53 protein-coding genes, 2 pseudogenes and 1 riboswitch are annotated in these 54,851 nt (G+C 67.3%); of the genes and pseudogenes, 21 read left to right on the forward strand and 34 right to left on the reverse strand.

Features of this window, described 5'->3' with window-relative positions; all coding sequences use genetic code 11:
• Positions 1–349 precede the first annotated feature (349 nt).
• From QK291_RS17185 to QK291_RS17210, 6 genes and pseudogenes are all read right to left on the reverse strand, one after another.
• Complete coding sequence (locus QK291_RS17185) at positions 350–577, reverse strand: hypothetical protein (protein WP_282383960.1); 228 nt, start codon at positions 575–577, stop codon at positions 350–352.
• A gap of 556 nt (positions 578–1,133) precedes the next feature.
• Positions 1,134–1,649 (reverse strand): GNAT family N-acetyltransferase, encoded by a 516-nt coding sequence (locus tag QK291_RS17190; RefSeq protein WP_282383961.1) that lies wholly within the window; start codon positions 1,647–1,649, stop codon positions 1,134–1,136.
• A gap of 360 nt (positions 1,650–2,009) precedes the next feature.
• A pseudogene (locus QK291_RS17195) lies at positions 2,010–2,307 on the reverse strand (cupin domain-containing protein).
• A gap of 8 nt (positions 2,308–2,315) precedes the next feature.
• Entirely contained in the window at positions 2,316–2,648 is a 333-nt protein-coding gene (locus tag QK291_RS17200; RefSeq protein WP_282383962.1) for a carboxymuconolactone decarboxylase family protein, read from the reverse strand.
• Positions 2,649–2,679: 31 nt separating this feature from the next.
• The gene (locus QK291_RS17205) at positions 2,680–2,907 is read right to left on the reverse strand and encodes an alcohol dehydrogenase catalytic domain-containing protein (RefSeq protein ID WP_282383963.1); all 228 of its coding nucleotides are present in this window, start codon (positions 2,905–2,907) and stop codon (positions 2,680–2,682) included.
• A 2-nt stretch (positions 2,908–2,909) separates the two neighbouring features.
• Positions 2,910–4,808 carry an MFS transporter gene (locus tag QK291_RS17210; RefSeq protein WP_282383965.1) on the reverse strand — a complete coding sequence of 633 codons (1,899 nt, stop codon included), beginning with the start codon at positions 4,806–4,808 and terminating at the stop codon, positions 2,910–2,912.
• A gap of 284 nt (positions 4,809–5,092) precedes the next feature.
• Here QK291_RS17210 and QK291_RS17215 point away from each other — a divergent pair.
• A pseudogene (locus QK291_RS17215) lies at positions 5,093–5,967 on the forward strand (helix-turn-helix transcriptional regulator).
• A 317-nt stretch (positions 5,968–6,284) separates the two neighbouring features.
• Here QK291_RS17215 and moeB read toward each other — a convergent pair.
• The gene (moeB, locus tag QK291_RS17220; RefSeq protein ID WP_282383967.1) at positions 6,285–7,505 is read right to left on the reverse strand and encodes a molybdopterin-synthase adenylyltransferase MoeB; all 1,221 of its coding nucleotides are present in this window, start codon (positions 7,503–7,505) and stop codon (positions 6,285–6,287) included.
• A gap of 84 nt (positions 7,506–7,589) precedes the next feature.
• Between moeB and QK291_RS17225 the strand changes: the two genes are divergently transcribed.
• The 3 genes from QK291_RS17225 (at position 7,590) to QK291_RS17235 (ending at position 8,904) form a co-directional block, all read left to right on the forward strand.
• Positions 7,590–8,255 carry a TetR/AcrR family transcriptional regulator gene (locus QK291_RS17225; protein WP_282383968.1) on the forward strand — a complete coding sequence of 222 codons (666 nt, stop codon included), beginning with the start codon at positions 7,590–7,592 and terminating at the stop codon, positions 8,253–8,255.
• A 52-nt stretch (positions 8,256–8,307) separates the two neighbouring features.
• Positions 8,308–8,532, forward strand: a complete 225-nt coding sequence (locus tag QK291_RS17230; RefSeq protein WP_282383969.1) for a DUF3107 domain-containing protein — start codon at positions 8,308–8,310, stop codon at positions 8,530–8,532.
• 69 nt (positions 8,533–8,601) lie between these two features.
• Entirely contained in the window at positions 8,602–8,904 is a 303-nt protein-coding gene (locus QK291_RS17235; RefSeq protein ID WP_282383970.1) for a hypothetical protein, read from the forward strand.
• A 25-nt stretch (positions 8,905–8,929) separates the two neighbouring features.
• Here QK291_RS17235 and QK291_RS17240 read toward each other — a convergent pair whose 3' ends face one another.
• The 4 genes from QK291_RS17240 to QK291_RS17255 form a co-directional block, all read right to left on the reverse strand.
• Positions 8,930–9,604, reverse strand: coding sequence for a 4a-hydroxytetrahydrobiopterin dehydratase (locus tag QK291_RS17240; RefSeq protein WP_282383972.1), 675 nt, complete (start codon positions 9,602–9,604; stop codon positions 8,930–8,932).
• Positions 9,605–9,622: 18 nt separating this feature from the next.
• Positions 9,623–10,441, reverse strand: coding sequence for a thiazole synthase (locus QK291_RS17245; protein ID WP_282383974.1), 819 nt, complete (start codon positions 10,439–10,441; stop codon positions 9,623–9,625).
• A 5-nt stretch (positions 10,442–10,446) separates the two neighbouring features.
• Positions 10,447–10,683, reverse strand: a complete 237-nt coding sequence (gene thiS / locus QK291_RS17250; protein ID WP_282383976.1) for a sulfur carrier protein ThiS — start codon at positions 10,681–10,683, stop codon at positions 10,447–10,449.
• Entirely contained in the window at positions 10,680–12,272 is a 1,593-nt protein-coding gene (locus tag QK291_RS17255; RefSeq protein WP_282383977.1) for an FAD-dependent oxidoreductase, read from the reverse strand. The genes thiS and QK291_RS17255 overlap by 4 nt, the downstream gene beginning before the upstream one ends.
• A riboswitch (TPP riboswitch) is annotated at positions 12,266–12,400 on the reverse strand. (Overlaps the previous gene by 7 nt.)
• Before the next feature lie 26 nt (positions 12,401–12,426).
• On the opposite strand from QK291_RS17255, the gene QK291_RS17260 reads away from it, so the two are divergent.
• Positions 12,427–13,146 (forward strand): thiamine phosphate synthase, encoded by a 720-nt coding sequence (locus tag QK291_RS17260; RefSeq protein ID WP_282383978.1) that lies wholly within the window; start codon positions 12,427–12,429, stop codon positions 13,144–13,146.
• A gap of 96 nt (positions 13,147–13,242) precedes the next feature.
• On the opposite strand, the gene QK291_RS17265 is transcribed toward QK291_RS17260, so the two are convergent.
• Positions 13,243–13,914: a ferritin-like fold-containing protein gene (locus QK291_RS17265; RefSeq protein WP_282383980.1), complete on the reverse strand. Its 672-nt coding sequence runs from the start codon at positions 13,912–13,914 to the stop codon at positions 13,243–13,245.
• A gap of 41 nt (positions 13,915–13,955) precedes the next feature.
• Between QK291_RS17265 and QK291_RS17270 the strand changes: the two genes are divergently transcribed.
• The 3 genes from QK291_RS17270 to QK291_RS17280 all read left to right on the forward strand — a co-directional run bounded on the left by QK291_RS17270 (position 13,956) and on the right by QK291_RS17280 (position 18,494).
• Positions 13,956–15,482: an RNB domain-containing ribonuclease gene (locus QK291_RS17270; RefSeq protein ID WP_282383982.1), complete on the forward strand. Its 1,527-nt coding sequence runs from the start codon at positions 13,956–13,958 to the stop codon at positions 15,480–15,482.
• A 301-nt stretch (positions 15,483–15,783) separates the two neighbouring features.
• On the forward strand, positions 15,784–17,616 hold the full coding sequence (locus QK291_RS17275) for a DEAD/DEAH box helicase (RefSeq protein ID WP_282383983.1): 1,833 nt from the start codon (positions 15,784–15,786) through the stop codon (positions 17,614–17,616).
• Between the two features lie 8 nt (positions 17,617–17,624).
• Positions 17,625–18,494 carry a site-specific DNA-methyltransferase gene (locus tag QK291_RS17280; protein WP_282383984.1) on the forward strand — a complete coding sequence of 290 codons (870 nt, stop codon included), beginning with the start codon at positions 17,625–17,627 and terminating at the stop codon, positions 18,492–18,494.
• 91 nt (positions 18,495–18,585) lie between these two features.
• Here QK291_RS17280 and QK291_RS17285 read toward each other — a convergent pair whose 3' ends face one another.
• Positions 18,586–19,431: a PHP domain-containing protein gene (locus QK291_RS17285; protein WP_282383985.1), complete on the reverse strand. Its 846-nt coding sequence runs from the start codon at positions 19,429–19,431 to the stop codon at positions 18,586–18,588.
• A 92-nt stretch (positions 19,432–19,523) separates the two neighbouring features.
• Here QK291_RS17285 and QK291_RS17290 point away from each other — a divergent pair, with 92 nt between their 5' ends.
• Positions 19,524–21,107, forward strand: coding sequence for an aminopeptidase P family protein (locus tag QK291_RS17290; RefSeq protein WP_282383987.1), 1,584 nt, complete (start codon positions 19,524–19,526; stop codon positions 21,105–21,107).
• Between the two features lie 100 nt (positions 21,108–21,207).
• Here the strand turns inward: QK291_RS17290 and QK291_RS17295 are convergent, their stop codons facing one another.
• Positions 21,208–22,152, reverse strand: a complete 945-nt coding sequence (locus QK291_RS17295) for a general stress protein (RefSeq protein ID WP_282383994.1) — start codon at positions 22,150–22,152, stop codon at positions 21,208–21,210.
• 77 nt (positions 22,153–22,229) lie between these two features.
• Between QK291_RS17295 and QK291_RS17300 the strand changes: the two genes are divergently transcribed.
• From QK291_RS17300 to QK291_RS17310, 3 genes are read left to right on the forward strand one after another with little or no spacing between them, the layout of a single operon-like run.
• Positions 22,230–23,513, forward strand: coding sequence for a CBS domain-containing protein (locus QK291_RS17300; RefSeq protein ID WP_282383995.1), 1,284 nt, complete (start codon positions 22,230–22,232; stop codon positions 23,511–23,513).
• Entirely contained in the window at positions 23,494–24,327 is an 834-nt protein-coding gene (locus tag QK291_RS17305; protein ID WP_282383996.1) for a DUF1003 domain-containing protein, read from the forward strand. Before QK291_RS17300 ends, QK291_RS17305 begins: the two co-directional genes overlap by 20 nt.
• 11 nt (positions 24,328–24,338) lie before the next feature.
• Positions 24,339–25,505 (forward strand): Mrp/NBP35 family ATP-binding protein, encoded by a 1,167-nt coding sequence (locus tag QK291_RS17310; RefSeq protein ID WP_282383997.1) that lies wholly within the window; start codon positions 24,339–24,341, stop codon positions 25,503–25,505.
• Here the strand turns inward: QK291_RS17310 and QK291_RS17315 are convergent.
• The 3 genes from QK291_RS17315 to sigE form a co-directional block, all read right to left on the reverse strand.
• Positions 25,502–25,897 (reverse strand): twin-arginine translocase TatA/TatE family subunit, encoded by a 396-nt coding sequence (locus tag QK291_RS17315; RefSeq protein WP_282383999.1) that lies wholly within the window; start codon positions 25,895–25,897, stop codon positions 25,502–25,504. The two genes, QK291_RS17310 and QK291_RS17315, sit on opposite strands and share 4 nt — an antisense overlap.
• A gap of 156 nt (positions 25,898–26,053) precedes the next feature.
• A complete protein-coding gene (locus QK291_RS17320) occupies positions 26,054–27,205 on the reverse strand; it encodes a hypothetical protein (RefSeq protein WP_282384001.1) in 1,152 nt (383 codons plus the stop codon).
• 8 nt (positions 27,206–27,213) lie between these two features.
• A complete protein-coding gene (gene sigE, locus QK291_RS17325; protein WP_282384003.1) occupies positions 27,214–27,846 on the reverse strand; it encodes an RNA polymerase sigma factor SigE in 633 nt (210 codons plus the stop codon).
• Between the two features lie 281 nt (positions 27,847–28,127).
• Between sigE and QK291_RS17330 the strand changes: the two genes are divergently transcribed.
• A complete protein-coding gene (locus QK291_RS17330; RefSeq protein WP_282384005.1) occupies positions 28,128–28,760 on the forward strand; it encodes an O-methyltransferase in 633 nt (210 codons plus the stop codon).
• Between the two features lie 270 nt (positions 28,761–29,030).
• Here QK291_RS17330 and QK291_RS17335 read toward each other — a convergent pair whose 3' ends face one another.
• The 4 genes from QK291_RS17335 to QK291_RS17350 all read right to left on the reverse strand — a co-directional run bounded on the left by QK291_RS17335 (position 29,031) and on the right by QK291_RS17350 (position 32,151).
• Positions 29,031–29,198: a DUF3117 domain-containing protein gene (locus QK291_RS17335; RefSeq protein WP_282384035.1), complete on the reverse strand. Its 168-nt coding sequence runs from the start codon at positions 29,196–29,198 to the stop codon at positions 29,031–29,033.
• Positions 29,199–29,430: 232 nt separating this feature from the next.
• Positions 29,431–30,729, reverse strand: coding sequence for a hypothetical protein (locus tag QK291_RS17340; protein ID WP_282384036.1), 1,299 nt, complete (start codon positions 30,727–30,729; stop codon positions 29,431–29,433).
• 95 nt (positions 30,730–30,824) lie between these two features.
• Positions 30,825–31,187 (reverse strand): DivIVA domain-containing protein, encoded by a 363-nt coding sequence (locus tag QK291_RS17345; RefSeq protein WP_282384007.1) that lies wholly within the window; start codon positions 31,185–31,187, stop codon positions 30,825–30,827.
• Positions 31,188–31,230: 43 nt separating this feature from the next.
• Positions 31,231–32,151, reverse strand: a complete 921-nt coding sequence (locus QK291_RS17350) for a TIGR00730 family Rossman fold protein (RefSeq protein WP_282384009.1) — start codon at positions 32,149–32,151, stop codon at positions 31,231–31,233.
• 203 nt (positions 32,152–32,354) lie between these two features.
• Between QK291_RS17350 and QK291_RS17355 the strand changes: the two genes are divergently transcribed.
• From QK291_RS17355 to QK291_RS17370, 4 genes are all read left to right on the forward strand, one after another.
• The gene (locus QK291_RS17355) at positions 32,355–33,110 is read left to right on the forward strand and encodes an amino acid ABC transporter ATP-binding protein (RefSeq protein WP_282384011.1); all 756 of its coding nucleotides are present in this window, start codon (positions 32,355–32,357) and stop codon (positions 33,108–33,110) included.
• A 60-nt stretch (positions 33,111–33,170) separates the two neighbouring features.
• Positions 33,171–34,052 (forward strand): glutamate ABC transporter substrate-binding protein, encoded by an 882-nt coding sequence (locus QK291_RS17360; RefSeq protein ID WP_282384013.1) that lies wholly within the window; start codon positions 33,171–33,173, stop codon positions 34,050–34,052.
• A gap of 98 nt (positions 34,053–34,150) precedes the next feature.
• Positions 34,151–34,801 carry an amino acid ABC transporter permease gene (locus QK291_RS17365; protein WP_282384015.1) on the forward strand — a complete coding sequence of 217 codons (651 nt, stop codon included), beginning with the start codon at positions 34,151–34,153 and terminating at the stop codon, positions 34,799–34,801.
• Complete coding sequence (locus tag QK291_RS17370) at positions 34,798–35,631, forward strand: amino acid ABC transporter permease (RefSeq protein WP_282384016.1); 834 nt, start codon at positions 34,798–34,800, stop codon at positions 35,629–35,631. The genes QK291_RS17365 and QK291_RS17370 overlap by 4 nt, the downstream gene beginning before the upstream one ends.
• A 151-nt stretch (positions 35,632–35,782) precedes the next feature.
• Here the strand turns inward: QK291_RS17370 and dapE are convergent, their stop codons facing one another.
• On the reverse strand, positions 35,783–36,937 hold the full coding sequence (gene dapE / locus QK291_RS17375; RefSeq protein WP_282384017.1) for a succinyl-diaminopimelate desuccinylase: 1,155 nt from the start codon (positions 36,935–36,937) through the stop codon (positions 35,783–35,785).
• Positions 36,938–37,088: 151 nt separating this feature from the next.
• Here dapE and dapD point away from each other — a divergent pair, with 151 nt between their 5' ends.
• Both dapD and QK291_RS17385 read left to right on the forward strand, forming a co-directional pair.
• On the forward strand, positions 37,089–38,099 hold the full coding sequence (gene dapD, locus QK291_RS17380; protein ID WP_282384018.1) for a 2,3,4,5-tetrahydropyridine-2,6-dicarboxylate N-succinyltransferase: 1,011 nt from the start codon (positions 37,089–37,091) through the stop codon (positions 38,097–38,099).
• A 122-nt stretch (positions 38,100–38,221) separates the two neighbouring features.
• Positions 38,222–39,019: a hypothetical protein gene (locus QK291_RS17385; protein WP_282384037.1), complete on the forward strand. Its 798-nt coding sequence runs from the start codon at positions 38,222–38,224 to the stop codon at positions 39,017–39,019.
• 30 nt (positions 39,020–39,049) lie between these two features.
• On the opposite strand, the gene QK291_RS17390 is transcribed toward QK291_RS17385, so the two are convergent.
• From QK291_RS17390 to fdxA, 5 genes are all read right to left on the reverse strand, one after another.
• A complete protein-coding gene (locus QK291_RS17390; protein WP_282384019.1) occupies positions 39,050–39,661 on the reverse strand; it encodes a hypothetical protein in 612 nt (203 codons plus the stop codon).
• A gap of 57 nt (positions 39,662–39,718) precedes the next feature.
• Positions 39,719–40,402, reverse strand: a complete 684-nt coding sequence (locus tag QK291_RS17395; RefSeq protein ID WP_282384020.1) for a TetR family transcriptional regulator C-terminal domain-containing protein — start codon at positions 40,400–40,402, stop codon at positions 39,719–39,721.
• A 365-nt stretch (positions 40,403–40,767) separates the two neighbouring features.
• Positions 40,768–42,051, reverse strand: a complete 1,284-nt coding sequence (locus tag QK291_RS17400; protein ID WP_282384021.1) for a citrate synthase — start codon at positions 42,049–42,051, stop codon at positions 40,768–40,770.
• Between the two features lie 228 nt (positions 42,052–42,279).
• The gene (dapC, locus tag QK291_RS17405) at positions 42,280–43,428 is read right to left on the reverse strand and encodes a succinyldiaminopimelate transaminase (RefSeq protein ID WP_282384022.1); all 1,149 of its coding nucleotides are present in this window, start codon (positions 43,426–43,428) and stop codon (positions 42,280–42,282) included.
• A gap of 12 nt (positions 43,429–43,440) precedes the next feature.
• A complete protein-coding gene (gene fdxA / locus QK291_RS17410) occupies positions 43,441–43,767 on the reverse strand; it encodes a ferredoxin (protein WP_282384023.1) in 327 nt (108 codons plus the stop codon).
• A gap of 167 nt (positions 43,768–43,934) precedes the next feature.
• Between fdxA and QK291_RS17415 the strand changes: the two genes are divergently transcribed.
• Positions 43,935–44,180 carry a hypothetical protein gene (locus QK291_RS17415; protein WP_282384024.1) on the forward strand — a complete coding sequence of 82 codons (246 nt, stop codon included), beginning with the start codon at positions 43,935–43,937 and terminating at the stop codon, positions 44,178–44,180.
• A gap of 253 nt (positions 44,181–44,433) precedes the next feature.
• Here QK291_RS17415 and QK291_RS17420 read toward each other — a convergent pair whose 3' ends face one another.
• The 3 genes from QK291_RS17420 to typA form a co-directional block, all read right to left on the reverse strand.
• The gene (locus QK291_RS17420) at positions 44,434–45,231 is read right to left on the reverse strand and encodes a type IV toxin-antitoxin system AbiEi family antitoxin domain-containing protein (RefSeq protein WP_282384025.1); all 798 of its coding nucleotides are present in this window, start codon (positions 45,229–45,231) and stop codon (positions 44,434–44,436) included.
• A gap of 375 nt (positions 45,232–45,606) precedes the next feature.
• Positions 45,607–45,963, reverse strand: a complete 357-nt coding sequence (locus QK291_RS17425) for a hypothetical protein (protein ID WP_282384027.1) — start codon at positions 45,961–45,963, stop codon at positions 45,607–45,609.
• A gap of 53 nt (positions 45,964–46,016) precedes the next feature.
• Positions 46,017–47,945 carry a translational GTPase TypA gene (typA, locus tag QK291_RS17430; protein WP_282384029.1) on the reverse strand — a complete coding sequence of 643 codons (1,929 nt, stop codon included), beginning with the start codon at positions 47,943–47,945 and terminating at the stop codon, positions 46,017–46,019.
• 269 nt (positions 47,946–48,214) lie between these two features.
• Between typA and QK291_RS17435 the strand changes: the two genes are divergently transcribed.
• Complete coding sequence (locus QK291_RS17435; RefSeq protein WP_282384030.1) at positions 48,215–49,108, forward strand: SGNH/GDSL hydrolase family protein; 894 nt, start codon at positions 48,215–48,217, stop codon at positions 49,106–49,108.
• Positions 49,109–49,275: 167 nt separating this feature from the next.
• On the opposite strand, the gene QK291_RS17440 is transcribed toward QK291_RS17435, so the two are convergent.
• From QK291_RS17440 to QK291_RS17455, 4 genes are all read right to left on the reverse strand, one after another.
• Positions 49,276–51,021, reverse strand: a complete 1,746-nt coding sequence (locus tag QK291_RS17440) for an ABC transporter ATP-binding protein (protein WP_282384031.1) — start codon at positions 51,019–51,021, stop codon at positions 49,276–49,278.
• Positions 51,018–52,010: an ABC transporter permease gene (locus tag QK291_RS17445; protein ID WP_282384032.1), complete on the reverse strand. Its 993-nt coding sequence runs from the start codon at positions 52,008–52,010 to the stop codon at positions 51,018–51,020. The genes QK291_RS17440 and QK291_RS17445 overlap by 4 nt, the downstream gene beginning before the upstream one ends.
• Entirely contained in the window at positions 52,000–52,929 is a 930-nt protein-coding gene (locus tag QK291_RS17450) for an ABC transporter permease (protein WP_282384033.1), read from the reverse strand. Before QK291_RS17450 ends, QK291_RS17445 begins: the two co-directional genes overlap by 11 nt.
• Positions 52,930–53,147: 218 nt before the next feature.
• On the reverse strand, positions 53,148–54,788 hold the full coding sequence (locus QK291_RS17455) for an ABC transporter substrate-binding protein (RefSeq protein ID WP_282384034.1): 1,641 nt from the start codon (positions 54,786–54,788) through the stop codon (positions 53,148–53,150).
• Positions 54,789–54,851: the final 63 nt, after the last annotated feature.

Below are 54,851 nucleotides of genomic sequence, written 5' to 3' on the forward strand. Positions count from 1 at the left end.
GATTGCAGCCAGCTCAGCAACGGACGCCGCGACAGCCGCCAGGGCCGCCCTGCTCCCCGCACTCCACACCGTGCTTTCCATACGCTCAGACTAGAAGATGGCTACGACAATTTTTTCTTCGGCCGGACCCTGGGGATGCTTCACAGGAAGGGACTACCACGGCAGCGCTCATCGCCACTCAGCTGTGGACGTCTGTGCTTAGTGTCGGCGATATGTGATCGCTTTGTGTCGCTCAACCGAGCCGCTCTGATGCCTTGCCCAAAACCGCGGGCCTGATCGCAGGGGCAGGCATTCCGCGGCACAGTCATCGACTAGCTCGACTTGCTGTGACGCCCCAATAGCGAATCCGTCAGCGGGCGTGTGCGATGAACACCATGAAAGATGCGTCGGGAGTAAATGACGTGCGCGCCCAGTCGCCGTAAACGGCATCCACGTCAAAGCCGGCTGCGGCGAGCTGCTGTCCAAGGTTGTCAGTCTGGCGGAAGGCGAAGCGCGCCGTCTCGGTCACCCTCTCACCGGTTCGCAGAAACTCGTTGTGGAACCTGGCGGTAACGATGCCATCGTCGAGCTCGGACACATCTGCCCACTCGACGAGCGGCCCGTGTGGGTGTCCCGGCGAGAGCGCACCTGGGACCCCCAGCTTTCCCACGCATGGGCTCCGGGGTTCCTGCTGTCGAAGGCCAGCACTGCACCTCGTCGCAGATGAGCGCGGAGATCAAGCAACGTGCGTTGCCACTCCGGGTCGAGGATGTGCTGGACGTATGGACTCCGCCCCGTACTCGTCAGCTACCGAGCGGTAGAAGTCGTGGTCCGGTCCACCCGGATTGTCGTGGTCGTACAAGTCAACGAGCTTGGCGTCGTCATCGCTCACAACTAGACCATACGCACTGGCGACATACTTCCGGAGCTTGCGTCCGTAGGCCGGTCCCCCTCCGGTGCAGACACTTCTCGAAATTTCCGGATCACGATTCCCCGTTTTGTGGATCGCAACGGTAACTGGCTGTTTTCAGCAGCGGTTGGTGCCCGATCTGGACTAGCGTGAGCTACCACCCAGATAGTCGCCGAGCGCATGGCGAATCTGATCTGTACCCTGGTACCCGGTATATGGCGCGGTTTCGTCCTGCGGCCCGGTGCTAGTCGCTGACGGTGGGCTCGGGGACGAGGTCGCGGAGCATGACTAGCTCACGCCGGCCACCCGATAGCACATCGCCGGGTTCGTGGGACACGGTAAAGCCGTTCCTTTCGTAGGTGCGTCGGGCTGTGACATTTTCCGGCATCACGGACAGGGCGAGCGTGGTAGCACCAATGCTCGCCGCCCAACGCGCGATCGCTGTGATGAGTGCAGTGGCGACACCACGACCGCGAACGGCAGGGTCGACCCACATCGAGATGAGCTGGGCGCGGCTGCCATTGTCCTCGTCAGGGGTGCCGGCGGCGATGCCCACCGGAGCGTTCTCGTCAGCATCGAAGGCCAGCAGATCGATCGTCCTCGGAATAGCCAGGCGCTGACGCCAGCGGTCCTCCGGCGCGTCTGCCCACTCTTGCAGGCGTGAGCCGAAAGCCCCCGGCGCGTCGGTCAACGCCGCGAGCCTCACCGACCGCCAGGCTCGCCAGTCCTCGGCAGACATGGTGCGCAGGTCGATGGTCATGCCGCTACCATACCGATTTGTGCGACGTCGTGACTCGCCAGGGCCACTGATAAAAAAATTCGCCAGCTGGCCTTGTTGCTATTAAGTGCCAATTGGCCCTTTTCAAGGGGTTCATTCTGCGGGCTGCATGGCCGCCATAAGCTCCACGGAACATAACGCGACTTCTCGAAGTGGTCGATGCAGAACCGACGGGCAGGTGCCTTATCCCGATTGTCCGTGGACGACCGCTTGAGAGACTGCAAGAAGGGACCCCGTATTGAGGTTGAGCATGGCCAGCACAACATACCCGAGATGTCTCATCCGGTCATGGTAACGGCCGCGGTCAATGGGTCGACGGCGGCCGGAACCGTGGTGGTCTATCTAGTTGCCGGTGTATTCGTCATCGGTGATGTGCTCGCCCCATGTTGTCGTGGTGGTGGGGTCTTCGCCGTTCTGGAGCATCGCGATGTGTTCCATGAAGCAGCCGGGGGCGGCGGCGTGCCAGTGCCCCTCCCCGGGCGGGGTGTAGAGCGCCCCGGGCTCCGGGGGCGAAGCGGACGGTTGCGACGACCATCGTCTGGTCCGGTTCGTGGGGCAGCGCGATCGGGTCGAGCCAGACGTCGCCGGCGAATTGGGTGGTCGGGTTTTTCGAGGTGGGCAGGGTGGATTCGATGTTCACATTTTTCCTTAGTTGTTGTCGGTGAAGAGTTGGATGGCTACGCCCATGGCGGCCTTGCCCTTGGGCCAGCCGGCGTAAAGCGTGACGTGGGTGATGGCTTCGATCAGCGCTTCTTGGGTTACGCCGTTCTCGATGGCGCGGCCGAGGTGGAAGCCGAGTTGCTTGGTGTTCCCGCCGGCGGTAAGCACGGCCACGGTGATGAGGCTGCGGTCGCGGGCGGAGAGTTCGGGACCGTTCCAAACGTCCTCGAAGAGAACGTCGTCGGTGAGCTCGGCAAGTTTCGGGGCGAAGTCTCCGAGCGATTTTCGGCCGCCTCCGAGCTGCTTAGGCTTATCAGGCATGATGATCCTTCTTTCGGCGGGTGTACTGCGGCTAGTGAATGCGGACGTCGGATCCGATCTCGTCGACGACGCCGATGAACTCGTGTCCCATGGACACTCCATCGGGGGTGCTGTCCATGCGGTGATAAGGGTGCAGGTCGGATCCGCAGACGCACGCCCGGACGATCCGGACGACCGCGTCGGTGGCGTCTTTGAGCACCAGGTTGAGGGCATCGATGATGCGGACGTCGCCGGGGCCCAACATGTAGGTGGCTTTCATTGTTATCTCCTGAGGCAGTGGTGGTCGGGCGGTTGGACCCGCCGGGTCGGCGGTGCCGGTCGGGCGGTTGGACCCGCCGGGTCGGCGGTGCCGGTCAGTCGGCTTTGCGTATAGTGGCTGAGAATCCGTCGGCCTGGTTTTCGATGACGTCGGTGGTAGGTGCCGATGGGCACGATCCCGTTGAAGTAGCCGACGCGCCGGTAGTAAAGGACGAGGCTTTGATCAGGGGCGTAGTACCCGATCGTGAGCGGCGCGGCTCCGCTTCCCTTTGGCGCGACCTCAAGGTCCAGCGGGGCCGGCAGTTGCGAGAGCTTTTCCTGGCCGCCGTGGTCCCGGAACGCCAGAGTCACGGGAAGCTGGGCCAGGAGCGCCGCTGAAGTGGCACTGCCATCGAGGTCTCCTGCAATTCTCTGGCCGTCAAGCTCGATGACAATCGGTGTGGTGGTTGACGATCCGGTCGGGGCGGTAGTCGGATCGCTCGCCAGTGAGCCCGGGGAGGGCCGCCGTGTATCAGCGCTGCCGCCGGGGTTATCGCTGCAGCCAGCCAGAGTGACAGCGGTAGCGATCAGGACCATCGCAGGCGCCACGACGCCTGGCCGAGAGGCTCTTCCCGGTGAAAAACGGTTGCGAGTGTTCATAGGTGGATCCTTTCCGGGATCCGGGGAGGGCGAATCCGCGGCCAGTCGATGTTGCTGGAGGCGGGCGGGGAATGCGGTGCTGCGTCCGTAGATGGTCAGCGTGAGCGCGGCCAGGCCGGCGACGATCATCACGACCGCGAGTACCAGGCCGCTGAAATTCGTCAGCAGGGCGGCGCCGAGGATGCCGGCGGTGAAGATTGCGAGGTTGAACGCCACCGGCAGGAACGAGTTCGCGACGTCGGAGTCCGCGCCTCCGGTGGTGGTGAGGGCGGCTTGGAGCTGGGCGGCCGCCCCGCCGAACGTGATTCCCCACAGCGCGGTCGCGACGGTGATCGCCGGGGATGATGCGTGACCGAGCAGCAGCACCACCGCGGGCGCGATGAACAGGGCGACGCTTCCGTGCAGCAGCGGGCGGGGGTGGCGGTCCAGGAGGGCGCCGGTGATGATGATTCCGGCGATCGAGGCAATCCCGAAGATGAAGAGTTCGACGTCGACACTGAGGCTGCTGCTGGTGGCCCGCAGGTACGGGGCGATGTAGTTGTAGATGGTGTTGTGGGCGAGCATCCAGGTGAAGATGACGGCCAGGATCACGGCGATGCCGGGGATCCTGAACACCCGGGCCAGGGGAAGCCGGGAGGTGCCGGGCTGCCCGTCGGCGTCGGGCGCGATCGCGGCGATGAACACACCGGCGATAATGGCCACCGCGGTGAGTCCGGCGAAAGCCCACCGCCAGTCGAATGTCGTTCCGAGCCAGGACCCCAGGGGTGTGCCGAGAGCGAATCCGACGGGTGCCCCGACAGAGACGATCGCCAGCGACAGCCCTGCACGGGAGGGAGGGCTGATTTTCCGGCCGTAGGCGGCCAGCATCCCCCAGATGATTCCCGAGAACGCGCCGGCGACAAAACGCGACACCAGCGACAGTGTCACATCGCCCGAGAGGGCGGTGGTGCTGTTGGCCAGGATGAGGCCGAGGATCGCGCCAAGGAGTAATGGCTTGCGGCGCATGCCCCGGGTCAGGGTGATGGCGGGGATCGTGATGATCACCGTGCCCAGCGCGTAGGCGCTGACGAACAGCCCGACGGTGCCTTCGCTGGTCCCCATCCCGGTGGCAATGACCGGCAGCAGGCCGGCCGGCATGGTCTCCATCGCGACGAGGACGAAGCCGATGACCGCCAGAGCGGCCAGGGTGGCGAGCGGCAGCCGTTTCGGTTTCTTAGTAGATTCCCGAGCCTGAGCTGGTACCGGAAGGGTGCCGGCGTTCATTTACTCCCCTTCAAGACGACGGCGAAGCCTTCGGTTCCGAAGCGGCGGGTAGTGGCTACGCCGGGCCCGGCGCCGACGATGGCGATAAGGGTCATGACGTCCTTCCTGGGGAGATTAAGAGGCGTATTCCAGCGGGAAAGGGTGGGGTTGAAAACCTTGCCCCGGTCGTACCGCCGGTAAGTCTCTATCCAGTCAACATGCGAACCGTCCCGGGGAGGAGCCCCTATCAATGGGTGTACCAGCAAAGCACCCCACCGGAGTTTGCAGGGACGTATTCTCATGGCATGGACAATAAGGCCGAGGTACGCGAGTTCCTGATGTCGCGCCGGGCGAAGGTGACCCCCGAACAGGCCGGGCTTCCCGCCGGGCCGAACAGAGAGTTGCCGGGCTTCGCCGCACGGAAGTAGCGATACTCGCAGACGTCAGCGTCGAGTACTACGCCAAGCTCGAACGTGGTGCAATCGGCGGAGCTTCCTCTTCCGTGCTTGACGCCATCGCCCGCGCCCTTCTCCTCGACGACACGGAGCGGACCCACCTCTTCGACCACGCCCGCGCCGCCGACGGAATTTCCCTCTCCGGGCGTCCCCGCCGACGTTCCACGAAGAACACCTTAAGTCGGCCCAGTCTTCACTGGGTGCTGAATACGATCACTGACGGCGTAGCCTTCGTGCGCGATCAACACCAAGACCTCCTTGCCACGAATGAGCTGGGACGGGCCTTCTATTCGCCCCTCATCGGCGCCGGCGGTCGCACTCCCAACCTGGCCCGCTTCGAATTCCTCGACCCGGCATCCCGTGACTTTTATCCTGACTGGGAGCTCTTCGCTGAGATGTGCGTAGCGATCATGCGGACCGAAGCCGGCCGCGACCCCAATGACAAAGGTCTCCACGACCTCGTTGGTGAGCTGTCCACACGCAGCGATGTGTTCCGGCAGCTGTGGGGGGCGCACGATGTCCGGACCCACGGGTCCGGCACCAAACGATTCAACCACCCAGTCGTCGGCGAACTAACTCTCGCCTACGAAGAACTCATCATTACTGCCGACCCAGGCTGCGTCCTCATGATCTACACCGCCGAGCCCGGCTCGCCCAGCGCTGAGCGACTGAGGCTACTCGCCAGCTGGGCAGCTACAGGATCCATAGCGGCTGCGCCCCGTTAAGAAGTCTCTAATACGGGAGGTCTCAACCGATGGTCAGTGGCGCAACATTGACAGCCACTCGTCGGTGCAATTTACGCTGGGATCAGTCTCCATAGCAGGCTCACGAACGGTTGTGTATGAGTCACGGTCCTGATGCTTTCAGCACCCGATTATCGGCAGACGTGCGGACGGTGCGAACAGGCATCCCCCCGGTGACAAGGTGCCCTAAGCGCTTCACTCCCGAAGGTCCAGCACCGTTTGTCTCCAATACATGGATGTCCGGGTCACGGCTCATCCCACTGACCGCTGCGCATTGGTTTCCTTCCGGGGGGATGCGCTCAGTAGACCGGTTTGTCCGGCTCGACGTCCCGCACCCAGGCCAGGATTCCGCCGTCGAGGTGGCTGACGCGCTCATAGCCGGCAGCCCGGGCGGCCGCGAGGACGGCCGCGGACCGGGTCCCGGCCTTGCAGTGGAACACGATGTCCATGTCCTGCGGCAGTTCGTGCCAGGCCTCGCCGGCAAGGATCCGGCCCTGCGGGATCAACACCGCCCCGCCGATCCGGACGATGTCGTACTCCCCTGTTTCCCGGACATCGACCAGGTGGAAGTCCTTGAGTCCAGCCGTGCGGGAGGCCAGCATCGTGGCCAGCTGCGTTGCGGTCACGGTGTGCTCGGTGCCCGCCTCCGCGGCCGGGGTGATGCCGCAGAACGCCTCATAGTCGGTCAGTTCCGTGATCCGCTCCGCCTCGGGATCCCTGGCGACCTTGATTTCGCGCCAGGTCCCGCCGAGGGCGTCGAAGAGTGCCACCCGTCCCAGCAGGGAACGCCCGACGCCGGTGATCAGCTTGACGGCCTCCGTCACCATGAGCGAGCCGACGGCGGCGCAGAGCATTCCAAACACGCCGCCTTCCCCGCAGGATGGCACGGAGCCCGCAGGGGGCGCCTCCGGGTACAGGTCCCGGTAGGTGGGGCCGAACTGTTCCCAAAAGACGCTGACCTGCCCGTCGAAGCGGAAGATCGAACCCCAGACGTAAGGCTTACCGAGGATCGCCGCGGCGTCGTTCACGAGGTAGCGGGTGGCGAAGTTGTCGGCGCCGTCCAGGATCAGGTCGTAACCGGCAAACAGCTCAAGGGCGTTGGATGCGTCCAGCCGGACATTGTGCAGCCGGACCTCCACGAGCGGGTTCAGGGCGGCAATGGCGTCGCGCGCCGACTCGATCTTAGGCCGTCCCACGTCCGCCACACCATGGATCACCTGGCGCTGGAGGTTGCTCAGGTCCACGGTGTCGTCGTCGACGATTCCCAGGGTTCCCACGCCTGCGGCGGCCAGGTACAGCAGCGTGGGCGAGCCCAGGCCGCCGGCGCCGATCACGAGGACCTTGGCATTTTTCAGGCGGCGCTGCCCGAGGGACCCGATCTCCGGGATGATCAGGTGCCGGGAGTACCGTTCCACCTCGTCCGGGCTCAGGCCGTCGGCCGGTTCCACCAGCGGTCCGGGCGCCACGGGCGCAGTTTCCGGGGTTGCGGGGCCTGGGCTGGGGGTGAACTTGGAAGCCATACTTCAATCTATGCCCGAAGATGCCGCCAGGTCATATTACCGGCACGTAAAGTGGACGTAACAGCAAGCGAAAGAAGGCCGACAGTGGTTCATCAGGCACCGGTTGAGCGGGGTCATGCCGGAAAGTCACCGGACGTCCCGGCACGCAGCGGACAGCGGTCGGCGCGGCTGCCCCGCGATGAGCGCCGGGCACAGTTGCTCGCCGCGGCCCAGGAAGTGTTTGTCGCCAACGGCTACCACGGGGCCGCGATGGACGAAATCGCCGAGACCGCCCATGTCAGCAAGCCCGTGCTGTACCAGCACTTTCCATCCAAACGCGAGCTCTACCTGGCCCTGCTGGACAGCCAGCTGAGCAAACTCATTGAACTGCTGCTCGGGGCCCTCAACTCCACCTCGGACAACGATGAACGCGTTCAGGCGGTCATGCGAGCCTACTTCCGCTTCATCGCCAGCGACGACCAGGCCCACCGCCTCGTCTTCGAATCCGACCTCGTCAACGACGCTGATGTCAGCGCCCGGCTGGAGGCGTTCAACAAAACCTTCGCCGACGCCGTCGCGCGGGTCATCGCCGAGGACACCAAACTGCCTGAACTGGAGTCCCAGCTGCTGGGCCGCGGGCTCGCCGGAATGGCGCAGATCAGCGCCCGGTACTGGCTGGAAACCGACGGCAATCTTGACCTCGATGTGGCCAGCGATCTGATCTACCGTTTAGCTTGGCGCGGAATCTCCCGCTTCCCCAAGGAAACCTAGACTACAAATAGAGATAACACCTGAGAACCTTGATTGGCTGGGAGGCCTTGCTGTGGAAGTAAAGATCGGCATACAGAACATCGGCCGCGAAATTGTCCTGGAATCGTCCCAGGAGGCCGACGCCGTGGCCAAAGTGGTCGGCGAGGCCATCACGAAGGGCACCGAGCTGCGCCTGACGGATGAAAAGGGCCGTCTGATCATCATTCCCGCGAACGTCCTGGGCTATGTTGAAATCGGCGCCGAGGAAGTACGCCGCGTCGGTTTCGGCGCGCTCTAAGCACCAGCCTCCCCTGCGCGCCAGCAGCACCGCTGCCGGCCCGCACCCCGAACCGCAAGGAGTCCCAACATGCTTTCCCTGATTGTGGTTGCCCTCGTGACCGTGGCCGCGGGCTTCGTGGTGTGGGCCAACGACAAGCGCCACGCCAAGTACGGCATCGCCGTGCCGGCCGGGGTGTCGCTGACGGTCGGGATGCTGAGCTGGATCGCGTTCATGGCCGCCGGGCTTGGCTACCAGCCGGGCCTGACCTGGATTCCATGGGTGCTGCCCATGGTCCTGGGCGCCGCCGCCTCCGTGGCGGCCGTGCTGTACCTGGGCAGGACCCGCACGAGCCGCGACACTGCACGGCTCACCGCGATCCTGCGCTACTAGCCGCCCGCCGGGCCGGCTGCCGGGCTCACGCCTCCGGCGCTCCGGATCCGTGACCGGCTTCAGTGCACAGGCACAGCTGATTTCCCTGCGCATCCGTGACCACCACCCAGTTGGGTGCGTGGTCACGGTTCATTAAGGCCCCGGCGGCCGCCGTTTTCTCCAGCACGGGACCCGACTCGGCCCTGCTGCGGTGGATGTCCAGGTGCAGCCGGTTGGGGCTGGGGGTGGAGGTCTGCTGAAACCAGAGAGTCGGGCCGCGCCCGTACGGGTCCACCAGGTCATTTGCGCCGCCGCGGCGGTAGCCGAGGGCCACCCGCCAGACCTCCGCGATGGCGGCCGGGTCCTCGGAGTCGATGGCCACCTCCACGGTCCGGTGCAGGCCGGGTTCCGCGGTGGCGCTGACAGCGGCTGCTGCCGCACCGGCGGCCGTGGCGGCCGCGATGTCCCGCCGCGTGACTTCGTCCCCCGCCTCGTGGGAGCTGTACCGCAGGAAGACCCGGTTGTAGCGCCAATCCAGGTCCGGGTGGTGGTTCTGTTCCTCGGCCAGGCGTCCGACGGCGGAAATCAACTCCAGCGCCGCGGCCGCCGTCGGTGCCTTATAGACGGTGACGAGACCGCCGAGCCGGTATCTCCAGTCCGGCAGTTCCGCCAGGGCCGCGTCGACCTGGCCCTCGTCCAGGATGTCGTCGGTGGCTGCCATGGCGGGCTCCTTCGCTGCCTAGAGGAATTCGGCCCGGCCTTCCATAGCCGAGGACGCCAACGCGTGCTCCCGGCGCGGGATCCGGCCGGCCCTTTTGGCCAGCCTACCGGCGATCACGGCGTGCTTGAAGGCCTCCCCCATCAGTACCGGATTCTGGGCCCGGGTCACTGCCGTCGCCAGCAGGACGGCGTCGCAGCCAAGCTCCATGGCCAGGGTGGCGTCGGAGGCGGTGCCGATCCCGGCGTCCAGGACCACCGGCACGGAGGCCCGCGAGACGATCAGTTCGATGTTGTGCGGGTTCAGGATGCCAAGGCCCGTGCCGATCGGTGAGCCCAGGGGCATCACCGCGGCAGCGCCGAGGTTTTCCAGCCGCAGGGCCAGCACCGGGTCGTCGTTGGTGTACGCGAAGACCTTGAACCCGCGGCCCACCAGCTGTTCGGCGGCCTCGACGAGTTCCACGGCGTCCGGCAGCAGGGTGTGCTCGTCGGCAATGACTTCCAGCTTCACCCAGTCCGTTTCGAGGGCTTCGCGGGCCAGCTCGGCAGTCAGGACGGCGTCCCTGGCGGTGAAGCAGCCCGCGGTGTTGGGCAGCACCCGGACGTTGTGGTCCAGCAGCAGCTGGAACAGCGATCCGGCCTCCGCAGGCGAGTAGCGACGCATCGCGACGGTGGTCAGCTCCGTGCCGGAGGCCAGCAGCGCGGCGCCCAGACCGTCCAGGCTTGGCGCCCCGCCCGTGCCCATGATCAGCCGCGACCCCAGCTGGACTCCGTCGACCGTGAAGGGATCGGCCGCGGCCGGCAGGACTCCCTGCGCCGCGGCCCGTGTTGTTTCAGCCATGCGGCTCATCCTCCCTGTACAGCCGTGACCAGCTCGACGTCGTCGCCGTCGGCGAGCGCGGTGCCGTGCCATTGGCTGCGGGGAACCACTTCCGCGTTGCGGGCCACGGCGACCCCGAGTTTCCCGCCGTCCGCGGACCGGCCGTTCGGGGCCAGCGGCCGGCCGGTGACCTGGCTGACGAGGGTGCTGACCGAGGCGCCGTCGGGGAGCGCGTGCTCGGTTCCGTTCAGTCTGATGTTCATACCGTTTCCTTGCTGTGCTCAGGGGTGGTGTCCCGCCCGGTGGTATTCCGGCCGGCTGTGATCCGGGGGCTGGCAACCCGGGGGGCTGTTTCTGGCGCTCCCGCAGCCGGTGGAACGGTGTCCTGCGTGCTGGTGTCCTGCGTGCTGGTTTCCTGAGTGCTGGTGTCCTGCGTTCCGGTGACCGGCCTTCCGGTGCCCTGCGTACCGGCGCCGAACCGGTCCGGCCGGAAGGACGCCCAGCGGGGGTCCGTGACTCCGTCCAGCAGCTGCCGGCAGATCTCCGCGGCGGCGGGGGTAAGCAGGATTCCGTGCCGGAAGAAGCCGGTGGCGATGATCAGTCCCGCAACATCGCCGTGGCACCCCGGCTCAGCGACCCGACCCAGCAGCGGCGAGTTGTCCGGGGTCCCGGGACGGGCCCTGGCGGTGGCCTCGAGCAGTTCCAGCTCGGCGACGGCGGGGACCAGCTGCTGGGCGTCACGCAGCAGCTGGTAGACGCCGCCGGCGGACACGACGCCTCCGGCCGGGTTGCCGCCAACCGCGGGGGCGCCGGCCGGGGCGCCACCGGCCGGGGCCGCCATGTGGCTCCCGGCACCAAGGGCGTCCTCCCGCTGGGTGGCGCCGATCACCACCGTGCCGTCCTGCCGGGGAACGATGTAGACCGGGACACCGCGGACCAGTCCCCGCACCGTGGAGGTCAGCAGCGGCCGCAGTCTTTCCGGCACGCGGAGCCGGAGAATGTCGCCGTGGACCGGACGCAGCGGCAACCGGAGTCCGGCGGGCAGGCCCTCCAGCGCGGCGGCGCCCAGGCCGTTGGCCACAATGGTTTCCCCGGCCCGGACGCTGCCGCCGCCTGCGAGGCTGGCGCCGGCCACCCGCCCGTCCGCCCAGAGCAGGCCCGCAGCGCGCCGGGCGATGGTCTGGCATTGTCCGTCGGCGGCCAGGAGTTCCCCGATCCGGGCGAGCAGCCGGCGGGGGTCCACCTGGTGGTCGGCCGGAATGTCGAAGGCGCAGGAGATGCCCGGGCTCAGGAGGGGTTCCCGCAGCCTCGCCGCACGGACGGTCAGCGGCTCCACCACGAGGCCGTGCGCCTGCTGGACGGTGCGCAGGTCCGCTAGCGCCCGGCGGTCGGCGGCGTCGGCCCCTACGGCGAGGGTCGGCGTCGTGAGGAATCCCGTGCCGGTGCCCGTCCGTGCCCCTCCGGCGCCGCCAGCCTGTCCCGCGTACGGCGCGGCGGCCGGTCCCGCATCCAGTAGGGCGGCCGGTCCACCGTCCAGTCCGGCGGCGAACGCCGGCCAAAGGCGGGAGGATTCGAGCATGAGCTCCAGGAGGGATTCCTCCTGGTAATGCAGTTCGCTCACCGGGGCGAGCATGCCGGCGGCGGCCCAGCTGGCGCCGCTTCCGGGGGCGTCGTCGATCAGGGCGACGGAGCGGCCCGAGAGTCTCGCCGCCCAGGCGATTCCGTGGCCTACAACTCCGCCGCCGATCACGGCGACGTCGTAACATTTCCGGGTTTCGGCGACATCGGCCGTGGCAGTGCCAGTTGCCGTGCCAGCTGCCGCGGACGAGCCGCGGGCGGTTGTGGGGCCCATGCAGGATTCCTTCCCTACGCCGGTACTAACCGGATCAGGTCAAGCGGTCGGCTCTGACGCCCTCTCAGCCTGCCGGTGCCGGACGCCTGTGGCGTGACCGGCTGCGGCGGGCTCCCGCGGTATTCGCCCAGTTTAGGGGAACTAGGCTGGAGCCATGAGCCAGGATGCCATCTACACCACTGCCCGCCTCTACCTCTGCACCGGTGCCCGCCGGGACCGCGGCGACTTTGCGGATTTCGTGGATGCGGCCTTTGCCGGGGGCGTTGACATCATCCAGCTGCGCGACAAGTCGCTGGAGGCGGCCGAGGAGCTGGAACTCCTGGAAGTCCTGCACGAGGCGGCCCGCCGGCACGGCCGGCTCTGGGCCGTCAACGACCGGGCGGATATCGCCTCGCTCTCCGGGGCTCCGGTGTTCCACATCGGGCAGAAGGACATCCCCCTGGGGGCGGCGCGGGACTTCCTGGGCAAGGACACCTTGATCGGGCTCTCCACGCACAGCCAGGACCACGTGGACGCGGCCATTGCCGCCTCCCCCGGCCGCAGCGGCCTGGACTATTTCTGTGTCGGGCCGGTGTGGGCCACGCCCACCAAGCCGGGGCGCGCCGCCGTCGGGCTCGAACTTGTGCGCTATGCGGCGGATGCGACCCGCCGGGACTCCGCCCTGGTCGAGGACAAGCGCGAGGGCCAGCATGGAGGCAGGGTTGCGGGAGAGCTGCCGTGGTTCGCGATCGGCGGCATTGACCTCGGAAACGTGGAGCAGGTGGTCGAGGCCGGCGCGCGCAGGATCGTGGTGGTCCGCGCAATCACCGACGCCGACGATCCGGCGGATGCCGCCCGGGCCCTGCTCGCGGCCCTCGACTCGGCAGGGAACTGAGGCCGCAGGGAACCCGGGCCCGTCTGGGCCGTGGGGCCGTCTGGGCCGTGGGGCCGTCTGGGCCGTGGGGCCGTTTAACCCGGCCGGTTTGTCCGGTCAGCCAGCCAGGCCGAGCTGGATCATCCGGCGGGAGTGGTTCGCCGCCAGTTCGGCCATCAGCTCGCGCACAAGTTCCTTGGACCGGTCCTCGTCCGCACCAATCAGGCCCCCGACGAACGAGTGCTCAAAACTCACCCGCTGCGCCTGGGTCAACGCTTCCCCGAGGAGGCGTCTGGCCCACAGTGCCAGCCGGGAGGCCAGCCGCGGGTCGTCGGCGAGGGCTGCCTTGAGCCGCTCCCGCAGCACCTCCGTGGCTCCCCCGTCGGCCTGGATCTGCTCCACCAGGGCCCGGGTTCCGGCGTCGACATAGCGGGAAATGGCGCGGTAGAAATCGGCGGAGACTGTATCGATCACGTACGCCTTCATCAGCGATTCGTACCAGTCCGCCGGCCGGGTGCGTTCGTGGAAGTGGTCCACGGAGGGCTGGAACGGCAGCATGGCGGCTTCCGCATCGAGTCCCATGGCATCGAGTTTGGCGCTCACCAGCTCGTAGTGCTGGAACTCGGTCACGGCGAGCCGGCCCAGCACAGCACGGTCGTGGAGGGTGGGTGAATACCGTGCATCGGAGGAGAGCCGTTCGAAGGCGGAAAGCTCGCCGTAGGCCATGACGCCGAGCAGATCCATCAGGAACGTGTTGTAACGGGCAGGATCAGCCGGGGATGTGCTCATGATCCAAGACTAATGGCGCAAATGGAGCTAATCTGATTTTCGTGTCCCATCATCGCTTGACCCCGAATGTCCACCAGCAGAAGAACCAACTTGCCGAGGCGCTCAACGCACTGCGCACGACGCTGGAGCTGCCGGGGCCCTTCCCCGAGGACGCGCTCCGGGAAGCCAAGGAAGCCGTCGCCGGGCACGAGCTGCCGGAGCTGGATTTCACCCACATCGAGTTCGTGACGATCGATCCGGCGTCCTCCACCGACCTGGACCAGGCCCTCTTCATCGACCGTTCCGGTGAGGGCTACAAGGTCTTCTACGCGATCGCCGATGTCCCCTCCTTCGTGGTCCCGGGCGGGGCGCTCGACGCCGAAACCCGCCGCCGCGGCCAGACCTACTACACTCCGGACGGCCGGATTCCGTTGCATCCCGAAATCATCAGCGAAGAGGCCGGCAGCCTGCTCGCCGGCCAGCTCTGCGCTGCGTTCGTGTGGGAATTCGAGCTTGACGCCGCGGCCGAGGTGTCCGCGGTCCTGGTCCGCCGCGCGACGGTCCGCAGCAGGGCGAAGCTCAGCTACCGGGGGGTGCAGGCCGAGCTCGACGCCGGCACCGCCGCGCCCGTGCTGCAGCTGCTCAGGGAGGTCGGGATGAAGCGGGTCGAGCTGGAACGGCTCCGCGGCGGCGCCAGCCTGAACATGCCGGAACAGGAAATCGAACAGCTGGCCGACGGCGGCTACCGGATCGCCGCTGCGCCGCCGCTGCCCGTGGAGGACTGGAACGCCCAGATCTCCCTGATGACCGGGATGGCCGCCGCGGAGATCATGCTGGCGGGCAAGGTCGGCATCCTGCGCACCATGCCGGCCCCGGATGAAGCCTCGCTGGCGCACTTCCACCGTCAGACCCGCGCCCTGGGCAAGCCCTGGGACGGCGAAATGAGCTACGGCGAGTACCTGCGCACCCTGGACCCGACGGACCCGCGCCAGCTGTCGATCGTACACTCGGCCGGCATGCTGTTCCGCGGCGCCGGCTACACTCCCTTCGACGGAGCCGTGCCCGGGGCCGCCACCCAGGCTGCCATCGGCGCTGCCTACGCCCACTCCACCGCCCCGCTGCGCCGGCTGATCGACCGGTTCGTTCTCGTTATCTGCGAGGCGCTCAGCAACGGTACGGCAGTCCCGGACTGGGCCCGCGAGGCCCTTCCCTCCCTGCCCGGGATCATGGCGACCTCTGACCAGCTGGCCGCCAAACTGGAGCGGCTTTCCCTCGACACGGTCGAGGCGGCACTCCTGGTGAACCACGTCGGCCAGGAATTCGACGCCGTCGTGATTTCGGGATCCAAGATCGCCCGGAACGGGAAAACTGCCAACGGGAAAAACGCCAACGGAAAGACCGGGAACGGCAACGGAAGCGGCGGCACCAAAGCGGGGAACGGCAACGGACCCTCCGGGATCGTGCAGATCGCCGAGCCCGCCGTCACCGCCCGCTGCCCTGGCGAACTGGAGCCCGGAACCCAGGTCCGGGTGCGGATTGTGTCCTCCGACATTGCCACCCGCGAGGTCCGGCTGGAGCTGGTGGGGTAAGGAAGCTGCGGCGCTCCTGCGCGCCGCCTGCGGTGTCAGTCGGAGATCCGGGCCGCGTACAGCTAGACTGGAAGGGTAGATATGGATGCCCGGTCGTTGATTTCCTTGATTTTCGAATTCAACAAGCCCGCCCCTACGCGATCTTGAGACAGACCCGCTGGTCCCCAGTGCCAGCATTTAGATAGCCCGCGATCGGCTTCCACTGGAATTGCCTGCGCGCCTGAGCGTGCTCCGGAACGGCCACCCGGCCGGCCCCGTTGAGCAAGCAGCGCAGCCCAAAATGAATAAGGAAACTCCCCTAGTGAGTGAATTGCACACGCACCAGCTTCTGACCGACGAATCCGGAACGGAAACGCTTGAGCCGGAAGAGACCATCATCTCGGACGAAAAGCCGCACGAGATCGAAGAGAAGACCTTCGCCGACTTCAACGTCCGCGCCGACATCGTCGAGTCGCTGGCCGACGCCGGCATCACGCACCCCTTCCCGATCCAGGCCATGACCCTGCCGGTCGCCCTCAGCGGCCACGACATCATCGGCCAGGCCAAGACCGGCACCGGCAAGACCCTCGGCTTCGGTATCCCGGCGCTGCAGCGCGTCGTCGGACCCGACGATGCCGGCTATGACGCGCTGCCCGCGCCCGGCGCCCCGCAGGCGCTTGTGATCGTGCCGACCCGCGAGCTCGCCGTCCAGGTCGCCAACGACCTGCAGAACGCCGCCCGCAAGCGCAACGCCCGCATCACCACCATCTACGGCGGCCGTGCTTACGAGCCGCAGGTCGAGGCGCTGACGAAGGGCGTCGAGGTCGTCGTCGGCACCCCCGGGCGCCTCATCGACCTGTACAAGCAGAAGCACCTCGTGCTGAAGAACGTTAAGATGGTCATCCTTGACGAGGCCGACGAGATGCTGGACCTCGGGTTCCTGCCCGACGTCGAGACCCTCATCGCCGGCACACCTGCCGTCCGCCAGACCCTGCTGTTCTCGGCCACCATGCCCGGTCCGGTCGTCGCCATGGCGCGCCGCTACATGACCAAGCCGACCCACATCCGAGCGGCCGACCCGGACGACGAGGGCCTGACCAAGCGCGACATCCGCCAGCTGATCTACCGCGCCCACAGCATGGACAAGATCGAGGTGGTGGCCCGCATCCTGCAGGCCCGCGGCCGCGGCCGCACCATCATCTTCACCAAGACCAAGCGCACCGCCGCCAAGGTCGCCGAGGAACTCGTCGACCGCGGCTTCGCCGCCGCCGCCATCCACGGCGACCTCGGCCAGGGCGCCCGCGAGCAGGCGCTGCGCGCCTTCCGCAACAACAAGGTCGACGTCCTGGTCGCCACCGACGTGGCCGCCCGCGGCATCGACGTCGATGACGTCACGCACGTCATCAACTACCAGTGCGTTGAAGACGAAAAGATCTACCTGCACCGCGTGGGCCGCACCGGCCGCGCCGGCAACAAGGGCACCGCCGTGACTTTCGTTGACTGGGACGACATGCCTCGCTGGGGCCTGATCAACAAGGCCTTGGGCCTGAGCGTCCCGGAGCCGGTGGAAACCTACTCCTCCTCCCCGCACCTCTTCGAGGAACTCGACATCCCCGAGGGCACCAAGGGCCGGCTGCCCCGCGACAAGCGTGTACTGGCCGGCGTCGACGCCGAGGTCCTCGAGGACCTGGGCGAGACCGGCAAGAAGAACGCCCCCCGCACCGGACAGGGCACCGGCGGACGCGACAGCGCCCGCAGCGGCACACGTGACAGCGCGCGCAGCGGCGCACGCGATAGCGCCCGGACCGGCGGACGCGACGCCGGCGCCACCGGCAGCGGTCGTGACGGCGCCCGCACCACCGGCGGCAGCCGCGACGGCGCCCGCGACACCCGCCGCAGCGGCGGCGCCACCGCCGGAAAGGACAGCGGACGCTCCGGCGACCGCCGTCGTCGTCCGGCCGAGGCTGAAGCCAGCACCAGCCCCACCGCCGCCGCCGCCGCCGCCGAGGCACCGTCCCGGTCCGCCGCGGCTGCGCCGACAGAGGTCGACCGCGCCACCCGTGCACGCCGCCGCACCCGCACCCGCCGCCACAACGGCGAAGTGGTTGCCGGCGAGGCCCAGGCCGGGGCTCCGGCAGGCAGCACCGAGGCCTAAACCCCCTCATGACTGACACCGTCTGGGCGCCGGACGGCAGCAACCTGGTGGTACACGCGGACAACGCGGAGTACCTCCCGACGCTGCCGGACGGCGCCTTCACACTCATTTACGTGGATCCGCCCTTCAACACCGGCCGGGTCCAGAAGCGCCAGGAAACCAAAATGGTGCTCAACACCGGCGGCGACGGCGACCGGGTCGGGTTCAAGGGCCGCTCCTACGACACGATCAAGGGCGCGCTGCACAAGTACGACGACGCGTTCAGCGACTACTGGACCTTCCTGGAACCGCGCCTCGTCGAGGCCTGGCGGCTGCTCGCCGACGACGGCACCCTCTACCTGCACCTGGACTACCGTGAAGTGCACTACGCCAAAGTCATGCTGGACGCGATCTTCGGCCGCGAGTGCTTCCTGAACGAGATCATCTGGGCCTACGACTACGGCGCCCGCGCCAAGTACCGCTGGCCCACTAAGCACGACAATATCCTCGTGTACGTCAAGAACCCCGCGAAATACCACTTCGACAGCGCCGAAGTGGACCGGGAGCCCTACATGGCGCCCGGGCTCGTGACTCCGGCCAAACGGGAACTCGGCAAGCTGCCCACCGACGTCTGGTGGCACACCATCGTCTCCCCCACCGGCAGGGAAAAGACCGGCTACCCGACGCAGAAGCCCGAGGGGCTGATCCGCCGTGTGGTGGCGGCCTCCAGCCGGCCCGGTGACTGGTGCCTGGACTTCTTCGCCGGCTCGGGCACGCTGGGCGCCGTCGCCGCGAAGCTCGACCGCAGGTTCGTCTGCGTGGACCAGAACCAGCCGGCCATCGACGTCATGGCCAAGCGGCTCGCCCCGCACACCGCCTTCACCGTTTTCCCAGGTTAGCCCCCCGTTGCCCTATCACTTGTGGCTGCCATTCCTGCCCGGTGGGGACCAAATCTGATAGCTCAACGGGGCGGGGGCGGGACCCGTTCCGTCAGCGCACCACCGGGGTTCCGGTGCCCTGTTCCTCGATCCGGGCAAACACTTCAGGTGAGGTCAGGTTCTCGCCCAGCCGGTTCGGTTTCCCGGCGCCGTGGTAGTCGGAGGACCCCGTGACCAGCAGCCCGTGCCGGTCCGCGAGTTTGCGCAGCAACACCCGGCCCTCCTCGGGATTGTCGCGGTGGTAAATTTCCAGCCCGGCCAGCCCGGCGTCGATCATTTCCTGGTAGACGCGCTCCCCCACGATCCGCCCGCGGGCGGACGCCACCGGGTGGGCGAACACCGGCACGCCGCCGGCCGCGCGGACCAGTTCGACGGCGAACACCGGGTCCGGCGCGTAGTGCTGCACGTAGTAGCGCGAGTGCGAGGTCAGGATGGAATCGAATGCCTCGGCGCGGTCCGCCACCACGCCCGCCGCGACGAGGGCGTCGGCGATGTGCGGCCGGCCCATGGTGGCACCCGGCGCCACATGGTGGGTGACGTCTTCCCAGCTCAGCGGATAGTCCTCCGCGAGGAGGCTGACCATCCGTTCGGCCCGGGTGAAGCGCGCGTCCTTGGCCTTGGTGATTTCCTCCAGCAGACCGGGGTGCGCCGGGTCGTGCAGGTAGCTGAGGAGGTGCACGCTGATCCCCTCCATCGTCCGGCAGGAAATCTCCATCCCCGGAACCAGCGCCACACCGTGCCGGCGGGCGGCGAGGGCGGCCTCCGCCCAGCCGTCGGTGGAGTCATGGTCGGTCAGGGCCACGACGTCGAGCCCCGCCTCCGCCGCCGAGGCCATCACCGCGCCGGGCGCTTGGGTGCCGTCGGATACATTCGAGTGGGCATGCAGGTCGATCTTCACCTCATCAGCCTAGTAGACCGCCGCCGCGGCGCCCGGGATGGACGCCGCCGGCCTGTTGGCCTAAGCCGCTCCGCTGGTGAGACTATGGGACGGTGAAAGATGCAGATAACACCCAAGTCTCCGCTTCCCAGCCCCTCGATGAGCGCGTCAACAACCGCTCCCAGCGGCCCAGCTCGGACGCCTTTAAGGCGTTTATGGCCAGCAACTGGGCTCCGTCCCGCGAGCAGCTCCCGGAACGCGACGCCGTCGCCGGCCACGCCGCCACCCGCCGGCGCGCCATCTCAGAGAAGTTCAAGGGCGAACGCCTGGTCATTCCCGCCGGCCCGCTGAAGGTCCGCTCGAACGACTGCGACTACCGCTTCCGGCCGCACTCCGGCTTCGCGCACCTGACCGGCCTGGGCCTGGACCACGAGCCCGACGCCGTGCTCATCCTGGAGCCCGTGGAGGCAGGAAAGGGCGATGACGGCGGCCACCACCACGCGACGCTGTACTTCCGCCCGCTGGCCGGCCGCGACACCGAGCAGTTCTACGCCGACTCCCGGGCCGGCGAATTCTGGATCGGCGCCCGCCCCACTCTGGCCGAGTTCAAGGCCCGTCTGGGCCTGGACACGGTGGACATCAGCGAACTCGAACTGGGCATCACCAAAAACGTCGGCGCGCCGGAAATCGGCGGGATCTCCATCCGGCTGGTGCGCAAGGTCGACGAGAACATCGACGCGCTTGTGGACACCGCCCGCTACAACACTGCCAAGGACCCGGAGAACCTGGACCTGGGCATTCTGGACGCCCTCGACGAGAAGCTCTCCGAGGCCCTCTCCGAACTGCGCCTGCTCAAGGATGAGTGGGAAATCGAGCAGATGAAGACCGCCGTCGCCGCCACAGTGCAGGGTTTCACTGAGGTCGTCAAGATCCTGCCGCGGGCACTTACCCACCAGCGCGGCGAGCGTGTCGTCGAGGGCGCGTTCTTCGCCCGGGCCCGGGAAGAAGGCAACGAACTCGGCTACGACACCATCGCGGCCGCCGGCAACAACGCCACGGTGCTGCACTGGACCCGGAACACCGGCAAGATCAACGCCGGCGAACTGCTGCTGCTGGACGCCGGGGTCGAGGCGGATTCGCTCTACACCGCGGACATCACCCGGACCCTGCCGGCCAACGGCACCTTCTCCTCGATCCAGCGCAAAGTCTACGAGGCGGTGCTGGACGCCGCCGACGCCGGATTTGCCGCCGCCCAGCCCGGCACCCGCTTCCGCGACATCCACACCGCCGCGACCACCGTGCTGGCGGAACGGCTGGCCGCCTGGGGCCTGCTCCCGGTCTCCGTGGAGGAAGCGATCAGCGCCGAGGGCCAGCAGCACCGCCGCTGGATGCCGCACGGCACCAGCCACCACCTCGGCCTCGACGTGCACGACTGTGCCCAGGCCAAGCGCGAACTGTACCTCGATGGCGTCCTCACCCCCGGCATGGTCTTCACGATCGAACCCGGGCTGTACTTCAAAGACGAGGACCTCGCGATCCCGGAGGAATACCGCGGCATCGGCGTCCGCATCGAGGACGACGTCCTGATGACCGCCGACGGCCCGGTCAACCTCAGCGCGGCGCTGCCCCGCAAGGCCGACGACGTCGAATCCTGGATGGCGGGAATCTACCAGGACGCTGACGGCCCGACGGCGTAGTTCCGCGGCTGCCGGCTTCGCCGGCGCTGAGACGCCGGCGCCGGCAACGCAGAAGGCCTCCGCCCGGATCAGTCCGGGCGGAGGCCTTCTGCGTTGCCGGTCAGTGCTGCGAACTGCCCTCGTCGGGTCCCTGCTTGGGCGTATCAGTGACGCGGACCCCGTACTGCGGGCGGCCGTCCGGGAGGTCGGGGTAGGCAAAGCCGGCGGGCTTGGGCGCCCCTTCCGTGGCCAGCTCGGTCTGCGCAGACTGCTGCTGCGACGGTTCGGCGTGCTGGCCGGCGTGCTGGCCGGCCGCGTGCTCGCCTTCCGCCGGCTGGTTGCCGGGCTGCTGGCCACCAGTCTGCTGTGCACCGGGCTGCTCGCCGCCGGCGTCGGGCGTGCGCTGGCCGTACGGGTCGTTCCAGGCCGCGGGGCGCTGCGGGGCGTGGCCGTGCTGGCCCGGCTGCTGGGCGCCCTGCCCGGGGCCGGGCTGGTTCGGCTGGTGCTGGTAATCGCGCTGGGAGTAGCCGCCCGACCCGGCGGACGCCGCGGCGTCGTGCTGGGTCATCGGAAGCTGGTGGAGCAACCGCCGCGCCTCGTTGGCCGCCTCGAAGGAGACCACGACGTCGTAGTTCGTCGCCACCACCTGGCTCGTGGACGTGAAGTCGCGCTTGCCCTTCTGCATGGCGTAAGTGACGATGCCGAACAGCATAAAGAAGGCCGCGCCCATCAGCACGGAGGTCACGATGGAGAAATACCCCGGTGTGGTGGAGAAAAAGGAAAGCATGATGCCCACAAAGAGGCCGAACCACATGCCGCTCAGGGCACCCGACAGCGCCACCCGGGGGTAGGTCAGCCTGCCGGTGACCCGCTCCACCATCTTCAGGTCGTTACCGACAATCGAGACCATCTGCACCGGGAACTGCTGGTCCGCGAGGTAGTCCACCGCCTTCTGGGCATCCAGGTAGGAGTTGTAGGAACCGACGGTGTCGCCCCTGGGGACACTGCGGGCCTCGTCCGGGCCGTTGGGGGCGCCAGCCCTGGGAGCACCAAAAATGTTTGACATACGCCTATTCTTACCTATCCGGCTGGGCAGCGGCTGTAAATTCAGCTAAAAGAGAGCGGACTCGGTAGCCTGTACAGGTGAGCACAAATCTTTCGCGAGTGTTTGTCGCGCGCCTCCTCGGACTGGATGTCTTTGACCCACTGGGCGACCGTCTGGGCCGGCTGCGCGATGTTGTCGTGCTCTCCCGCGGAACCCGGGCCGCCCCGCACGTGGTGGGCATCGTCGTCGAGGTTCCCGGGAAGAAGCGCGTTTTCGTGCCGATGACCCGGATCACCTCGATCGACCAGACCCAGATCATCTGTACCGGGCTGGTGAACCTGCGGCGCTTCGAACAGCGCGGCGCGGAAACCCTCGTGGTGGCGGAGATGTTCGACCGCCGCGTCACCCTCGCCGACGGCAGCGGGGACGCGACGATCGAGGACATTGCGATGGACAAGCACCGTTCCGGTGACTGGTTTGTCAGCAAGCTCTTTGTCCGGCGCGGCCATTCCCTCTCCCCGCTGAGCCGGCTGCGCCGCAACGAGACCCTGATCATTGACTGGGCCGACGCCCTGCAGGGCGCGCGCACCGAGCCCCAGGCCGCCACCCAGTTCGTCGCAACCCACGAGGACCTCAAGCCTGCGGACTTCGCCGAGGCCCTGCAGGAGATGAGCGAAAAGCGCCGCTTCGAGGTCGCGAGCGAGCTGCAGGACGAACGCCTCGCAGACGTCCTGCAGGAGATGCCCGAAGGCGACCAGGTGGAAATCCTCTCCGCCCTCGACGTGAACCGCGCCGCGGACGTGCTCGAGGAAATGGATCCGGACGACGCCGCCGACCTCCTCGCGGAACTGCCCAGCGCCCAGGCCGAGGAACTGCTCCAGCTGATGGAACCCGAAGGCGCCGACGATGTGCGCCGGCTGCTCGAATATGACGAGGACACCGCCGGCGGCCTGATGACCCCGGTCCCGGTCATCCTGCCACCGGAAGCCACGGTCGCCGAAGCCCTGGCCCATGTCCGCCGCGAGGAGCTCTCCCCCGCCCTGGCGTCGTCGATTTTCATTGCCCGGCCGCCACTGGAGACGCCCACGGGCCGGTTCCTCGGCGTCGTCCACATCCAGCAGCTGCTGCGCTACCCGCCGCCCGAGCCGCTGGGCAACCTGGTGGACAAGACCCTGGAGCCGGTGTCGGACCAGGCCCACATCAGCGAGGTGGCCCGCACGCTGGCGACCTACAACCTCAACTCGCTCCCCGTCGTCAACAGCGATGGTCGGCTTGTGGGGGCGGTGACTGTTGACGATGTGCTGGATCATCTGCTGCCCGATGACTGGCGCGCCCACGAGGACGATGTCCCGATAAGGAAGCTTGGAGGCCGCATTGGCTGATAACAGCGCACCACGGAACCCCCACGTCCGGCCGGGCAGCAAACCGGACAAAGGAGGCCTCGACACGCCGCTGAGCGGCCGCCAGCGGATCCTGCCGAAATTCTCGCCCAACCCGGATGCCTTCGGCCAGACCACGGAGGGTTTTGCCCGCTTTATGGGCACGCCGCAGTTCCTCGTCTACATGACGGTCTTCGTCATCCTCTGGCTGGCCTGGAACACCTGGGCACCGGAGGCCTGGCAGTTCGATTCCCTGGCACTCGGCTTCACCCTGCTGACCCTGATGCTCTCGCTGCAGGCCTCCTACGCCGCGCCGCTGCTGCTCCTTGCCCAGAACCGGCAGGACGACCGTGACCGTGTCTCCCTCCAGCAGGACCGCCAGCGCGCGGAGCGCAACCTCTCCGACACCGAATACCTGACCCGGGAACTCGCCTCGCTGCGGATCGCCCTGCGCGAAGTCGCCACCCGCGACTACGTCCGGGCCGAACTGCGAAGCCTGCTCGAGGACATGCTGGAGGCGCAGGAGGAACTGCGCACCCACGATCCTTCCGCCGGCGTCCACGAAACGCCGCGGGACAAGGTCAAGGAAAAACTGAAGGAACGCCGCGATAAGCAGCGCAGCCCCCGGACCCAGCAAATGCCCCGGATCAAGTCCGACAGCAAGAACGACCGCAAACCCGCCAAGACACCCGGCGCCGCTCCGGACACACTCCAGGGCACCGGGCCGGACACGCTCCACGGCACCGGGCCGGAGCTCCAGGGCACCGGGCCGGACAATTCCGGCACCCCGGCGCACCCCGTTTCCCCCGAGAACTGAGCCGTCACCGCATGAACCCCAGCCCGGACAGCACCACCCAGGACGTCCCCGCAGCCTCCCCGCTGGACGGGGCCGTGCAGGCCGCCCTCGCCACCGTCATCGATCCCGAGCTCCGCCGTCCCATCACCGAGCTAGGCATGGTGGACGCGGTGGAGGTCTCCGACGGCGGTCGCGTGCGGGTCGCGGTGTTGCTGACGATTGCCGGCTGCCCGCTGCGCGGCACCATCACCGCCGACTGCGAGGCTGCGGTGTCCGCCGTGCCCGGGGTCACCGGCGTCGAGGTCGATCTGAAGGTCATGACCCAGGCGCAGCGCGATGCGCTCAAAGAGCAGCTGCGCGGCGCCGGCGGACAGCGCGGGATCCCGTTCAACGACCCGGGATCGCTGACCAAGGTCTACGCCGTGGCGAGCGGCAAGGGCGGGGTGGGCAAGTCCTCCGTGACGGTGAACCTCGCCTGCGCGCTGGCCGCCCAGGGGCTGCGCGTGGGGATCGTGGACGCGGACGTCTACGGATTCTCCGTCCCGGGGCTGATGGGGATCACGCAGACCCCCACGCGCGTGGATGACATGATCCTGCCGCCGGTGGCGTACGGGGTCAAAGTCATCTCGATCGGCATGTTCGTCACCGGCAACCAGCCGGTCGCGTGGCGCGGTCCCATGTTGCACCGCGCCCTCGAGCAGTTCCTCACCGACGTCTACTTCGGCGATCTCGACGCGCTGTTCCTGGACCTTCCGCCCGGCACCGGTGACATCGCCATCTCCGTGGCCCAGCTGCTGCCCAAAGCCCAGATCCTCGTCGTGACCACCCCCCAGGCTGCTGCCGCGGATGTTGCCGAGCGGGCAGGTGCCATCGCGACCCAGACCGGCCAGAGTGTCGTCGGCGTCGTGGAAAACATGTCGTACCTGGAATTGCCCGACGGCGGCCGGATGGAGCTGTTCGGAAGTGGCGGCGGCGCTGTGCTCGCCGAGCGGCTGTCCGCCACGGTGGGCACGGACGTTCCGCTGCTGGGACAGATCCCGCTGGACATCCTGCTGCGCGAGGGCGGCGACGCCGGCGTCCCCCTGGTGCTGGGCCGTCCCGAAACACCGGCGGCCGTAGCACTGCTGGACATCGCCGGCAGGATCGCCTCGGTTCCGCGCGGGCTGAGGGGAAAGCCGCTGGGCCTGCAGCCCCGTTAGGTCGCTTCGGAATCGAAAGGCGCCGGCTCGCCATCCGGGAGCCGCTCGAAGATCCGGGCCGGCGGGCGCTCCGCGGCCGCCGCGGCGGCTGCGGCCACGGTGGCTACCGCCGGGGCACCGGCGCTGACCGGCTTGGTGTCATCGTCCAGCAGCGCTTCCTTGATGATCCGGCGCGGATCGTACTGCCGGGGGTCGTACTTCTTCCAGTCGACGTCATCGATATCAATGCCGACTTCTTCCTTGATCTGCTCCCGCGCGCCCGACGCCATCCGGCGGACTTCCTTGACGATGTTGGCGAGTTTCTGGGTGTATTCGGGCAGCCTGCTGGGACCAATCACCAGAAGGCCGATGATCAGCAGAAGTAAGAACTCCGGTCCGTTGATTCCAAGCACTGTAGGAAGATTACCCTCTCAATCGGGGCTGGGACGATTCGGCCGCGACACACGGCGCATGCCCCCGCGGCCGGTGCCACCGCCGAGGTGAGATTTCGTGCCCATTACGGAGCAACCCATGGGCGCGAGCTCTCACCTCGGGCCGGCATCGGCCGGTCACGGGGCCAGCAGCTCCATGATCCTGCCCAGGCCGCGCTCCAGCCGCGCAGTGAAATTGCTCCCGGCGCCGTCAACGGTTTCGACCTGCCCGGGTCCCCCGCTGCCGGCCGGCCCCGCTGCCGCGGCACGGGCCCGCACGAGGGCGGCCACGCCGTCGTCGGCCTGCTCGGCCGGCTGGTCCGAGACGTACGTGAAGGTGACGTCGCCCGCCTGGTAGATCGCGGCGAAGGGGACAGCGCGGTGGACCCACAGCGTCCCCCGGCCGGCCCCTGCCCCGCCGCCCGTCGCGTCAGCCACTGCGGGCACCCCTGCGGCGGTGAAGCCGTCCGACGTCGCCGGGCGGCCAGTGAGCGCGTTGACCGGTGCCGGCGCGGCCGTGTTCTGCCCGCCGCCCGGGCTGCCGGACTGTCCTGGCACGCCGCCGTGCTGTTCTCTACTGTCCGGTGCGCTGCTGGCCTGGGCGCCGTGCTGTTCCAGGACGGTCGCGAAATTCCGGCCGTCGGTGAGGCGCAGTTCCAGGATGTCGCCGCCGGCGAGCACCCCGGCCCTGGCCCAGACGAGATGGTAGCCGAGTTCACGCAGCTCGGGGCAGGTCCAGCCCTCGGAGCGCAGGAAGGCGAGCTGTTCATCCGTGAGTGCTCCGGCCGGTGAGAAATCCGGTTCACCGGTCAGGCTCCACGCGGTCGGCGCCCCGGGCCCGGCCTGGACGGCGGAGGCAGCACCGGAGGCGGCAAGGTCGCGCTGCAGAAAGACGGGGGCGGGCGCTCCGGCGGCCGTAACCGCGCGGTCCCCGCCCACCAGAAAGGCCGATCCGCCGAGCAGCGCGGCGGCGGCCGCCGCTGTCCCGACGACGAGAACCGCTGCCCGGAGCGCAGGACGGAATCCGCGGACAGGACGGAACCCTCTGGCCGGACGGAATCCGCGGTCCTCCGCCGGCGGGGCGCCCGCGGGTTCATTGCGGGCCAGGTCCGCGGTGCGTGCCAGCAGACGTGCGGTGAGGTCATCGCTGGCCACGGGCACGTCGGCGCCGCGCAGCCGCTCCAGGTACTGGCGTTCGCGGCGTTGCTTGAGCCGGCATTCCGTACAGGAGTCCAGATGCCGGGGCCGCCGTTCGTGCGGGCCCCGGAGCAGTCGTTTCAGCAGACGCATTGCCTGGTTCAGAGGAGACCGGCGATGCGGGGCATCTTCAGCCGCGGCTTCAGCGAGGCCTTGGCGGCCTGCGGCCGCGGATCGCGGTGTGCGAGCTTCTCCCGCAGCATGGTCCGGCCGCGGTGGATCCTGGACCGGACCGTGCCGAGCTTGATGCCCAGCGCCACAGCGACCTCATCGTAGGACAGGCCCTCAAGATCGCAGAGGACGACGGCGGCGCGGAAATCCGGGGGAAGTTCCTCCAGGGCGGCCTGCACGTCGACATCCAGGTTGTTGAACTCGAAGCTCTGCTCCGGGCCGGGCTCGCGTCCGGGCAATCGGGATTCGGCGTCGTCGGCCAGGGCATCGAAGCGGATCCGGCTCTTGCGCCGCGCCTGGTCCAGGAAAAGATTGGTGGTGATCCGGTGCAGCCACCCGTCGAGCGTTCCCGGCTTGAAGTTCTCCAGCGAACGGAAGACGCGGACGAAAACTTCCTGGGTGAGATCCTCGGCGTCGTACTTGTTGCCGGTGAGCCGGTACGCGAGGCGGTATACCTTCGCGGAGTGGTTGGTCACCACTTCCTCCCAGGTGGGCCGGACCCACTCGGCCTCCGCCGCGGGCTGTGACTCTTCAGTTGCAGGGACAGCTGCCGCTATCGACATTGTCCGCTCCCCTCGTGGATGGTGCTTACGCCGTGGACGGAGCTTGCGGCTGCAAGCTCGTACATCCTTGATTCGGCGCCGATCACCTCGCGGATGAGCGGATATCCATCATTTCAAATCAAGCTGGGAATTTCCTGACGCCGGCGCGCCTTCCGCCCACGGCAGAACCGGATCCCGCGGCCGCAGTGTGACCGCCGCAGCGGGGGCGCCTCCCGGCGGGGTACCACCTGACACAGTACGCTGGAGGGATCAATCCCCCTGCCGCCCAGAAAGCGAAATCCATGAGCGCCGATAAGTCCACGAGCTGGTCCTACGCAGAAGATCTGCCTGCCGAGGATGAGGTCCTGTTGCACGCGCGCGAACGGTCCTTCGAACTGGGCGTCACCCCCGTCGGCCCGGGCGTCGGAGCCGTCCTGACCGTCCTGGCCGCCGCCTCAAAGGCCCAGACCGCCGTCGAAATCGGCACCGGCGCGGGCGTCTCCGGCGTCTGCATCCTGCGCGGCCTGGGTCCGCAGGCCGTACTGACCACCATCGACGTAGACGTCGAACACCTCAAAGCCGCACGGGAAGCGTTCCAGGAAGCCGGCAGTCCGGCCAACCGCACCCGGACCATTTCCGGCCGTGCCCGCGACGTCCTCCCCCGGCTGACGGACGCCGCCTACGATCTGGTCTTCATCGACGCCGACAAGCCGAACTACCCCGGCTACGTGGAGCAGGCCATCCGCCTGCTCAAGTCCGGCGGACTGCTGATCGTCAATGATGCGCTGGACAAGGACCGCGTCGCCAACCCGGCCGCACGGGACGCCACCACCGTGGTCCTGCGCCAGGTGGGCAGGGCCATCCGCGACGACGACCGCCTCGCGTCGGCCATGCTGCCCACCGGCGACGGCCTGCTGGTCGCCGTCAAGAAGTAGCCGCGCGAAAGTAGCGGTGCGAAACTGGCCGCGCGAACGTAGCCGTGCGAACGTAGCCGCGCGAAAGTGGCCGCGCGAACGTAGCCGCGCGAACGTAGCCGCGCGAACGTAGCCGTGCGAACGTAGCCGTGCGAACGTAGCCGCGCGAAAGTAGCGGTCCGGAGCTCACGGTCGGGGCAGCGGGCAACCCCGCCGCAGGTCGACAAAGAGCGGGCGGGGTCCGCAGCCATCCGGCTGCGGACCCCGCCCGCTGTCAAGAGTTCGGTGATGCTATTCGGTAACGCCGACGAGGCAGTCCTTCAGGTTGGTAGCTTCAGCGGAATTGAGTTCAACTACGAGCCGTCCGCCGCCTTCGAGCGGAACGCGCATGATCAAGCTTCGTCCTTCTTTGGTAACTTCCATCGGGCCGTCGCCGGTGCGTGGTTTCATTGCCGCCATAAGGAATATCCCCTCCATTAGTCCAGTGACATACCAGCCCGGCCGGGCTGCGTCCGCTTAGTCAATCAAGCTGCCCGGCGTCCGCGATGGGTGCCATCACGGCCATATAGTCAGTTTGCTTCTTGTCCTTGCTTACCAACTATTATCGCGTAACAACGCGGCTGTAGCTAATCGTTGGACTTTCCGCCGCGCCGCGTCGCGCCCGTCCGGCAGCCGCCAAAGGTGCCGTGCGTCACGGCGGATAGTCCCCGCCCCCAGGCAGCGGAGCCCAAGCCCACAGCCACACGATCCAGACAATCTGCAGCAGCACGAACATGACCACCACAGTGCCGCGGTACGCGCGGGACCGGGAGATGAGGGCGGCCGCGAGGGCCAGCGGGAAAAGCGGAAGCATCATCCGGAAAGTGCTCGTCTGCGGGTGCAGGAACAGCAGCAGGTAACCCATGTAGCAGGCGCACCACAACTGCAGTTCCGTGCCCAGCGCCCGCACCGGACGGCTCATCAGGAGCAGGGTGAACAGGGCAGCGAAAACGAACGGCGCCAGCACGCCCAGCACCGGCCCGAAGAGCAGGATGCCGGTGTCGAACCAGGGCTTGAACGGCACGAGGTCGTGGCCGCGCCAGACGGTTTCGGTCTTGGTGTAGGCCCGGATATCCCCGGTGACGGCCCAGGCGATCCCCGGCCACATCAGGGCACCCAGACCGCTGACCGCCGTCAGCCCGGCGAGGGACCAGAGCTGGGCGCCGGTGTGCGGCGCTCCGCCCGCCGGGGCGCCGGAAGGCATCACGCCGGTGTGCGTCAATCCGCCCGCCGGGTCAGGCGTTTGCCCGCGTGCCAGGCCGCGGGACGCCGAGTGGTACTGCCACCCCCGGCAGAGGAACAGCAGCCCCGCCATCGCCGCGAACGGCACGCCGGTCGGGCGGGACAGGCACATCAGTATGACGACGGGCAGAGCCCACAGGTAGCGCCGTGTCACCACCAGCAGCAGGGCAGCGGCCAGCAGGAGCAGGTTCAGCGACTCCGCGTAGGGCACCTGGAGCACCGGGGACACCGGAAAGGTGGAAACGAACGCCGTTCCCCAGAGCGCGCTTTGGTGCGATGCCTTGTGCCGGAACAGTCGGTAGATGACCAGCGCCGCGCCCAGCCCGCACACCATGGCGATCAGCGTCAGGCTGAACGCCGGGTGCAGTCCGGTCACCCCGGCGACCACGCGGCCCAGCAGGGGAAAGAGCGCGTAGAACGCCCAGGCGTTCTCCTGTACATTCCCGGCCCCGTCGGTCGGAAGGACGTCCGGGTAGCCGTTCAGGAGGACTTCGCCGTACCAGCGGGCATCCCAAATATTGACGAACGACCAGTAGTCCGGTGTAGCGGGAAACCAGGGATTCACGCCCTGATGCAGGGCCGCGGCCATGAAAATGCAGGCGCTGACGAAGCGGGCTGCGACATAGAGGCCGCCCACCTGGACCCACCAGGGCCAGTGCGCCGCCCGGGCTGCCGCCGTTGCGATACCGGCCTGGACCCCTGCAGCCAGGTCCCGAAGCCCGGAGCTGCGGGTTCCGCCTGCCGGCCCCTGGCGGCTGCGCGGCTGCACCGACGGCGGGAGGTCCGCCTTTGGCGGGTCGCTGCTCACGGGGCCCGCCCCGGTTCCTGCCGCCGGCGCCCCAGCTCGGCCCCGAGGTCCGCGATTTTCCGGTCCTTCGTGGCCAGCTGGTCCCGCAGCTCGTCCAGCACCTGGTCCACCTGGTCCATCCGGTAGCCCCGCAGGCCGATGGCGAACCGGAGACGGTCGACGTCGGCCGGCTCCGCCTCGGCCGGCAGCAACACCGGCGGGAGGTTGGCGACCGGCTGGTCGAAGCCGTCATCCAGGGCCCGCGACTCACCGGCATCGGCCCCTCGGCGGCCGCGGAGGAAGCTCGAGGCCCGGCCGGTGCCGAGCAGGAAAGCGGCGCCGACGAGCGCAATCGCCAGGAAGATCAGGAAGAAGCTCACTCCCCCATCGTGCCAGATCGGGGCGGGTCCGACGGGTGGCCCGTCAGCCCCGCGAGCCGCCGGCGGGTCCGGTGCCGTTGGGGTTCCGGTGCCGGGCGGCACCTTCCACCACGAGCTCCACGGCGAGCGCCGGATCGTCGACGACCTGCAGCAGGTCCAGATCCTCCTCGGACATCATTCCCTCGGCCACCAGCGTGGTCTGGATCCACTCCACCATGGGGCTCCAGAATGCTGTTCCGATGAGGACAATCGGGAAGGACGTGACCTTCCGGGTCTGGACCAGGACCATCGCTTCGAAGAGTTCGTCCAGCGTGCCGAGGCCGCCCGGCAGCACGATGAACCCCTGGGCATACTTCACGAACATGGTCTTGCGGGCGAAGAAATAGCGGAAGTTGATGCCCAGGTCCACCCACTGGTTCATCCCCTGTTCGAAGGGCAGCTCGATGCCGAGCCCCACGGACACCCCGTTGCCCTGCACGGCGCCCTTGTTGGCGGCCTCCATCGAGCCGGGACCACCGCCGGTGATCACTGCCAGCCCGGCTTCGGCCAGCTGGCGCCCCACCTCGACGGCGAGTTCATAGTTCAGGCTGCCGGGAACGGTCCGCGCCGAGCCGAAGACGCTGACCGCCGGGCCCAGATCGGCCAGGGCACCGAATCCTTCCACGAACTCGCTTTGGATCCTGAGGACGCGCCACGGGTCGGTGTGGACGAACTGTCCGGGTCCCTTCGTATCCAGCAGGGTCCGGTCGGACATCGTGACCTTGGCGGCTTTGCGCCGCAGCTCCAGCGGACCCTTGTGCCGGATCCCGGCCGGGGCCGGAATGTCGCGGGTTTCGCCGTTGGTCCTTGCGGCGGCCTGCCCGGCGGCCTCTCCGGCTGTTTTTCCGGCCAATTGTCCGGCTGCTTTTCCGGCTGTTTTGCCGGCTGCGGCCGGGGGTCCCTGTTGCTGCGGATCGGTACTCATGCCCACAGGTTAGCGCGGTTCCCCGTGAGCGCCGGTCCGGCACGGCCCGGACGGGCGGGCGCGGCGCAAGATGCCTGGCGGGCCCTGCAGAATACCCGAGAAAGCCGGTGGCAGGCTGACCTGCAGGTATCTCTTGAATCACGATCTGTAGGAAGTGGGAGTGATTGCGGTCATAATCGGCGGATGTTCGCTAGATTCTTCTTATGACTACTCAAGTGCCCGGCGATGCCCTCGTCTCCCTGAATGCCGTCAACAAGCACTACGGCCAGTTGCACGTCCTGAAGGACATCAACCTGCATGTCCGCAAGGGCGAGGTTGTTGTCGTCATCGGACCGTCGGGTTCCGGCAAGTCAACGCTGTGCCGTGCCATCAACCGCCTCGAGACCATCGACGACGGCGTGATCAAGATCGATGGCAAGGAACTCCCTGCAGAGGGCAAAGAACTCGCCAAGCTGCGCGCCGACGTCGGGATGGTCTTCCAGTCCTTCAACCTCTTCGCCCACAAGACGATTCTTGAGAACGTCACGCTCGGCCCGATCAAGGTCAAGGGCCTCTCCAAGGCCGAAGCCGACAAGGACGCGATGGCCCTGCTGGAGCGCGTCGGCGTCGGGCACCAGGCGCCGAAGCTTCCGGCCCAGCTCTCCGGCGGCCAGCAGCAGCGCGTCGCGATCGCCCGCGCCCTGGCCATGAAGCCGAAGGTCATGCTCTTCGATGAGCCGACCTCGGCGCTGGACCCGGAAATGATCAACGAGGTCCTCGACGTCATGATCCAGCTGGCCAAGGAGGGTATGACCATGATCGTGGTCACCCACGAGATGGGCTTCGCCCGCAAGGCCGCGGACCGCGTGGTGTTCATGGACGGCGGCCAGATCGTCGAGGACGCCACACCCGAAGAGTTCTTCACCAACCCCAAGAGCAGCCGCGCCAAAGACTTCCTCTCCAAGCTGCTGACCCACTGAGTTCCCTGAAGAGTTCGCACCCTGGCCGCCGCAAGGCGGCCTTCCAATGAAAGGAATGTCATGATGGCATTTTTGACCCGAAGGAAATCCCTTCTGGTTGCCGCGTCCGCAGCTCTGGCCCTCAGCCTGAGCGCCTGCGGCGGCAGCACCTCCACTTCCAACCCGCCCGTGGCCGAGAAGCCGAGCTTCGCTGCCGACTCAACCATGGCCAAACTGTCATCCGCCGGCAAGATCGTCATCGGCACCAAGTTCGACCAGCCGCTGTTCGGCCAGAAGGGCCTCGACGGCAAGCCGGTCGGGTTCGACGTCGAAATGGGCAAGCTGATCGCCGGCAAGCTGGGCATCCCCGCCGATAAGATCGAGTGGGTCGAGACCGTCTCCGCAAACCGCGAGCAGTTCATCAAGCAGGGCAAGGTCGACATCATCGTCGCCACCTACACGATCAACGACAAGCGCAAGACCGAAGTCGACTTCGCCGGCCCGTACTACGAGGCCGGCCAGGCACTGATGGTCAACAAGGACAACACGTCCATCACCAAGCCCGAAGACGTCAAGGGCAAGAACGTCTGCTCCGTGACCGGCTCGACCCCGGCCGCCACGATCGTCGAGAAGTACGGAGCAGTGCTCGTCCCGGCTGCAACCTACTCCGCCTGCCTTGAGCCGCTGCGCAACAAGCAGGTCGAAGCGATCACCACCGACAACGTCATCCTGGCCGGTTTTGTGGCCAAGGAGCCGGACGCCTTCAAGCTGGCCTCGGACCAGACCTTCACCAAGGAGCCCTACGGCATCGGCCTGAAGAAGGACGACACCGCCTTCCGCATGTGGATCAACGACCAGCTGGAAGCCTTCGACAAGGACGGTTCCTACAAGAAGGCCTGGGAAAGCACCGCCGGAACGGTCATCAAGACCGCTCCCGCCCTTCCCACGATTAACCGCTACTAGCCTGGTATGGCGGTTGCCGGGGCTCGCGCCCGACGCGGCCCCGGCAACCGCCATTCCCGTCTCCCACTCCACTTCCCGCAAGGCAGCCTAAGGAACCTATGGACGTCATCATTGATAACCTTCCCGCATATGTGGACGGTTTTCTCAGAACCCTCTTCCTGTCCGTGGTCTCGGGGATCTTCGCACTGATTTTCGGTACGCTGCTCGCAGCAGCCCGGGTCTCCCCCATCGCCGCCCTGCGCGGCTTCAGCATGACGTACGTGGAGATCGTCCGGAACACCCCGCTGACCATCGCGTTCTTCTTCGCCGCCGTGGTCCTTCCCCGGCTTGGGGTGACGTTCCAGCAGTTCGAGGTCGCCGCCATCATCGCGCTGAGCGCCTACACCTCGGCCTTCATCGCCGAGGCGGTGCGCTCCGGCGTCAACAGCGTCCCGGTCGGACAGGCCGAAGCCGCCCGCAGCATCGGCATGAAGTTCAGCCAGGTCCTCACCCTGATCATCCTGCCGCAGGCCCTGCGCACGGTGATCCCGCCCATGATCAACATCCTCATCGCCCTGGTGAAGAACTCCTCGGTCGCCGGGGCCTTCTACGTCCTGGAGCTGTTCGGCTACGGCCGCCAGCTTGCCAACGCCAACGGTGACGCCGTGCTGTGGGTCCTCGTCGGCGTCGCGTTCTTCTACCTGCTGATAACCGTCCCGCTTGGCTACCTCGCCAACCTGGTTGAACGAAAGGTGGCGATCGCCCGATGACTTCGGTCCTTTACGACGTCCCCGGGCCCAAGGCCCGCCGTGTTTCCCTGATCGGCTCCGTCATCGGCGTCGTCGCGATTGCCGGGCTGCTCTGGTGGGCCATCACCATCCTCGCCCAGCAGGGAATATTCGAACCCGAACGCTGGGCCGTCTTCCAGATTCCCGAAGTCTGGGTGCTGATCGGCAACGGCATCATCGCCACGCTCACCGCCGCGGCCGTCGCCGCGGTCATCGCCTTCCCGCTGGGCCTGGTGCTGTGCCTCATGCGCATCTCCGACGTCGCCTGGATCCGCATCCCGACCCGGATCGTGCTGGAATTCCTGCGCGGCATGCCCGTGGTCCTGATGATGTTCTTCGTGCTGCTGGTGTTCGCGACCGGCTCCTTCACTGCCGTCGTCGCCGGCCTGGTGCTGTACAACTCGGCGATCTTCGCCGAGATCATCCGCGCCGGCATCCAGTCCCTGCCGAAGGGCCAGCGTGAAGCCGGCCTCGCGATCGGGCTCACCAGCTTCGCTTCCCGGCGCAGCATCGAACTGCCCCAGGCGATCCGGCGCATGCTGCCGTCGCTCGTGGCGCAGCTCGTGGTGCTGCTGAAGGACACCTCGCTGGGCTACATCGTGTCCTATGAGGAACTGCTGCGCAAAGTGCAGATCATGGCCGACTTCCTCGGCCCGGACTACCTGTTCCCGGTGTTCTTCGTGGCTGCGGCGATCTACATCGCCATTAACTTCTCCGTCTCCCGGCTCGCGATCTGGATCGAGAAGCGCGGTTCCAAGAAGGCCGCCGGCGGCGTCGTGCACGTTCCGGTCGCCGGGATCCCGGTCAAGTAGGCCCCGCGGCGCAGCCTGCGCCCCACCAAGGCTGCACCGCACGCGCAAAGGTCCGGAATCCCGCGAGGGGTTCCGGACCTTTTGTGTTGGCAGTGGCACTGCGTGCGGCCTTGCCTGCTGTCACCGTCTGTCGCCAGCCGTTTTGCCTGGATCAGGCCGTGAGCCAGCCCCGCAGGACCCGCAGGCATTCGCGGATCGCGTCGGCCTCGACGTGTTCGTTGTCCTTGTGCGCCAGCAGCGGGTCGCCGGGTCCGAAGTTCACCGCCGGGATGCCCAGTTCGCTGAAGCGCGCGACGTCGGTCCAGCCGTACTTGGGCTTGGGCGCGGCCCCCACAGCGGCGACAAAGGACGCGGCGGCGGGGTGGTTGAGTCCCGGCCGGGCGCCGGCGGCGCTGTCGGTGCGGACGACGTCGAACCCCTGCAGCAGGTCCCGGACATGCTGCTCCGCCTCATCAGGGGTTTTGTCCGGGGCGAAGCGGTAGTTGATTTCCACGACGCACCGGTCCGGGATGACGTTGCCGGCGGTCCCGCCGCTGACCTTCACAGCGTTCAGGCTTTCCCGGTAGTCCAGGCCGTCCACGGTGATGGTCCGGGGCTCGTAGGCCGCGAGGCGGGCCAGGATCGGTGCGGCGGCGTGGATCGCGTTGCTGCCCATCCAGGCCCGGGCCGAATGCGCGGCCTCGCCGACCGTGGTCGCTTCGAAGCGGCTGGTGCCGTTGCACCCGCCCTCCACGGTCCCGTGCGTGGGTTCGAGCAGGATCGCGAAGTCCCCGCCCAGCAGGTGGCCGTGGTTCCGCACCAGCCGGCCGAGCCCGCTCTTGACGGCCTCGACTTCCTCGTGGTCGTAGAAGACGAAGGTGATGTCCTTGTCCGGCTCCGCGCCGCCGTCGAACAGCCCGGCGGCCAGCGCCAGCTGGACCGCGACACCGCCCTTCATGTCGGTGGCGCCGCGGCCGTAGAGGATGCCCTCGCCGGGCGACCCCGAGGGCCAGTAGGACGGAACGGTCCCGAGGGATCCCTCCGTGGTCGGCAGGGGCACCGTGTCCAGATGCCCGGCCAGGATGACCCGTTCGGGCCGGCCGAGATTGGTGCGGGCAATGATCGAGTCGCCGTCGCGGACCAGCTCCAGCTGCGGAATGGAACGGAGGGCATGCTCCACGGCGTCGGCCACTTCCTTCTCCGCGCCGGAGACGCTGTATATGTCGATGAGCGTGGCGGTCAGCAGCGCCACGTCCTGGCGGAGGTCCAGGCGGGCGGCGGCGTGGGGGCGGGAGTTCGGGCGTGAGTTCAGGTCCGGGGCAGTCACCGTCCCACTTTATCCGCTGTGGTCCCCCGGCGCCCCTCCCGGCTGACCCGCACGTGTGGGCGCTTTGATACGTCACAACGGCTCCGCGCGGGACCCGGCCGGGCTGTCACGGGTTTCGGGGAGGGCGGGCGCCGTCTATAGACTTGAGGGCATGACTGAAACCGCTTCTTCCGCTGTGCCCGCAAACGCCCGCTCCGCCTATGGCTACGGCGTCGCCACGATCGCCACCGGCAACGGTGACGCCACCGTGCTGGACGTCTGGTTCCCGGCACCGGCCCTCGGCACCGCAACGGAGAGCCTCCGCGACGTCGCGAACGCGGACCAGTCACTGCTCGACATCGCAGCGACCGGCACCGACGCCGACCGCGGCACCGAGCAGAAGGTCGTGTTCGCCCAGATCCACCTCGACGAGGCACCGGCCGACACCGCCGACGCCTACCTGCGCCTGCATCTGCTCTCGCACCGCCTGGTGCAGCCGAACAGCATCAACCTCGACGGTATCTTCGGCAAGCTCCCCAACGTGGTGTGGACCAACTTCGGGCCCGCCGCCGTCGACGGCTTCGAACTGACCCGCGCCCGGCTGCGCCGGCGCGGTGCCGTCACGGTCTTCGGTGTGGACAAGTTCCCGCGTATGGTCGACTACGTCATCCCCTCCGGCGTGCGCATCGCCGACGCCGACCGGGTCCGCCTCGGCGCGCACCTGGCCGAGGGCACCACGGTCATGCACGAAGGCTTCGTCAATTTCAACGCCGGCACCCTGGGTGCGTCCATGGTGGAAGGCCGCATCTCCGCCGGAGTGGTCGCCGGTGACGGGTCCGACGTCGGCGGCGGGGCCTCGATCATGGGGACCCTGTCCGGCGGCGGCAAGGAAAAGATCGCTTTGGGCGAGCGTGTCCTGCTGGGCGCTAACTCCGGCGTGGGCATCAGCATCGGCGACGATTCCGTCGTCGAGGCCGGCCTCTACGTCACGGCCGGCACCCGCGTCCGCGTCGTCGGGGCCAAAGACGCCGACGGCGAGGACACCAGCCGGATCGTGAAGGCCGTGGACCTCTCCGGCGTCCCCAACCTGCTCTTCCGCCGCAACTCCTCCACCGGCGAGGTGGAGGTCCTCCCGCGCAAGGGCCAGACCGTCGAACTCAATGAGGCCCTGCACGCCAACTAAGGTTGGGGGCGGAAAGCCACCCGTTAGCAGCAACAACCGGCCCCGGACGGGCCTGAGGGAGTAGTTTCGTGGCACGCAGAGGCAGCTTGCGCCGTTGGGTTGTGCTGCTGCTGTCCCTGGTCATGGTGGCGGGCGGGGTGTACACGGCGGTGGCGTTCGTGCAGCGCTCGGAAGTCCTCATCACCGAACGCTGCACGGCGGCGGGCGGCGGCAGCGCCGAGCTTGCCACCGACCAGGCGGCCAATGCCGGACTCATCACGGCCGTCGCCGTCCGCCGCGGGCTCCCGGCCCGGGCCGCGAGCATCGCCCTGGCCACGGCCATGCAGGAATCCAAGATCCGGAACATCGGCCACGGGGACCAGGCCGGCCCCGACTCCCGCGGGCTTTTCCAGCAGCGGCCCTCGCAGGGCTGGGGCACCGCAGAACAAGTGATGGACCCCTACCACGCGAGCAACGCCTTCTACGACGCCCTGGTGAAGGTCCCGGACTACCAGACGCTTGAAATCACCGACGCCGCGCAGCGGGTCCAGCGCTCCGCCTACCCGGACGCCTACGCCCAGCACGAGGTGATGGCGCGGTCCTTCGCTTCGTCGCTTACCGGCCAGACCGCCGCCGGCCTCGACTGCCGGCTGCGTGACGCCGACGCTGCCGGCGACCCGGCCACCGTGCAGGAACGCCTCACCTCCGACTTTGGTGCGGTCCCGGCGGCCACGGAGGGCGGCACCCTCGTGCTGGAGGCCGAAGGTGACCGGGCGTGGGCCATGGCGCAGTGGGCGGTCGCCAACGCCAAGGCCCTCTCCATCACCGAAGTCCAGGCGGAGGGGCGCAGCTGGACGCGGCAGGACCGCAACGGCTGGCAGGCCTCCGAGGTCCCGGCGGGACAGGTCAGGGTTACCGTCGCCGGGGCACCGGCGCAGTAGCAGCACGTCCCCGGCAGAGTCCGGGCGGGCTCAGACCTGCAGGTCCACCACCGGCTGCACATAGCTGCGGAACAGTTCCGGCTGGGACAGCAGATCCGCGCTCATGATGATCTTGTCCGGCTCCAGGTACCAGGCCCGCGGCTCGGCCAGCGGCAGCTCGATGATGGTCAGATTGAAATCATTGGCGGCCCGGCCCACCTCCAGCAGCCGGTCGTCCACCATGTCCTGCAGCAGCTGCACCCCGCCGGCGGCCTCACGTTCCGCCTCCAGGGCCAGGTATTCAGCGCGGCGTTCCCGCGCCCAGGACAGCGCCGCACCGAAATGCGCCTGCAGCACACGCCGGAGGGCCGGGGAATTACTGAAGGCGCGGAAGCCCGGCGGCCCCAGTTCCGGCGACATCTCGGGATGCGCCTTGAGGAGCTGCTCCCACCATGCTTCCCATTCCGTCTTGAGCGCATTGACTCCGCCCACCTCCGCAATGAGGTGCGTGTGGTCCACGGGCCGGATCTTCGGGGCCGCATGGCAGAGCGCAGGGTGCCCCGCGGTGTCCAGGCCGGCGGCGTCGCGAACGTACAGTGCAATGAGCATGGGACCCGAAGTGTCCATGGTGATCCGCCAGCCCGGCCCGCCTGTGTGGTGCATCCAACTGCCTCCTTGGCAAGACGTACGTTCCCAGTGTATTCCCCAAGTTAACGCAGGTTAATGTCTGCCAGCGTAGCTACCCAGCCCGTTGAGGTGGGACTCCAACACGTCGCTGCACATCTGGGCGGTCATCCATTCGGGCTGCAGCAGGGCGTGCAGCGTGAGCCCGTCCAGGGTGGCCAGCAGCCGTTCCGCTTCGGTGACCAGGCGCTGCTGCTCCAGGGCCGTGTCGGTCTCGGCCGAGGCGCCCCCGGCCGCGTCAGTGCCCGACGCGTCGGGCCCCGCACCGGAGGACAGTTCCATCACGAGCCGCCCGACGATGGCGGCCACGGCGCGGTGGCTGCGGTCCGCTTCCGGGGCCAGGAACGGCTTGGTCCTGGCCGCGGCCTTGAACGCCATCCAGACGCAGGCGTCGACGGCGCGCTCCTCATCCAGGGGAAGAAATTCACCCAACAGGGTTAATACGCCCTCGTGGTGCTCCGGGGTTCCCGGCTGCGCCTTCGCGAGGCGCTCGTCGGCTGCCGCCAGGCGCCGGACGATCCGGTCCACAACGACCCCGAAGGAATGGGCCAGGAGCTCGTCGCTGCTGGCGAAGTAGTGCCGGACCGATCCGACTGCCAGCTCCGCCTCGTCCGCGACTTCGCGGAGCGAGGCCCTTTCGAGTCCGTCTGCCGCGACGATCCGGAAGACCGCTTCGACTACTTCTTGGCGCCGCAACGCGGCGTCGACAAATTTGGGCATTAATCTTTTTAGCACGGATGTGCCCGAACGGCGCTGGGCCACACCGTGGGGCAGTCCCCGGCCGCGCGATTCTGACGGTCCGCGCCTCCAGGCCGGCCGCGCCCCCAGCCGTGCGCGCCCCCACCCCGGCCGCGCGATTTTGACGGTCCGCGCCTCCGGCGGCCCGCGCCTCCAGCGGTGCGCGCCCTCAGCCGTGCGCGCCCCCAGCCGTGCGCGCCCCCAGCCGTGCGCGCCCCCAGCGGTGCACGCCTCCGGCCGTCCGCGCGACCCGCCCGCCGGTCCCGGGGGAACGACGTCGGCCGCGCACCCCGTGGGGTGAGCGGCCGGCGTCGTACTCTTGTTGCTGCTTTTGTTTGCTGCGGAGACTACACGGAAGGGTAGTTGCGCTCCGGCTCACCGATGTAGAGCTGCCGCGGGCGGCCGATCTTGGTGTTGGGGTCTTCGATCATCTCGCGCCACTGCGCGATCCAGCCCGGCAGGCGACCGATCGCGAAGAGCACGGTGAACATCTTCTCCGGGAAGCCCATGGCCTTGTAGATCAGGCCGGTGTAGAAGTCCACGTTCGGGTAGAGCTTGCGCTGGATGAAGTAGTCATCATTCAGGGCCTTCTCTTCGAGGCGCAGGGCGATCTCCAGGAGTTCGTCGTTGCCGCCGAGCTTCGTGAGGATCTCGTGCGCCGTGGCCTTGACGATCTTGGCGCGCGGGTCGTAGTTCTTGTAGACGCGGTGTCCGAAGCCCATGAGCCGGACGCCGTCCTCCTTGTTCTTGACCTTTTCCATGTAGTCCTCAGGCTTGGTGCCGTCGGCCTGGATCTGGCGCAGCATTTTCAGCACGGCCTCGTTGGCGCCGCCATGGGCGGGACCGAAGAGGGCGTTGATGCCGGCGGACACGGAGGCGAAGAGGTTCGCGTTGGAGGAACCAACCAGCCGGACCGTGGAGGTCGAGCAGTTCTGCTCGTGGTCGGCGTGCAGGATAAGGAGCAGGTCCAGCGCCTTGGCGACGACCGGGTCCACCTCGTACTGCTCGGCCGGGAGGCCGAAGCTCAGGCGCAGGAAGTTCTCCACGAGGTTGTGGGAGTTATCCGGGTAGAGCATGGGCTGGCCAATGCTCTTCTTCAGGGCATACGCGGCGATGACCGGCATCTTGGCCAGCAAGCGGTAGGTGGATACTTCGACCTGCTCGGCGTTGAAGGGATCCAACGAGTCCTGGTAGAACGTGGACAGCGCGGACACGGCAGAGGAGAGCACCGGCATCGGGTGGGCGTCGCGCGGGAAGCCGCTGAAGAACCCCTTGAGCTCTTCGTGCAGCAGGGTGTGGTGGCGGATCCGCTGGTCGAAGGCTTCCAGCTCCGTGGCGGTCGGCAGGTTGCCGTAGATCAGCAGGTAGGAAACTTCCAGGAAGCTTGAGTGCTGGGCGAGCTGCTCGATCGGGTAGCCGCGGTACCGCAGGACACCGGCGTCGCCGTCGATGTAGGTGATGGCGGAGGTGGTTGCGGCGGTGTTCATAAAGCCGGGGTCAAAGGCAACGGCACCGGTCTGCTTCAGCAGCTTGGAAACGTCGTAGCCTTCATTTCCTTCTACAACCTGGATGCGCGGGAGTACGAGTTCCCCGCCGGCATGGCGCAGGGTTGCGCTGGTGGTCTCAGTCATGGAGTCTCCTCTGAGGCGTCGGGGCCTCTGTAGAAAGCTGGTCCAACTTCTGGTGAAGCCGCCCACGGAACCTGTTTTAGCCACGGATTCCAACGGCTGCGCTGCCTTCTTGTGGAAAGCCACCATTGATAGTCAGTTAAAAACTACCGCCAGTTTCCGGGTGGCACTAATCCGGGGCCATCCGGAACTACCCAAAACACGCCAGTTGTGGCACGCGTCACTGCATTGTTACGCCCCGGCCACCAGACGGGAGGCGGCGGCGTCGATCCGCTCATCGCTTGCGGTGAGCGCCACGCGGATGAAGCCGTTGCCGGCGTCGCCGTAGAACACACCAGGGCCGACGACGATCCCGCGGTCCGCGAGCCGGCCGACCGTGTCCCAGGTGGGCTCGCCCGCGGTGGCCCAGAGGTAGAGCCCGGCCCGGGATTCGTGGATGGTCAGCCCGAAGCGCTCAAGGGCCGGCACGATCCGTTCCCGGCGTCCGCGGTACAGGTCCTTCTGCGCCTGGACGTGGGCGTCGTCGCCAAGGGCAACCCGCATGGCTTCCTGGACGGGGTACGGAACGATCATGCCCGCGTGTTTGCGGCTGTTCACCAGGTTCGCCACGATCGCAGGGTCACCGGCGACGAAGGCGGCGCGGTAGCCGGCCAGGTTGGACTGTTTGCTCAGCGAATACACGGCCAGGAGGCCCTCATGTGAGCCCTCCGCGACCTGCGGGTCCAGGACGCTGGGCACCGGGGAGCCGCCGCGCTGGAGGTCCCATTCGCCCCAGCCCAGTTCGGCGTAGCACTCGTCCGAGGCCACGACCGCGCCGAGTTCGCGGGCCTGCCGGACGATCCTGCGCAGCGATTCGGCGTCGCGCACGCTGCCGGTGGGGTTTGCCGGGGAGTTGATCCAGACCAGGCGCACGCGGGCCCGGGTGGCCGCGTCGAGCTCGTCCAGGTCGTCCGCTGCGACGTGCTCGGCGCCGGCGAACGTGGCGCCGATGTCGTAGGTGGGGTAGGCGACCGTCGGGCGGACGACGACGTCGCCCGGCTTGAGACCCAGCAGGAACGGCAGCCAGGCCACGAGTTCCTTGGAGCCCACCGTGGGCATGATGTCCTGGGGATCCAGGCCGGGCACGCCGCGGCGGCGTTCAAACCACGCCGCGATGGCTTCCCGGAGTCCGGCCGTGCCGTGGACCGTTGGGTAGCCGGGAGCGTTGGCCGCTGCGCGCAGGGCCTCCTGCACCAGCGCGGGGGTGGCGTCCACCGGGGTGCCGATGGACAGGTTCGCGACTCCCCCGGGGTGTTCGGAAGCCCTGGCGATGTACGGTGCCAGCGCTTCCCACGGGTAGTCGGGCAGGCTGAGGCCGAAGCTGCGCAGCGCAGAAGTCACCGACGCGCCGCCTTAGTTCTCTTGGTTCTGCGGCGGCAGGGCGGCGATCATCGGGTGGTCGGTGTGGGTGTTGCCGACCTTCGCGGCCCCGCCCGGGGACCCCAGATCGTCGAAGAACTCCACGTTGGCCTTGTAGTAGTCGGCCCATTCCTCAGGGGTGTCATCCTCGTAGTAGATCGCCTCGACGGGGCAGACCGGCTCGCAGGCCCCGCAGTCCACACACTCGTCGGGGTGGATGTACAGGGAACGCTCACCCTCGTAGATGCAATCGACGGGGCACTCTTCAATACATGCCTTGTCCTTGACATCTACACACGGCTGCGCGATTACGTACGTCACGTCCCTGGCCTCTCCACGTTGGTTCCGGCGAGTGCCGGATCACTGCTCCCGGCCTGAGCGCCGGGCTGCTGACTCTTGAGCCTATTATCTCCCAGCCGGTTCCCGCGAACCTAGCCGGGCGTCACACGGGTCCGCACTCTGGAATCCAACCGATCTAGGATGAACGGGTGAGTTCCTCCAAGCCGTCGCCCCAAGAGTTCCTGGCAGCCGCCGAGCCCGGCACCAGGGTGGTGGTCAGGTATCGGATTGAGGGCGGGCTGACGGACGCCCTGGGCGAACTGGTCGCGCGCACCCAGGACGGCTGCACGATCCGCACCCGGGGCTCCGACGTCGTAATCCCGCTGCCGCTCGTGGTGGCCGCCAAGCAGGTTCCGCCGCCGCCGCCCCGCCGCGCCCCGCGCCAGCAGCCCTGAGCACCCCCGGCCCGGTCCAGCAACCCTGCGCCCGCCCGCGGGCAACCCAGACTGCCTGGCACCTCCCCCGCCCGGTGGACATGCCCTCCCCCGGCCTCGGCCAATGGACATATGGCCACTATGTCCATTGGCGGCCGCACCCCCTGGACATGCCCCGGGTTCCGATGGGCGAATGTGGGACATGTCCAGCCGTAGCTGTGAACGCTGGACTGGTGCATAGGTGTCAACCGCGCTCCGGAGGACATGTCCAGCGCTAGGCCGCAGCGGAGATGCTGTTGAGGGCGTCGCGGACCATCGCGATGAACTCATCGGGCCGGTTCAGGAGCAGCGGATAGCTGACCACCAGCGTCGGGATGCCGAGCCGGGTCGTGACGTTCCAGCGGCGCCGGTCCTCCTCGAAGCTTGTCCGGTCCATGTGGAAGGCTGCCCCGTCGGTCTCAATGCCGAGCCTGCCGTCGACCATGAGGTCCAGGTGGCCCATGCCGGGGATGTTGACCTGGGACTCCACATGGAACCCTGCCCGCCGGAGCCAGTACCGGGCGATGCACTCCATGATGGACTGCGACTGCGGGACGATCCCGCCCACCAGCCGGCGCTCCCTCGCGTCGTTGCGCCCGGCCAGCCGCTGCCGCAGCCCCAGGAGGCTTAAGCCTTTGACGACGACGGCGGATTCGGCAATGACGAGGCCGTCCAGTTCCGGCAGGCATCGAAGGCTTTGAACAACAGTGTCCAGCAGGGTGGGCGGGGCGGCGGAACGGTGGCAAATGAAGCCCGGATAGGGGCGGCTGTGGGTGATCGCAATATGAGGTTGCCCGGGCGGTTCGATCACCCAGAGGCCCCGGAAATGCGCCGCTGTGGCGCACGCGGGTTCGGCGGGTAGCGACCGGATGGCGACGAGCTGCGCATCAGCGCCGGGGACCGCGTACACGCCGCGGGCCACCCGGGAGACGGAGCCGCGGGACAGGGCCGCCTTGAGCTGGAAATCCGAGACGCCCGCGGCAGCGAGATGTTTGGCGCGGGCGACGCCGTCGTAGTTTGAAAGTACTTCCATGACATTGACCATGCGGACATCGTGCCCCGAGGCCCCGGGCCCGAACAGGGCCGAAACCCGCTATGTGCAAAAGAGCATGCTCTGCGGACCGTGCCGGGCGGGGAGATGTTCCGCGTCCAGAATGGTCATGTCCCTGGTCAGCGGTGGTCATGAGCGCGGGCAGCCGCAGGGAATGGACATGTACCAAGCTGCGGGCGGAGCGAAGAATGGGCATGTCCCCCGGCGCGCGCAGCGGATGGACATAGAGCCGTTATGCCCACGCTTAGCCGCGGAGAATGGGCATGTCCCCGGGTGCGGAGCGCGAAGGCTGGGCATGTCCCCCTGGAGCGGGGGCGGATGGGCTGCTGGGCGGTTGGCGGGGCGGAGGCTGTGCGCCTAAGCCGCGGCCGGGCGGTAGCGCCGGCACCAGGCCAGCATGCCAACGGTGACGGCCGCGATGCCGTAGATCCAGAGGTTCCCGGCCAGGTCGCCGACGATCAGGCGCTTGCCGTTCTCCAGGGTGGACCACCAGCCGGCCAGCGCGTAGCAGAGCGCGCCGCAGACCGCCGTCGGAAGCGCGGAACGGAACGCTGCGCCGAGCCACAGCTCGACCGCGCCCAGCAGCACCAGCGCGGCGGCGGCACCCCACGGCACCTCGACGCCCGCGGCCAGGGTGTCCTGCCCGTGCAGCATCGTGCCGGCGAGGGCAACAAAAAGAGCTGCCGGCACGGCGGCGGCAATACCGCCTGCCATGCCGGCAGCTCTCCTATTCACAAACGATCCGGGGATTCAGCAGAACGCGGAACCTAGACCTTCGCGCGGGCGCGGTTGGACTTGGCGCGCTGGTTGACGTCCAGGATGAGCTTCCGGATCCGGATGGATTCCGGGGTGACCTCGACGCACTCGTCTTCACGGGCGAATTCGAGCGACTCTTCGAGGGTCAGGTCGCGCGGCGGCGTCAGGTTCTCGAAGGTGTCGGAGGAAGCGGCACGCATGTTGGTGAGCTTCTTTTCCTTGGTGATGTTGACGTCCATGTCGTCGGCGCGGGAGTTCTCGCCGACGATCTGGCCCTCGTAGACCTCGGAGGTGGGGCGGACGAAGAAGGATCCGCGTTCCTGCAGGTTGATCATGGCGAACGGCGTCACAACACCGGCGCGGTCGGCGATCATCGAACCGTTGGTGCGGTATTCGATCGGGCCGGCCCAGGACTCGTAGCCCTCGGAGATGGACGCTGCGATGCCGGCGCCGCGGGTGTCCGTGAGGAACTTGGTGCGGAAACCGATCAGGCCACGGGCCGGAACGATGAACTCCATGCGGCACCAGCCGGTGCCGTGGTTCGCCATGTTGGTCATGCGGCCCTTGCGGGCAGCCATGAGCTGGGTGACGGCGCCGAGGTACTCTTCCGGCACGTCGATGGTCATGTGCTCCATCGGCTCGTGGACCTTGCCGTCGACGAGCCTGGTGACAACCTGCGGCTTGCCGACGGTCAGCTCGAAGCCTTCGCGGCGCATCTGCTCGACCAGGATGGCCAGCGCGAGCTCGCCACGTCCCTGGACTTCCCAGGCGTCGGGGCGCTCGGTCGGGAGCACCTTGATGGAGACGTTACCGATCAGTTCCTTGTCCAGGCGGTCCTTGACCTGGCGGGCCGTGACCTTGGCGCCCTTGACCCGGCCGGCGAGCGGCGAGGTGTTGATACCGATGGTCATGGAGATGGCCGGATCGTCAACGGTGATCAGCGGCAGCGGCTGCGGGTTGTCGACATCGGTCAGCGTCTCACCGATGGTGATTTCCTCGATACCGGCGACGGCGACGATCTCGCCGGGGCCGGCGGACTCGGTCGGGACGCGGTCCAGCGCCTTGGTGGCCAGCAGTTCGGTGATCTTGACGTTCTTCAGCTCACCGTTGGCGCGGGCCCAGGCAACGGTCTGGCCCTTGCGCAGGGTGCCGTTGTAGATACGCAGCAGCGCCAGGCGGCCGAGGAACGGGGAGGCGTCCAGGTTGGTGACGTGCGCCTGCAGGACCCCGTTCGGGTTGTACGTCGGCGCCGGGATGTGCTCGATGATGGCCTGGAACAGCGGCTCGAGGTCCTCGTTCTCCGGGGCGGAGCCGTCGGCGGGCTGCTCGAGGGAGGCGCGGCCGACCTTGGCGGCGGCGTAGACGACCGGGACGTTGAGGATCTTGTCCAGGTCGAGGTCCGGAACTTCGTCGGCGAGGTCGGAGGCCAGGCCCAGGAGCAGGTCCATGGACTCGTGCACAACCTCGTCGATCCGGGCGTCAGGACGGTCGGTCTTGTTGACCAGCAGGATCACCGGCAGGTGAGCGGCGAGGGCCTTGCGGAGGACGAAGCGGGTCTGGGGCAGCGGGCCCTCAGAGGCGTCAACGAGGAGGACAACGCCGTCGACCATGGACAGGCCGCGCTCGACCTCGCCACCGAAGTCGGCGTGGCCGGGGGTGTCAATGACGTTGATGGTGATGGTCTCGCCCTTGGAGGACGGTCCGTTGTAGGCCACCGTGGTGTTCTTGGCCAGGATGGTGATGCCCTTTTCACGCTCGAGGTCACCGGAGTCCATGACCCGGTCTTCGAGGTGGTTGTGGGCGGCAAAGGAGTTGGTCTGCTTGAGCATGGCGTCGACCAGTGTGGTCTTGCCGTGGTCAACGTGGGCCACGATCGCGACGTTGCGCAGGTCACTGCGCGATGCAGTGGCTACCGCGGTGTTGGTGGTGGTTTCAGACATGCGTTATTGCTCGATTCAGTGGTGAAGTCAGCTGTTGTATCGCGACATTTCCAACCGGAACGCACGACGGATACGCCCCTTTGGCACAGGGCACCTTCATCCATTCTAAACGCTAAGGCATTTATTGGCCTAAAATCCCTCATTCGCGGCATCCCGGCCGGGTAGTCAGGACGGGAGATCGGCGCACCCGGTGTGAGTAAAGTCACTGGATTTTCCGGCCACCATGCCCCATCATTGCTCTGACAGCAGCAGCCAGTTCGGAGACATCAATGCGCACCGCCTCGGCACTGTCCCGCTTGGCCGCACCGATAATTGTCGCAGGCATCCTGCTTGCCGGCTGCGGACAGACACCCCCCACCCGCACTTCCGACGTCGGCGCCGCCCCGGCCGCCGGCCTCCACGGCCAGACTGCTCCCGCACCCGCCGGGGCTGAGGGCGATCGGCTGGCAGCGGGCACCAACGGCACCCTGAACCTGGCCCAGGCGACGCCGGGAAGCCTCCCGGCAGGCAGCATTTACCGGAATCCCGCCAACGGCCGCAACGAGGTGGTCGTGGAGGACATCGCCCGGACGGCCGTGCTGATCGGTGATTCCCAGTCGGAACCCACGTTTTCCTGGCCCCGGACGGCACTGGCCAGCCTGGGCTACGAGGTCCACTTCTGCGGCCGGGGCGGCACCGGCTTCGTCGCTTCCAACGGCACGACCGGCAACTACATCGACGCCCTGCAGCGCGGCGACTGGCTGCTCCCCTACGGTTCGCCGCCCCTGGTTGTGATCGAGGGCGGCGGCAACGACGCCTCCCGCGGCGCAACCGACCAGCAGATCTCAGAGAACGCCGAGCGGCTGATCGCCAGCGTGCGGCAGCGCTACCCCGCGGCGCGGCTGGCCATGGTGGGGACCCTCGCCCGCGGTGCCGCCGACGGCGGCGGTCGCCGCACCGAGGTGGACGCGCTGCTGGGCACGGTGGCGGCCAGGAATTCCATGTCCTTTGTCAGCGTCGGCGACTGGCTGACGCGCTACGACCTGACGAAATCCATGGCCGACGGCGTCCACATGAGTCCCGGGGGCCACGCCGCACTGGCCGGCCTGCTGGCCCGGAAGCTGGACGAACTCGGCCTACGGACTCCGGGGCCCGTTCCGGCGGACTCCGCGGCAACCCCCTGAGCGGCGCCTGCGCCGCCCAAGTTCCCTAATCGCCCAAGTCCGTAGCCGCCCAAGTTACGTGGCCGCCCGCATTCCCTAACCGCCCGCGTTCCTTAAACGAAAAGAGCCGGCGCCCGCCCCGAGGGGCGGACACCGGCTCCGGTGTCTTTCAGTTCAGTTCAAACGGCTCAGGCAACTTCCGGGGGCAGCATCAGGCGCGCACCCGGGATGGCGTTGAGCAGCGCCTTGGTGTAGTCCTGCTGCGGCGCGTCGAAGACGTCGTCGGTGGAACCCGTTTCCACCAGCTTGCCCTGCTCCATGACGCACACGTGGTCGGCGATTTGCCGGACCACCGCGAGGTCGTGGGTGATGAACAGGTAGGTCAGGCCCAACCGGGACTGCAGTTCCGCGAGCAGGTTCAGCACCTGCGCCTGGACCAGGACATCCAGGGCGGACACGGCCTCATCGCAGATGATCACCTCGGGATCCAGGGCCAGGGCCCGCGCGATCGCGACGCGCTGGCGCTGGCCGCCCGAGAGCTCGTTCGGGTACCGCTGCATGGTGGACTGCGGCAGCGACACCTGGTCCAGCAGTTCGCGGACCTTCTTCTCGCGGCTGGCCTTGTCCCCGATCTTATGGGTCCGCAGCGGCTCCTCGATGGTCCGGAAGATGTTGTACATCGGATCCAGGGAACCGTAGGGGTCCTGGAAGATCGGCTGCACCCGGCGGCGGAAAGCGAAGATCTCCCTGCTGTTCAGCGTCGAGGTGTCAACGCCGTCGAAGATGATCTTGCCGGAGGTGGGCGTCAGGAGGTTGAGGACCATCTGCGCCACGGTGGACTTGCCGGAACCCGACTCGCCCACGATGGCCGTCGTGGTCCCCCGCTTGACGCTGAAGGAGACGTCGTCGACGGCGCTGAAGTCCGTCGACTTGCCGAACCCGGAACGCAGCTTGAAGACCTTGCTCAGGTTCTGGATCTGCAGCACGTCTTCAGCAACCGCGGGACCTGCGGCTGTGGCGTCGGCGGGGGCCAGCAACTCGTCCGATTCGACGCCCAGTTCCTTGGCGACCTGGATGCGTCGGGATGCCAGCGACGGCGCCGAGGCCACCAGGCGCTGCGTGTAGGGGTGCTGCGGGTTCTGCAGCAGCTCCAGTGACGGCCCCGATTCCACCACCTGCCCGCGGTACATCACGACGACCTTATCCGCCCGTTCGGCGGCCAGGCCGAGGTCGTGGGTGATCAGCAGCACGGCGGTGCCGAGCTCAGTGGTCATCTTGTCCAGGTGGTCGAGGATCTGCCGCTGAACCGTGACGTCCAGTGCGGATGTCGGCTCGTCGGCGATCAGCAGGCGCGGCTGGCAGGAGAGCCCGATGGCGATCAGCGCGCGCTGGCGCATGCCGCCGGAGAACTCATGCGGATACTGCTTGGCCCGCCGCGCGGCGTCAGGCAACCCCGCCTGGGAGAGAACCGTGGCGACGTCGTCCGGTCCGCTGGGAAGTCCGTTGGCCTTCAGCGTCTCCTTGACCTGGTCGCCGATCTTCCACACCGGGTTCAGGTTGGACATCGGGTCCTGAGGGACCATGCCGATGCTGTTTCCGCGGAGTTCGATCATCCGCTTCTCGCCGGCATTGGCAATGTCTTCACCGTCAAACAGGATTTGCCCGGCCGAGACGCGGCCGTTGCCCGGAAGCAGCCCGATGGCGGCCAGCGCCGTGGTCGATTTGCCCGAACCGGACTCGCCCACGATTGCCACGGTCTCGCCCGGCATGATGGTCAGGTGCGCGTTCCGCACGGCCTGGACGGCGCCGTTGCTGGTGGCGAAGGTGATCGCCAGGTCCTTGATTTCAAGCAGCGGGCGCACGGCGGCAAAGCCCGCTTCCTGGATTTCAGCTTCCTGGATTTCAACAGAGGCGTTCAAGGTGTCCCCTTTCATCGCTTGCGCGCTTTGGGATCGAGGGCATCACGCAAGGCATCGCCCAGCATGATGAAGCTCAGGACGGTAATGGACAGCGCGATTGCCGGGTAGAGCAACGGCATCGGGTTCGACCGGAGCGAGGCCTGCGCTGCCTGGATGTCATTGCCCCACGACATCACGCTCGGCGGCAGGCCGATGCCGAGGAAGGACAGCGTGGATTCGGCCACGATGAACGTGCCAAGCGAGATGGTGGCGACGACGATGATCGGAGCCAGCGAGTTCGGCATGACGTGGCGCATGAGGGCGCCAAACTTGGAGACACCCAGCGACCGGGCGGCGGTGACGAAGTCGGCATTGCGGACCTCGATCACAGCGCCGCGGGTGATGCGGGCGATCTGCGGCCAGCCGAAGGTGACGAGTATCACCACCAAGGTCCAGACCGTCCGGTTGGTGCGGAACATCGGCAGCTGCATCAGCACAATGGCCCCAAGAATCAGCGGCAGCGCAAAGAAGATGTCGTTGATGCGCGCCAGGATGGCGTCCACCCAGCCGCCGTAGTAACCAGCCACGGCACCCATGACGCCGCCGATCAGGAGCACGCCGAGGGTGGTGAAAAGGCCCACCGTCACCGATGAGCGCGTCCCGAAGATAACACGAGCATAGACGTCGCAGCCCTGCTGGGTGAAGCCCAGCGGATGCCCGTCGGCGGGTCCCGCGTCCGAGTTCGCCAGCTGGCAGGCCTCGGAAGAGGGATCGATTCCGGAGAACAGCCCCGGGAACAGCGACACTGCCGCCACAGCGAGGATCAGGACAGCCGATATCAGGAACAGCGGCTGTTTGCGCAGATTCCTCCACGCCTCGCCCCAAAGACTCAGGGGCGCTTTATCCTCCTTGACGCGGTCGGTCGCCTGGAGGGGCGTCTCGGCGAGATCTGCAACGAAATGCTCATTGTGGCGCTCCGCAATAGCGGCGGCACTGTGCTTTGAGTCGTTCACATCAGGAGTCATAGCGGATCCTCGGGTCAAGCCAGGCGTAAAGCAGGTCAACGAGCAGGTTGGAAAGGCAGTAGATCAGCACCAGGACGGTAACGATCGAGACCACCGTCGGGCCTTCCCCTGACAGGACGGCCCGGTAGAGACGGTTGCCGACCCCCGGAATGTTGAAAATTCCTTCGGTGACGATCGCGCCGCCCATCAGGGCGCCGAGATCCGCGCCGAGGAACGTGATGACGGGGATCAGGGAGTTGCGCAGTATGTGCACGCGGACGACTTTGAAACGGGACAAGCCCTTGGCCGATGCGGTACGCACGTAGTCGGCGCTCATGTTCTCGAGCACGCTGGTCCGGGTCAGCCGCAGGACATAGGCGAAGGAGCCCAGGCCCAGGACGATGGCCGGCAGGATCAGGTCCTGGACGGTCGCGGCCGAGCTGACCGTGGGTTTGGCCCAAGCCAGCTGGACGCCGATGAAGTACTGCAGCAGGAAGCCGAGCACGAAGATCGGGATGCCGATGACAATCAGCGACGCCACGAGGACCGTAGCGTCGAACAGTTTGCCCTTGCGCAGGCCTGCGATCAGGCCAAAAAGGATGCCGAAGAAGGCCTCAAAGATCAGTGCCATGATTGCGAGCCGCGCGGTAACGGGGAAGACCTCGCCGAGCACTGCGGCGATCGGGCGGCCCGAGAAGTCCTGGCCGAGGTCAAAGGTGAAGATGCTCTTCAGGTAGAGCAGGTACTGGACCCAGAACGGCTGGTCCAAGTGGTACTGGACCCGGAGTTGGGCGGCCACGGCTTCGTTTACCGGCTTGTCGCCGAACAGCGCCACGATGGGGTCGCCGGGGAGGCTGAAGACCAGGAAGTAGACGAGCAGGGTTGCGCCCAGGAATACGGGAATCAGCTGGAGGAACCGCTTAAGGATGTAGGTCGTCATGGGCGGACTACACCCCCGGAAGCAGCCATCCTGTCCAGGGATGCGGTGGAGTTGTTCATCAAAGAACCTTTTCACTATTGTTGCGGGCCGACGCCGGTTCACTCACGGCAGGCGGCCGACGAAAAGTTCGCCCGAAGAGCCGGGCCGTCAAGAAATGCAGGGAAGGCACAACGACGGCGGAGGCCCCAGTCTGGGCAGCCCCCGCCGTCGTGATGCAGTTACTTGCCGGTTACGTTGTAGTACAGCGGGACGCCGTCCCAGCCGTAGTCAACGTTGCTGACCTTGTCGCTCCAGCCGCCCTGGGCAACCTGGTACCACAGGGGGATGGCCGGCAGGTCCTGGAGAAGAATCTCCTGGGCCTTGTTCATGGCCTTGTTGCCATCAGCCACGGTCGAGGCGTTCAGGCCGTCGGAGACCGCCTTGTCGAACTCCGGGTTCGCGTAATTGGCGTCGTTGGAGCCGGCACCGGTCTTGTAGATCGGGCCGAGGAAGTTGTATAGCGACGGGTAGTCTGCCTGCCAGCCGGCGCGGATGGAGCCGGTCAGTGTCTTGGCGGTCGCGTCGTTGCGGGCTTCCTTGAAGGTTGCGTAGGGCTTGCCCTCAACCTTGATGCCAAGCGTGTTCTTGAGCTGGTTCACTACAGCTTCGACCCATGCCTTGTGTCCGCCCTTGTCGGCGTTGTAAGCAATGGTGAACGTCGCGTTGGAGTCCCACTTCTGGATGGCGTCGGCCTTGGACCAGGCTTCCTTTGCCTTGGTAGCGTCGAACTTCAGGTTCTCGGATCCGGGGATCGAGTCGCTGTAGCCGTCGAGTACGGGGGCCGTGAAGTCCTTGGCGGGCTGGCGGGCGCCGCTGAAGATGACCTTGGTGATCTCGTCGCGGTTGATCGCCATGGAGATGGCCTGGCGGCGCAGCTTGCCGGCCTCACCGCTCCATTCCGGCAGGTACTCCGGGATGGCGATGGTCTGGTTGCCCGCGTACGGCTTGTTGATAGTGCGTTCGCCGAGGTCGGTCTTGAAGTTCTTCAGTGCGCTCGTGGGGATGGTCTGCAGGATGTCCAGGTTGTTGGCCAGCAGGTCCTGATATGCGGCGTCGTCGTTCTGGAAGATCTTGAACGTCACGCCGGCGTTCTTGGCTTTGCGGGGACCGTTGTAGTCCGGGTTCGGGACAAGCTGGATCTGCACGTTGTGCTGCCAGCCGCCGTCGGCAAGCTTGTAGGGGCCATTGCCGACCGGCTTCTCGCCGAAGCCCTTCGGATCCGCGAGTGCGCCGGAGGGAACCGGCACGAAAGCGGTGTAGCCCAGGCGCAGCGGCCAGTCCGACTCAGGCTGTTTCAGTTCGACAGTGAACGTCTGGTCGTCAACGACCTTCAGGCCGGACATGGTGGTGACGGTGGAGCCTTCTGCGCTGGCCTCGTCGTAGCCCAGGATGCTTTCGAAGAATCCGCCGCTGAGCTGCGCGTTCTTGGCCGCTGCACCGAAGTTCCAGGAATCCACGAAGGACTTGGCCGTGATGGCCTCCCCGTTGGTGAACTTCTGGTCCTTCTTGACCTTGATGGTGAAGTTCTGGCCATCCTTGCCTTCAATGGAGTCGGCCAGTTCGTTGACGGGCTTGCCGCTGGGGTCGTAGCTGACGAGGCCCGCGAAGATCATGTCGATGACCTTGCCGCCGCCGACCTCGTTGGTGTCGGCCGGCATCAGCGGGCGCTGGGGCTCGGAGCCGTCGGCAAGGATGATTTTGCTGGTGTCGCCACCCGTGGTGCCGCTGCCGGCGGCGTTACCGCCGGCGCCGCATCCGGTCAGGGCGAGAGCGGCGATGGCCACCATGCCCAGTGCTTTGGAAGTGCGCGAAAAACGCATTCCGCCTCCTAACCCCGATTTTTCATGATGCTCGTTGATGGCCGCTGATTTGTGGCCGCGGCT

It is taken from the genome of Arthrobacter sp. AL12 (genome assembly GCF_029960645.1).
GTDB lineage: Bacteria > Actinomycetota > Actinomycetes > Actinomycetales > Micrococcaceae > Arthrobacter.

Bases quoted from the DNA above. Each gene is read 5' to 3' on its own strand.
- QK291_RS17190 (WP_282383961.1), bottom strand. From the start codon at position 1,649: ATGACCATCGACCTGCGCACCATGTCTGCCGAGGACTGGCGAGCCTGG.
- QK291_RS17200 (WP_282383962.1), bottom strand. From the start codon at position 2,648: ATGCCTGATAAGCCTAAGCAGCTCGGAGGCGGCCGAAAATCGCTCGGA.
- QK291_RS17205 (WP_282383963.1), bottom strand. From the start codon at position 2,907: ATGAAAGCCACCTACATGTTGGGCCCCGGCGACGTCCGCATCATCGAT.
- QK291_RS17210 (WP_282383965.1), bottom strand. From the start codon at position 4,808: ATGAACGCCGGCACCCTTCCGGTACCAGCTCAGGCTCGGGAATCTACT.
- moeB (WP_282383967.1), bottom strand. From the start codon at position 7,505: ATGGCTTCCAAGTTCACCCCCAGCCCAGGCCCCGCAACCCCGGAAACT.
- QK291_RS17235 (WP_282383970.1), top strand. From the start codon at position 8,602: ATGCTTTCCCTGATTGTGGTTGCCCTCGTGACCGTGGCCGCGGGCTTC.
- QK291_RS17240 (WP_282383972.1), bottom strand. From the start codon at position 9,604: ATGGCAGCCACCGACGACATCCTGGACGAGGGCCAGGTCGACGCGGCC.
- QK291_RS17245 (WP_282383974.1), bottom strand. From the start codon at position 10,441: ATGGCTGAAACAACACGGGCCGCGGCGCAGGGAGTCCTGCCGGCCGCG.
- thiS (WP_282383976.1), bottom strand. From the start codon at position 10,683: ATGAACATCAGACTGAACGGAACCGAGCACGCGCTCCCCGACGGCGCC.
- QK291_RS17255 (WP_282383977.1), bottom strand. From the start codon at position 12,272: ATGGGCCCCACAACCGCCCGCGGCTCGTCCGCGGCAGCTGGCACGGCA.
- QK291_RS17260 (WP_282383978.1), top strand. From the start codon at position 12,427: ATGAGCCAGGATGCCATCTACACCACTGCCCGCCTCTACCTCTGCACC.
- QK291_RS17265 (WP_282383980.1), bottom strand. From the start codon at position 13,914: ATGAGCACATCCCCGGCTGATCCTGCCCGTTACAACACGTTCCTGATG.
- QK291_RS17280 (WP_282383984.1), top strand. From the start codon at position 17,625: ATGACTGACACCGTCTGGGCGCCGGACGGCAGCAACCTGGTGGTACAC.
- QK291_RS17295 (WP_282383994.1), bottom strand. From the start codon at position 22,152: ATGTCAAACATTTTTGGTGCTCCCAGGGCTGGCGCCCCCAACGGCCCG.
- QK291_RS17310 (WP_282383997.1), top strand. From the start codon at position 24,339: ATGAACCCCAGCCCGGACAGCACCACCCAGGACGTCCCCGCAGCCTCC.
- QK291_RS17320 (WP_282384001.1), bottom strand. From the start codon at position 27,205: ATGCGTCTGCTGAAACGACTGCTCCGGGGCCCGCACGAACGGCGGCCC.
- sigE (WP_282384003.1), bottom strand. From the start codon at position 27,846: ATGTCGATAGCGGCAGCTGTCCCTGCAACTGAAGAGTCACAGCCCGCG.
- QK291_RS17330 (WP_282384005.1), top strand. From the start codon at position 28,128: ATGAGCGCCGATAAGTCCACGAGCTGGTCCTACGCAGAAGATCTGCCT.
- QK291_RS17335 (WP_282384035.1), bottom strand. From the start codon at position 29,198: ATGGCGGCAATGAAACCACGCACCGGCGACGGCCCGATGGAAGTTACC.
- QK291_RS17350 (WP_282384009.1), bottom strand. From the start codon at position 32,151: ATGAGTACCGATCCGCAGCAACAGGGACCCCCGGCCGCAGCCGGCAAA.
- QK291_RS17355 (WP_282384011.1), top strand. From the start codon at position 32,355: ATGACTACTCAAGTGCCCGGCGATGCCCTCGTCTCCCTGAATGCCGTC.
- QK291_RS17360 (WP_282384013.1), top strand. From the start codon at position 33,171: ATGATGGCATTTTTGACCCGAAGGAAATCCCTTCTGGTTGCCGCGTCC.
- QK291_RS17365 (WP_282384015.1), top strand. From the start codon at position 34,151: ATGGACGTCATCATTGATAACCTTCCCGCATATGTGGACGGTTTTCTC.
- QK291_RS17370 (WP_282384016.1), top strand. From the start codon at position 34,798: ATGACTTCGGTCCTTTACGACGTCCCCGGGCCCAAGGCCCGCCGTGTT.
- dapD (WP_282384018.1), top strand. From the start codon at position 37,089: ATGACTGAAACCGCTTCTTCCGCTGTGCCCGCAAACGCCCGCTCCGCC.
- QK291_RS17385 (WP_282384037.1), top strand. From the start codon at position 38,222: ATGGTGGCGGGCGGGGTGTACACGGCGGTGGCGTTCGTGCAGCGCTCG.
- QK291_RS17390 (WP_282384019.1), bottom strand. From the start codon at position 39,661: ATGCACCACACAGGCGGGCCGGGCTGGCGGATCACCATGGACACTTCG.
- QK291_RS17395 (WP_282384020.1), bottom strand. From the start codon at position 40,402: ATGCCCAAATTTGTCGACGCCGCGTTGCGGCGCCAAGAAGTAGTCGAA.
- QK291_RS17400 (WP_282384021.1), bottom strand. From the start codon at position 42,051: ATGACTGAGACCACCAGCGCAACCCTGCGCCATGCCGGCGGGGAACTC.
- QK291_RS17420 (WP_282384025.1), bottom strand. From the start codon at position 45,231: ATGGAAGTACTTTCAAACTACGACGGCGTCGCCCGCGCCAAACATCTC.
- QK291_RS17425 (WP_282384027.1), bottom strand. From the start codon at position 45,963: ATGGCAGGCGGTATTGCCGCCGCCGTGCCGGCAGCTCTTTTTGTTGCC.
- typA (WP_282384029.1), bottom strand. From the start codon at position 47,945: ATGTCTGAAACCACCACCAACACCGCGGTAGCCACTGCATCGCGCAGT.
- QK291_RS17435 (WP_282384030.1), top strand. From the start codon at position 48,215: ATGCGCACCGCCTCGGCACTGTCCCGCTTGGCCGCACCGATAATTGTC.
- QK291_RS17440 (WP_282384031.1), bottom strand. From the start codon at position 51,021: ATGAAAGGGGACACCTTGAACGCCTCTGTTGAAATCCAGGAAGCTGAA.
- QK291_RS17445 (WP_282384032.1), bottom strand. From the start codon at position 52,010: ATGACTCCTGATGTGAACGACTCAAAGCACAGTGCCGCCGCTATTGCG.
- QK291_RS17450 (WP_282384033.1), bottom strand. From the start codon at position 52,929: ATGACGACCTACATCCTTAAGCGGTTCCTCCAGCTGATTCCCGTATTC.
- QK291_RS17455 (WP_282384034.1), bottom strand. From the start codon at position 54,788: ATGCGTTTTTCGCGCACTTCCAAAGCACTGGGCATGGTGGCCATCGCC.